Here is a 52,044-nt window from a genome sequence, read left to right as displayed (position 1 = left end):
GTAAAAGAGAGGCCCCAGAAATACAGCAGGGCCCGGAGAAAAACAGCCAGTCAGTTGCTTAACTGACTGGCATTACCGCCTCACCGGTGCCCCTTTTCAACCTTTCACCCACTTAAACGCTAATCTGCTCCATGGCCTGCAACACCCGCTTATCGGAAACCGGATAAGGGGTACCAAGCTGTTGGGCGAAATAGCTGACCCGCAGCTCTTCGATCATCCAGCGGATCGCCTGCACGTCGTCGTCTTCCCGGCGGGCCGCCGGCAGCTTATTCAGCCACTGACGCCAGGCCTGCTGCACCTGTTCCACCTTCAGCATCTGCGCGCGATCGCGATGCGGATCCACCGCCATTTTCTCCAGCCGCTTCTCGATAGCCTGTAAATAGCGCAGGGTATCACCCAGCCGCTGCCAGCCGTTGCCAGTGACGAAGCCGCGATAGATAAGCCCGCCCATCTGGGCTTTAATATCCGACAGCCCCAGCGCCATGGTCATATCCACCCTCCCCTTCAGGCGCTTATTAATGGCAAAGACCTCGCTCAGAATACGTTCAACCTGCCGCGCGATATCGACCACAGTGTCGTTAAGCTCGGCGCGCACCTTCTCATGCAGGCGATGAAAACCGGCCTCGTCATAGACCGGGCCACCGGCCTGTTCAATCAGGCGATCCACGCCGCAGGCAATACAGTCGTCAATCAGATCCAGCACCTTGCCGTAAGGGTTAAAGTAGAGCCCGAGCTTCGCTTTGTTGGGCAGCTTTTCGTGCAGATATTTAATCGGCGATGGAATATTCAGCAGCAGCAGACGGCGCAGGCCGCGCCACATGGCATGCCGCTGCTCCTGAGGGTTATCAAACAGCTTAATGCCGACGCTCTCTTTTTCATCCACCAGCGCCGGCCATGCCTTCACCTTATAGCCGCCGCGCTTCTGCTCATAGCTTTCCGGCAGCGTGCCAAAGCTCCAGATATGCAACCCGCTCTGTTCAATACCATCGTCCGCCACCGCGGAAAGGGTCTCCTGTACCTTACCCTTCAGCGCCCCTTTCAGCACCTCGAGATCCTTGCCTTCACGTAGCGTTTTATTACGCTCGTCCACCACACGGAAGGTAATTTTCAGGTGATCGGGCACCATATCCCACTGCCAGGCGTCGCGATCGACGGTCACGCCGGTCATCCGGCGCAGCTCGCGTTCCAGGCTTTCCAGCAGCGGCAGTTCCAGCGGCACAGCGCGCCCCAGGAATGCTTCGGCATAGTTCGGCGCCGGAACGAAGTTACGCCGCACCGGTTTAGGCAGTGATTTAATCAGGGCGATAACCAGGTCGCGACGCATTCCCGGCACCAGCCATTCGAAACCGCTCTCATCCACCTGGTTCAGCACCGGCAGCGGAATATGAACCGTGACGCCGTCGGCATCGGCCCCGGGTTCAAACTGGTAGCTCAGGCGCAGCTTCAGGTTGCCCTGATGCCAGAAGTTGGGATAGTCGAGTTTACTGACCTTATCCGCCCCTTCCTTAATCAGCATACTCTTTTCAAAGTTGAGCAGTTCCGGGGTTTCCCGGCCGGCCTTTTTCCACCAGCTATCGAAGTGGCGGCCGGATATCGCCTCATGGCCGATGCGCTGGTCGTAGAATTCGAACAGCGTATCGTCATCCACCAGAATATCGCGCCGCCGGGAGCGATGTTCCAGCTCTTCCACTTCCGCCCGCAGCTTCTGATTTTCCCGGAAGAAGGCGTGGCGGCTCTGCCAGTCACCTTCCACCAGCGCATGGCGAATGAACAGCTCGCGGCACAGCACGGGATCGATCTGGCTGTAGTTCACCCTGCGCGCCGCCACAATCGGCAGGCCGAACAGCGTGACCTTCTCGCTGGCGATTACCGCGCCCTGACCGCGTTCCCAGTGGGGTTCACTATAGGAACGCTTAATCAGATCCCCGGCCAGCGGCTCGATCCATTCGGGATCGATACGCGCAGCAATCCGGCCCCACAGGCGACTGGTTTCCACCAGCTCCGCCACCATGGCCCATTTGGGTGGCTTCTTGAAAAGCCCGGAGCCCGGGAAGATCGCGAACCGGGCGTTGCGGGCGCCGGTGTACTCCTGTTTATCAGCATCCTTCATGCCGATATGGGAAAGCAGCCCGGTCAGCAGCGCGCAGTGCACCGAACGATAGTCGCCGGGTTCGCTGTTGACTGGAATTCCCAGCTCTTTAACCACCTGACGCAGCTGAGTGTAGATATCCTGCCATTCGCGCACCCGCAGCCAGTTCAGGTAATCGCTGCGGCACAGACGGCGGAACTGGTTACCGGACAGCGCCTTCTGCTGTTCCATCAGGTAGTTCCACAGATTGACCCAGGCCAGGAAGTCGGACTCCTTATCCTGGAAGCGGCGATGCTTCTCGTCGGCGGCCTGCTGCTTTTCCTGGGGCCGCTCGCGCGGATCCTGAATCGAGAGCGCGGCGCTTATGATCATGACTTCACGCACGCAGCCAAACTGGCGCGCCGCCAGCACCATTCGCGCCAGGCGGGGGTCCACAGGCAGACGCGCCAGCTGGCGCCCGGTGTCGGTCAGGCGGTAGCCGTCATGTCGGGGATCGCTGGTAATGGCCCCCAGCTCTTCCAGTAGCCGCACCCCGTCCTGGATATTGCGCTTGTCCGGCGCTTCCACAAACGGAAAAGCGCCGATATCGCCCAACCCCAGCGCCGTCATCTGCAGAATGACCGAGGCCAGGTTGGTACGCAAAATTTCCGGATCGGTAAATTCCGGGCGCGACAGAAAATCGTCCTGTGAATAGAGCCGGATGCAGATCCCTTCCGATACGCGGCCGCAGCGCCCTTTGCGCTGATTGGCCGAAGCCTGGGAAATCGGCTCGATCGGCAGGCGCTGCACTTTGGTACGGTAGCTGTAGCGGCTGATACGCGCGGTGCCCGGATCAATCACATACTTGATGCCCGGCACCGTCAGCGAAGTTTCCGCCACGTTAGTCGCCAGCACGATGCGTCGCCCGCTGTGAGACTGGAACACCCGGTTCTGCTCGCTGTTAGAAAGCCGGGCGTAGAGTGGCAGAATTTCGGTATGACGCAAATTAAGCCGGGTCAGGCCTTCGGCGGTATCGCGAATTTCCCGCTCGCCGCTCATAAAGATAAGAATATCCCCCGGCCCCTCACGGCCCAGCTCCTCCACGGCATCGTATATCGCCTGAAGCTGATCGCGTTCTGTATCCTGAGCCTCTTCCACTATGGGGCGATAGCGCACCTCCACCGGATAAGTGCGGCCAGAGACCTCAATAACCGGCGCCTGATTAAAGTGGCGCGAAAAGCGCTGGGGATCGATAGTCGCTGAGGTGATGATCACCTTAAGATCGGGGCGACGCGGCAGCAGCTCTTTCAGGTAGCCCAGCAGGAAGTCGATGTTGAGGCTCCGCTCGTGGGCCTCGTCGATAATAATGGTGTCGTACTGCATCAGCAGCCGGTCCTGCTGGATCTCCGCCAGCAGAATACCGTCGGTCATCAGCTTGACCATGGTGTTATCGCCAACGTGGTCGGTAAAACGCACCTTATAGCCCACGCAGCCGCCAGGCTCGGTCTGTAGCTCTTCGGCAATACGATTGGCTACGGTACGGGCCGCCAGACGCCGGGGCTGAGTGTGGCCGATCAGGCCTTTAATTCCCCGCCCCAGCTCCATGCAGATTTTCGGCAACTGGGTGGTTTTACCGGAACCGGTCTCCCCCGCCACTATGGTCACCTGGTGATCGCGCACCGCTTCCAGGATTGCCTGCTTCTTCTGGCTGACGGGCAGATTTTCCGGGTAAACGATCGCCGGACGAGCGGCTTCACGCAGCAGGATTTTACCGGCCGCGTTCTCGATTTCCTGGGCCAGTTGATCAAAAACCGCCTGGCGGGATTCAGGATTTTTAACCTTCTTCGCCCCGTGAAGACGGCGGGCAAAGCGGGCTTTATCGCTGAGCATCAGGTCGTTGAGACGCGCCTGAAGGCTTGCGAATGAGGCTGTGTTTTGTTCCATGATTCAAAGACAACTCAGGAAAGCTAAATAGTGAATTGCCCCTAGTTTACCATAGCGAGCGATGGAGAGACTTGTTCAAAAAAATTGAATTCAGGGTTCGATATATTACGCTATCACTGTAACCCAATCGTGAATAGCATGGAGTCATGCAACGGAAAACGTTCCGACAACCGAAAAAGTAAGGAATCAGCAATGAGTAAAGTATTAGTTCTAAAGTCCAGCATCCTGGCAGGTTACTCGCAGTCGAACCAGGTTTCCGACTACTTTATTGAACAGTGGCGTGAAAAACACAGCGCGGATCAGATAACCGTTCGCGATCTGGCCGCCGACCCGATTCCGGTACTGGACGGCGAACTGGTGGGTGCCATGCGTCCCGGCGACGCGCCGCTAAGCCCGCGCCAGCAGGAAGCGTTGGCCCTTTCCGATCGGCTTATCGCCGAGCTGAAAGCGCACGATATTATCGTCTTTAACGCGCCGATGTATAACTTTACTATCCCGACTCAGCTGAAAAATTACTTCGATCTGATAGCCCGCGCCGGCGTTACTTTCCGCTACACCGAAAACGGGCCGGAAGGCCTGGTGACCGGTAAACGCGCGGTAGTTATCTCCAGCCGCGGCGGCGTTCATAAAGATGGCCCGACCGACCTGCTGACCCCGTACGTTAAGCTGTTCCTGGGCTTTATTGGCATTACCGACGTCAACTTTATCTTCGCCGAAGGTGTGGCAATGGGGCCGGAAATCGCCGCCAAAGCGCAAAACGACGCCAAAGCCGCGGTAGATTCTATCGTCAGCGCCTGATAAAAGTCATAAAGGAAGCGACCCCGCCGATAAATGGCGGGGTTTTTTACGGCGGTCGATCATCAGAGGTGTGAAATTTACGCTATCGGCGTTTTGAATTCCCGGTTCAGCCCTTCACAGTGAAACAGGCCTTGCAGGTTACGTACTCCCGCTTTCTGATAGATGCGTGAGCGGTGTGCATAAATAGTTTTCGGACTCAGATTAAGCTCTTTCGCAATGCTTTCAACGCGTCGGCCTTTCAGAATCAGACGGATGATTTGATGTTCGCGATCTGTAAAGCGGGCATGAAGCTGCCCACTATTAGTATTTTGCGATACAGGCAGCTGCAAAATAAAGTCCAGCAGAATTTGCTTAATGATCTCTACCGGTGCGCCTTTCGCCAGGCAATAATCCGCTTCGGCAACCGCCAGTTCTTTATGAAGCACCAACATGATTGAACGAAAAACCTTCATTCCCTGCAACAGTTCAAGAATGTGAGAGTTCCCGATCAACCGTACATCATAGTCGGCAATGAGCAGCCGGTCTTCACTCATCATTGTGTCCTGAAAATCCATCTGAAATACACTTTCACAATGTACCACATTATAGATCGTTTCTTTTTCGCTCAGAATTTCTGGCATCATCGAATGAATCAGATACCTTACTGCTAAATAAAAATACTTATCAGCTGTAATAACAGTAATTGTGGATTCCTGACATACACGCTCTATGCCACTACTCAACTCTTTTCCCATGTGATTCTCCATAACAAACCATGGATTTCTTCATTCCATTACAACCAATCAATCTAGAATAATTAATCGACCATGTATATATGAAGCAAATACTCTTTTGAAAGGAAAAATCCTGGCACAGGCCCATTAAAATTTCTTAATATTTACGTTTGCATTCAATCCTGAGAGAGCTTTTCCACTTTTACCTGAAACCAGAAAACCTTACTACCCCTATTCCATTTTCGTTTAATAACATAAAGATAATCATAAAAAAATGAACAATGTATTCACGTAAAAGTTACAATCACGCATCGTAACCATCAAGGAAGAATAATTAATATTTCAACCATTTTTCAATAATACCAAGAAAAATCCTATTCAACGCGCTTTCAGATAAAAAACGCCCTCATTTTCATGGTAAAAAAAAGTGAAAAACCGAATGTCAATCAGGTATCTGGCGCTACTTATCGCACTATTTGCTACAATAGCGCCCTTAAAAAACAAAAATACAACAAAATAAAAACATTTAATTATCATTCGGAAACGCGACGACTTGACAGCCATTTTTTCAGTTACTACCTAAACACCTGTTCTAAAAACATCCAGATATAGGATTTTTCCTCATCATTAATAGCTATATATTGAGAAAATACTTATTTAATCACAAGAATTAAGACGTCATTCACAGGAAGCAGGAAAGCATTTATGTAGCCATCAACAAGCCAGGACAATTTTCCTGGTGACGCCACTATCAAATTATGACGAGCATCACAAAACATCGACCACCATTCTAAAACCATCACCTTCCATCTTTATTATTTCGGAATATGTTCTCAAAACGGCCCCTAAAATTAAAACCAGTAAAGAACTTACTCTTATTTTTACAGAAACCAACAGCACCAGCTTTACAGAAAACCAGGGCAATCTTAATATCCAGTTATCGATAACAATCCGCCTCAGCCTTCAGAAAAGAAAGCTGTGCATCGCTCCATATATTTGTGGCTAAAAGCTTATCGTCTTCATCAACTAAGCAGAGCATTAATAAGCATAAAGATAGTGCTGTTATGCGAATACAGGTTTATTCCGCAAGGGTATTTAAAAATACATGGAGTTTGTACAATGAACATCAAGAAAACATTACTGGCTGCCGCTTTAGCATCTGGCGTATTCGGCGCTCAGGCTCTGGCAGCCGACGGCACTATCTATTTCGAAGGCAAGCTTACCGCCACCACCTGCGACATCACCGTAGACGGCCAGGCCTCTCCGGCCACTGTGGTTTTGCCGGAAGTCAGCACCTCACTGCTGCAAAACGTGGGGGACACCACCGCAGATACGGGCTTCAGCATTGAACTGGCTAACTGCACCGGCGTTACCAGTACCTCTACCGCAGCGGCGTTCTTCGAAAACGGCTCTACCGTCGATACCACCACCTATAACCTGCTGAATACTGACGAAGGCGTGACCGATGGCGCGACCAACGTTCAGCTGCAGCTGCTGGATCAGCAGACCTCCCAGCCCCTGCAGGTGGGTAACACCAGCCAGACCGCCAACACCACCCGTGTCGATATGAGCAGCGGCGCCGCCAGCCTGCCATATACCGTACGCTACTACGCCATGGGCGCCACCACCCCTGGCACCGTAAAAAGCCAGGTTAACTTCAGCATCGATTACGAATAATCGCACCTGAAATTCCTCCCTGTATGGAAACAGGCGAGCGCAATGCTCGCCTGCAAAAAAGGACTTAAGCGATGAAAATAAAATTACTGCCCATCACTCTAACCCTGCTTTCCACGCTTGTGGCCTTTTGCGCAAACAGCGCCGTTATTATCGCCGGTACCCGCGTTGTTTATCCGCAAAAGGATAAAGAAGTTTCCATAAAAATGACCAATAACGGCAAAGCGCCGGTATTAATTCAGTCGTGGATCGATTCCGGCGACCGTCATTCCCGCCCGGATAATGCCCAGGCGCCGTTTACCCTGACGCCGCCGATTAACCGCGTCGATCCCGGCAAGGGTCAGTCGCTGCGCATTCGCTATACCGGCGAACCGCTGCCCACGGATAAAGAGTCGATCTTCTATCTGAACGTGCTGGAAATTCCCGCGAAGGTAAAAAACGCGGAAGGCAAAAGCATGTTGCAAATGGCATTCCGATCGCGCCTGAAACTGTTCTTTCGCCCGAGCGGGTTAACCATCAGCGCCAGCGACGCACAACAGCAGGTGAAGTGGTCCCGTCAGGGCACCACGGTAACTGCCACCAACCCCAGCCCCTATTTTATTAATGTGGCGTATTTCTCTGATGACAGAGAAGGGAAAAAGAGTATTGGTAACGGCGGCATGATAGCCCCGGGCGCCACGAAATCCTTCACGCTCGGCCGCAGTGCAGGACGTTACTATCCGTTTATTATCAATGACTTTGGCGCAATGCGCATGATTGATACTGAAAAAAAGTAGTGCCGCAAAACCAATGATAAAGCGCAGTACAGGAAGATATTATGGAACGGAACCTTAATTTTACCATTAACGGCACGCTGAAGCTTTGTCCGTTAGCGATTGCCATTGCCACGGCTTATTTTCCTGGCGCTCAGGCTGCTGATGATTCTTTTGTTGAATTCAATACCAACTTTATGAACCCGGGTAGCAAAAATCAGATAGATATCTCCTGCTACCAGAAAGGCGTTCCGGTTCCCGGAAAATATAGCGTCGAGGTCATGATTAACGGCATCGCCATGGGGCAGTACGATCTGCAAGTGTCGGATGGCTCCGGTCGCTGTCCAGACGGCGCAATCTGTCTGACCAAAAAGACCTTTATCAACCTGGAATTTAATACCGAAAAATTCGCGAAGAAGGCGCTGGAATTACTCGATAGTGCCGACGATACAGACTGTCTGCCCATTGATAAGCTTCTGCCCGAGGCGTCATTCGATCTGGATACCGGCGAACAGACGCTCTCTCTGGCGCTGGCCGATATCTATTTGATTAAGCGGCTGCGCGGCTATGTAAACCCGGCGCTGTGGGATCAGGGTATTACCGCCGGAATTCTGAACTACAACGCCAACTTTTATCGTAGCGTAACCCGGAATAACGAAAGCGACGCGCTTTATACCGGTATCAATAGCGGCTTTAATATTCTGGGCTGGCATTTTCGTCATAACGGCAGCCTGAGCTGATCCGGTCAATGAAACAGGTACCACCTATAGCGGATTAAAATGCTTAAAAACCGATGCGGTGACCAATGGCGCTGAAGGCGTTTGCATTGAGATACATGATATGTCGCTTCCAAATGCAGGCATAGGTTCGGGGGGCTTTAGCAACGCGCTGGATGCCAGTAATCACGACTGGCGCGGCAAGGCCTTTTTAAATCAGAATTACCTGGGCAGCAGCGCCACCAGCTATACCATCCCGTTGCGGGCCCGTTATTCGCGTATCAGGCAGGACGCAACCAGCGGCGCGGCCGTTCCGCTAAAACCTGGCCCTGCCAACGCCGCCGTCGAGTTCACCATTTTCTACGAATAGCTGGCCGGGGCAATCCGCGCAGCCCCAAAGCTGCGTGGATTGGGTTATTCTGGCTGCTCTGATTTCGCCGCCAGCCCCTTATCAAACACCAGCGCTTTGCGATCCGGCTCCACCTCACGCAGCGGCTCGACCTGGTGCAGCGTCTGCTGGCAGCGCGATACCAGCGCCTGATATTCCGCCGTGCCGCACCGCTTCCAGTCGATCTCTTCCGGACGCAGCGCCCGCACCACTCTGGCCGGGCTGCCCAGAATCAGGCTGGCTTCGGGAAACTCCGCCTTCGCCTTCACAAAGGCCGCGGCGCCGATAATACTGTTGGCGCCAATCTGTGCGCCGTCCATCACCACCGCGTTCATTCCCACCAGCACGTTTTTGCCGATATGGCAGCCGTGCAGAATAGCGCCGTGGCCGACATGGCCCTCCTCTTCCACCAGGGTCTCCTGTTGGGGAAAGCCATGCATCACGCAGTTATCCTGAATATTGGCGCCATCTTTCACCACGATACGCCCGAAATCGCCGCGCAGAGAAGCATTGGGGCCGACCCACACCCCGTGGCCCAGAATCACATCGCCAATCAATACCGCCGTAGGATGAACAAAGCTGTCATGCGGCACCACGGGCGTCAGCCCGTCTATCTGATATATCGGCATTCGACCTCCTTAGTCCGGCAGCAGCAAGCCGCCAAAACGCTGGAACCAGCCGCTACCCGGCGGCGGCAGTTCGCCCACCGAGGTTTCGCTGTTGGCGCTGACCCAGGCCAGCGCGCCGGGCGCGGTTCGTTGATAAATATTAATACACAGCTGGCGCGCGCTCTGGCCAAGCCAGTGCGGCGGCAGCAGTTCGTCCGGCAGCAGCGGATCTTTCAGCGCTACCCGCCGGTAGCAGTGAATCAGCAGCAGTTGCAGGTAAAAACTGCGCGCCGGGGTCAGTTCATCACCCGCTTCGCGCAGCAGCGGCAACAGCGGCCGGAAGGTATTGATAAATTCGCCGTACAGCGCATTTTTATCGCTCAGTTGCCAGCAGCTTTCCACCCTTGATTTCAGGGCACTGCGCGATAGCGGCAGCGGCGCCGTGGCTTCAAAGCAGATAACGTTTTCCGCTACCCCGGACTCATGCAGAAAGCTTTGCACCTGCGCCATTCGCTGCGAAGGCGAGGCCATCAGGTTCGGCGCCAGAGCGCCAAAACCCTGCCACATCAGCTCTTTTTTCACCTGCAACAGCCGGTTTTTCTCCAGTCCTTCCGACAGCAGCAGCAGCCATTTACCGTCCCACTCCGGCTGAGCGGCGCGGTAAATTTTGCTTTCGGCGCGCCGGGCCTGGCGGCGGCCCGATTCCGTCAGCCGGTAGTAGCTGCGGCGCCCGACCCGCTCCACCTCCAGCCAGCCCTCTTTATTCAGCCGAAACAGCGAGGTGCGCACAAAGCGTTCGCCAAAGCCCAGCCCTGCCAGCAGCGTCGCCAGGCTGCCGAGCCAGACTTCACCGCCGCGATGCAGCAGCGCATCGCCATACAGGGAGATAATCAGCGAGGTTCCGCTAATGGGGCCGGCGCTCACCGTCTGCTGTAAAAAGTGGTCCAGTTTGCTCATTGCGATTCATCCTGAAGAGCAGAAAAATTAATAATGAATCATGGTATCTAAAAATAACGTTAAATCATTATGTTATACCGTCACCCGGATGTGATGAAGTTCACAGTTTCAGCTTTTGTCTGATGAAAAAGCGCCCCGGGAATGGCGAGGCGGTTAGCGCTCAACTAACGTTTGGTTTGCGGTCGTCATCTGGCGCCGTTTCGAGTGTTGTGAAACGACTACCCCGCCTTTCAGGGCGGGGATTTTTTTACTGATTCGCTGCCGGGCGCAAATCCGCCACTCTCAGCGCTTTCCCTTCCGAACGCGGCAGCGAACCGCAGTTGACGATGGCAATATCGGTACTGATGCCGACCATCGATTTGATCCGTCGCCGCAAATGATTACAGATCTGGCAGCGCTGCTCCTGGTTCAGCGTCAGGCTGCTCTCGCGCAGCTCCACCTTAATCGCCAGTGAATCCAGATGGCCGTGTCGGCGCACCTCAAGTTGATAATGGGGTGCCAGATGCTCGATTTTAAAAATCTCCTCTTCCAGTTGAGACGGGAAGACGTTAACCCCGCGGATAATCAACATATCGTCAGAGCGCCCGGTAATGCGATCCATACGGCGCATGGTGCGTTGACTTCCCGGCAGCAGGCGGGTCAGATCCCGGGTGCGGTAGCGGATCACCGGCAGCGCCTCTTTGGTCAGGGTGGTGAACAGCAGCTCCCCCTGTTCGCCATCGGCCTGCGGCTCGCCGCTGTTGGGATCGACTATCTCAGGATAAAAGTGATCTTCCCAGATAGTCGGCCCGCCCCGCGAGTCGATACACTCCATCGCCACCCCCGGCCCCATCACCTCTGAAAGTCCGTAAATATCGAGCGCGGTCATGCCCAACCGCCGTTCGATCTCGGCACGCATCCCCTGGGTCCAGGGCTCGGCGCCGAAGACCCCCACCCGCAACGAGCAACCGCTGGCATCGCCGCCCATCTGGCGCTCCAGCTCCTCAATAAGATTCAGACACCAGGAAGGCGTCACCATCAGAATATCCGGCCGGAAGTCGCGAATCAGCTGAGCCTGCTTTTCAGTCTGGCCGCCGGACATCGGGATCACCGTCGCCCCCAGCCGTTCAGCACCGTAGTGGGCTCCCAGACCGCCGGTAAACAACCCGTAGCCGTAGGAGACATGTACCTTATCGTGAGGCGTACCGCCGGCGGCGCGCAGCGATCGTGCCACAATATCGGCCCAGTTATCGATATCCCGCCGGGTGTAGCCCACGACCGTGGGTTTACCGGTGGTGCCAGATGAGGCATGGATCCGCACTATCCGCTCCATCGGCACCGCGAAGGTGTCGAACGGATAGTTGTCGCGCAAATCCTGTTTGGTGGTACAGGGAAACAGGCGGATATCGCTCAGTTGCTTAAAGTCGTCGGGATGCACCCCCACGGCGTCAAACTTCCGGCGATACATTGGGACATTGCGATAAGCGTGTTCCAGCGTCCACTTCATGCGTCGGGTCTGTAACGCCTGTAACTCATCCAGCGATGCGGTTTCAATGGGATCTGTTGTCATTGTAGGGTACTCACAGGTGAATACACTTCATTCTTCGGGCTGGCGCTCTGTTGGCTGCCTTCGTCGCCCCGGTTACATATATCCTTCATACTTCAGGTTGCCTGGGTGTTGGCCGCCTTCACTCACCCCGGTCAAGCTCCCGGGGATTCGCTCAGCTGCCGCCTACAAGCAACTCGAATTATTTTGGGTATAGTATGGCTATGCTCCCGGGACTGCCTCAGTTGCCGCCGCGATACCGCCGCGAATAATTTGGTGTATTTATTATTTATGTGTCGGCGTTGAGTCGATGGGCGCGCCCGCGAAACAGCGCCACTGCCTTCGCCTGTTGGTTGATTATCTCAATATCATAAACGCCGGTCTGTCGTCCCTGATGGCGCGCCCGTGCCGTGGCGGTGAGCATATCTCCGGCCTGAGCCGGGCGCAGAAAGTCGATGCTGCATCCGGCCGCCACCGCCGCTATCCCCTGGCTGTTGCAGGCGTAGGCGAAGGCGGTATCCGCCAGCGCAAACAGCTGTCCGCCATGACAGGTGCCGTGACCGTTAAGCATCGCTTCGGCAACGCGCATCGTGACCTTCGCATAGCCGTCGTCCATCTCCACAATTTCAATACCCAGCGCCCGGGCGCAGTTGTCGCGGGCGTACATTTCACGGGCCAGTTGCCAGGGCTCACTGTGCATAAGGTTGCTCCATCAGGCTGCGTTGGCGCAGCAGTGAACAGGGGCGGTAGCGCTCTTCACCGTAGTGGCGCTGCAACCGCTCCAGAATCTCCAGCACCCGGCGCCAGCCGAGCGCCGCTCCCCAGCAAAGCGGCCCCATAGGGTAATTCACCCCCAGGCGCATCGCGGCATCGATATCCTGCGCGCTGGCTACCCCGTTTTGCAGGGCATCCAGCCCTTCGTTAACCAGCATGGCGACCGTGCGCCACACCAGCATGCCGGGATAATCGTTAATCAGCAGCACCTGCTTATCCCACTGCTGCAGCAGATGCAGCGCCTTCGCGGTCTGGTTCGGGGTGTTTTGCGGCGCGGCGGCCGCCACCAGCAGCGGCGCCCGTTGATAATCGGCGGCCAGATCGAGCAGTACCACCGCTCGCCCCAGCCGCTGCGCTTCCACGCCTGCGCTGTCGCCCCGGGACGGCATCAGCACCACATCATCATCCAGCGCGATCGTCGCCTTATTTGTGACGTTGTCACCAATAGTGAGCGGCGCGACCAGCGCCTCCAGCCCGCTGAACCAGCCTGCCTGGCTGCGTCGGATATCCCGCGCTGAAGCCCCTGCGGGCTGAGGCGCTACAAATGGTAGCGCCTGCGGATTTCTCGGCCAGCTGTACACCCCCTGACCGCTCTTCTGCCCCAGTCGCCGCCCCAGTACCAGCTCCTGCTGACGCAGCGACGGCAGAAAGCGGCGATCCTGCCAGAAGCCATTAAATACCGAGCTGGTGACGGCAAAGTTCACGTCCTGACCGATAAGATCGGTCAATTCCAGCGGCCCCATGGGGAATCCGCCAGACTCGCGCAGCGCGGCATCCAGCACCTCCGGCGGCGCCACCTGCTGTTCCAGCGCCCGCCAGGCCTCGGCGTAAAACGGCCGAGCCACCCGATTGACGATAAATCCCGGCGTGGCCTGGCAGCGCACCGCCGTTTTTCCCCAGCGTCGCGCCAGCTCACACAGCGCCGAGGCCGTCTGTTCGCTGGTTTCCAGTCCGCTCACCACCTCCACCAGCTTCATAACCGGCGCCGGGTTGAAAAAATGGAATCCCGCCACCCGTCCGGGCTCCGGCACCGCGCTGGCGATGGCGGTAATCGAAATCGACGAGGTATTGGTGGTCAGCAGGGTTCGGGGGCCGCACAGAGCCGCCAGCTCCGCCAGCAGTTGCTGCTTGACCTCCAGCTGTTCCCGCGCAGCTTCTATCACCACCCTGCATTCCGCCAGCTGGCTGAGCGCATCCACCACCTGAATACGCGCCAGAATCACCTGCCGTTCCGACTCCGCCATCCGCCCTTTCGCCACCCGCTTAGCCAGTGCGCTATCGATGCGGGCCATGCCCTGGCGGGCCGCCTGAGGCGCAATGTCGTAGAGCCGTACCGGGTGGCCGTGACTGGCCGCCACCTGCGCGATGCCCGCGCCCATGGCGCCGCTGCCCACCACGCCGATAACCGCCTGTTCGCTGATATTCATGTCACCTCCCGGTAAACTGCGGCGGGCGGCGGGCCAGAAACGCGGATACGCCTTCACGGTAGTCCGCGCTGCGCCCGGCCAGCCGCTGGTAGTCACGCTCCAGAGAGAGCTGCGCGTCAAGCCCCTGCTGTTCGGCGGCCAGCAGCGCCTGCTTAATCAACCCCAGCCCCCTGGTAGGCTGGGTCGCCAGATGGCGGGAAAGCGTCTGAACCCGGTCGGACAGCGCCGCATCGTCCGCCACTTCCCAGATCATGCCCCAGCGCTCAGCCTGTTCGGCGCTCAGTTTGTCACCCAACAGCGCCAGCCCCATGGCTCTGGCCCGCCCGGCCAGACGCGGCAGAAACCAGGTGCCGCCGCTGTCCGGCACCAGCCCCAGCTTGCTGAAAGCCATCACAAAGCTGGCGGAACGGGCGGCGATAACGATATCGCATCCCAGCGCCAGGCTGGCTCCGGCCCCGGCAGCCACGCCATTTACCGCGGCGATAACCGGCTTTTCCAGGCGCGCCAGACGGCGCACCAGCGGGTTGTAGAAACGCTCCACCGACAGTCCAAGATCCGGTGGCCCGACATCGGGATCCACATTGCGATCGTTAAGATCCTGGCCGGCACAAAAGGCACGACCGGCGCCGGTCAGCACCAGACAGCGAATTTCCGCATCGCGTTCCGCCCGGGTCAGCTGTTCGGCCAGTTGAAGGTGCATAGCGTCATTAAAACTGTTCAGCCGCTCGGGGCGATTAAAGGTCAGGGTCATCACGCCCTGCTGCACATCACGAATAATCAGGTCATCCACGGTCAGCGTCCTGTATATTGCGGGGTTCGTTTCTCCAGGAAGGCGCGGATGCCCTCCTGACGGTCTTCGGTGGCGGCCAGCAGCGTAAACAGCTGGCGCTCGATACTGAGCCCCTGGCTGAGTCCCACTTCCTGCCCCTGGCGCAGCGCCTGTTTCGCCGCCTGCAGCGCCAGCGGCGCCCGTTCGGCGATACGCTGCGCCAGCTGCTGCGCATACTCCAGGGTCAGCTGCGGAGGGCACAACTGGGCCACCAGCCCCACCCGCCAGGCCTCCCGGGCGTCGATAGGGTCGCCGCTCAGCACCATGCGGCTGGCAAGCCCCTTGCCCACGGCGCGCAGCAGGCGCTGAATGCCGCCCGCCCCCGGCATAATACCCAGCACGATCTCCGGCAGCCCGAAGCGGGCGTTTTCACCGGCAACCACCATGTCGCTCAACAGCGCCAGTTCGAAACCGGCCCCCAGGGCATAGCCGTTGACCGCGGTCAGAAGAGGTTTGGGAAAGCCGTCGATGCGCGCCCACAGACCGGGGCGCGGATCCTGAAAGGTGGCCACCATATCCCGGCTGGCCATCTCTTTAAGATCGGCACCGGCGGCAAAGCCGCGCCCGGCGCCGGTAACCACTACCGCGCCAACCCTTTCATCACGGCTGGCCTGTTCCAGCGCCGTCGCCAGCCGCTCCAGTTGGGCGTTATCCAGTGCGTTACGCGCCTGCGGACGATTCATCGTCAGGGTCAACACCCGCCCCTGGCGCTCGCTAATCAGTTGCGTCACTTCGCCCCCTTAAACGTCGAAGTCCACCACCAGCCCATCGCTTTTCGGCAACGCCTGGCAGCTCAGGATGTAGCCTGCCGTCAGTTGATCCGGCTCCAGGCTGTAGTTAACCGCCATCTCCACTTCACCCTGCAGCACCCGGCATTTGCAGGTGGCGCAGACGCCGCCCTTACAGGCGTAAGGCAGATCGACTCCCTGACGCAGAGCGGCGTCCAGAATGCTTTCATCCCTGGCAGTCAGCACAATCTGGCGCTGGCGACCGTCCTGACGCACGGTCACCCGTGCGCCTTCCGTCGCCCCGGTCGCCCGGCGCGGGCCGCTGCGCTCCGGAGTATTAAAGCGTTCGATATTGATAGCGTCCGGTGCCATGCCCAGTTGCGCCAGCGCGGCGCTGGCCTGATCCATCATCGCCTGGGGGCCGCAGATAAAGGCACGGGCAAAGCGCGAGAAATCCAGCAATTGTTCCCCCAGCGCCTGAATCTTCTGCGTGTCGATACGGCCATGGAACAGCGGACTTTCGGTGGCTTCCTGACTGAAGATCCACAGCAATTGCAGGCGCTGCGGCCAGCGGTCTTTAAGATCCGCCAGCGCCTGGCGGAACATCACGCTGTTGGTGGCGCGGTTGCCGTAGATCAGGGTGAAACGGCTTTGCGGTTCGGTCGCGAGCGTCGCTTCGATAATCGCCAGTATCGGCGTAATGCCGGAACCGGCGGCGATAGCCAGATAGTCGCCGCGCGTCGCAGGATCCGGCCGGTAGCCGAAATTGCCCTGAGGCACCATTACCTCAAGGCTCGCCCCCGGTTTCAGCTTCCGCAGGGCGTAGCCGGAAAAACGCCCGCCTTCGATGCTTTTTACCGCCACGCTGATTTCACCGGCCCGCGGTGCCCGACAAATGGAGTAACAGCGCCGCAGTTCTTCGCCGTCTACCCGGGCTTTCAGCGTCAGATGCTGACCGGGACGCCAGGCGTAATCCCGCGCCAGCGCTTCGGGCACCGCAAAGGTGATCTCCACCGCTTCCGCCGTTTCCGGTTCGATATTCGCCACTGTCAGGGCGTGAAAGGTTGTCATGGCCACCTCAGATACATTTGAAATAGTCGAAGGGTTCCCGGCAGCTTTCACAGCGCCACAGCGCTTTACAGGCCGTGGAGCCGAATTCGCTGATAAGCTGAGTCTGAACGCTGCCGCAGCGCGGGCAACTGACCCGCTCCGGCATCAGGGCGTGACAGCTGTGCCCCTCCGGCGGGCTGATGCCATATTCGCGCAGTCGCCGCCGGGCATCGGGGCTCATCCAGTCGGTGGTCCAGGCCGGGTGTAGTTGTACGTTCACCTCTACCGGGCCATAGCCCCGGCTTTCCATCACCGTGCGAATCTCCGCCATCAGCATTTCGGTTGCCGGGCAGCCGGAATAAGTAGGCGTAAAGCCGATACGCCAGCCGTGCTCGCTATGCCTCACGCTGCGTACCATACCGAGGTCGGTGATGGTCAGTACCGGGATCTCCGGGTCGCGGATGGTGGAAAGCAGCTTCCAGACCTCGCGGGTTTGTGGCGGCGTCAGGGTCAGATTCATCGCTCCCCCTTACCAGCTCAGCCCGGGATGGCTGCGTTGCAGATACTGCATCTCCGCCAGCAGCGGCCCCAGATGTTCACTGTGCAGCCCGGCGCGCCCTCCGGCGCGGTATCCTGTTTCGCCCGGCTCATGGAGTCCTGCGTCGCGCAGCCCCTGCTCCACCTCCTGGCGCCAGGGGGCGTACAGGGTTCGGGAATCCACCGCCACCCCCTGCTCCGCCAGTTCAGACTCAAGCTGGTCCGCCTGAAACAGTTCGCCGCTAAAGCGCCACAGTTCATCCAGCGCCTGCTGCATTTTGGCGTGGGAAAGTTCGGTGCCGTTGCCCAGGCGAATCATCCAGCCGCGGCTAAAGCGCAGGTGGTAACGCACCTCTTTAATAGCCCGGGCGGCAATGGCGGCCAGGGTTTCATCGCGGCTGTGGATCAGGCGCTCATACAGCGGCACATGCCAGGCATCTATCAGATACTGGCGTACCAGGGTATCGCTGAAATCGCCGTTGGGCTGTTCCACCAGCAGCAGATTGCTGTACTGACGCTCGTCACGCCCGAAGGCGAGCGTATCTTCATCGCCCTGCCCCAGACGCTGCGCCGCATAGCTCAGAAGATGGCGCCCCTGGCCCAGTAGATCGAGGCCGATATTGGCCAGCGCCAGGTCGATTTCCAGTTCCGGCGCATGGCCGCACCATTCGCACAGGCGCTGGGCCAGAATCAGGCTGCTGTCGCCCAGCCGCAGGCTGTAGCTGGCGATAGTGTCACTGTGTTGCACGGGCCACCTCACATATGCTCGATACCATCCGGGATGGTGTAAAAGGTTGGATGGCGATAGATTTTGCTCTCCGCCGGATCGAAAAACTCACCGCGCTCTTGCGGCTGAGAGGCCACAATCTGGCAGGCCCGCACCACCCAGATCGAACAGCCTTCGCTACGTCGGGTATAGGCATCGCGCGCGTTTTCCAGCGCCATCTGGTCATCGGCGGCATGCAGACTACCGACGTGACGGTGCGACAGCCCCTGCCGGTTACGGACGAACACCTCATATAACGGCCAGTACTCTTTGTTCATCGCGATCTCCTCAGGCGGCGTCGGTACGCTGCTGTTTTTCGGCCCAGGCCAGCGCAGCTTCACGCACCCAGGCCCCCTTATCCCAGGCCCGGCGCTTCGCCGCCAGCCGTTCGTGATTACAGATACCGCGCCCGGCAATGACCTCGTTAAGTTCCGCCCAGTCGATTTCGCCAAAGCGGTAGTGGCCGCTGGCCTCGTCCCAGGCGAGAGCCGGATCGGGCACCGTCATTCCCAGCGCTTCGACCTGAGGAACGGTGTTATCCACAAAGCGCTGACGCAGTTCATCGTTGGTATGGCGTTTGATTTTCCAGGCCAGACTGCGGGCGCTGTTAGGCGAGTTAGCATCGTCAGGGCCGAACATCATCAGCGATGGCCACCAGAAGCGGTTAATGGCGTCCTGCAACATTTGGCGCTGTTCATCGCTGCCGTTCGCCAGCGCCATGCAGGCCTCAAACCCCTGGCGCTGGTGGAAACTCTCTTCCTTGCAAATTTTCACCATCGCCCTGGCGTAAGGGCCGTAAGAGGTGCGGCACAGCGCCACCTGATTCACGATGGCCGCGCCGTCCACCAGCCAGCCGATAACCGGAATATCAGCCCAACTGAGGGTCGGATAGTTGAAAATGGACGAATACTTCATCCGCCCTTCCAGCATTTTGCGGTAGAGATCTTCCCGGGCGCAGCCCAGGGTTTCCGCGGCGCTGTAGAGGTAAAGGCCATGACCGGCTTCATCCTGCACCTTAGCCAGCAGAATCGCCTTGCGGCGCAGCGTGGGCGCCCGGGTCAGCCAGTTCCCTTCCGGCAGCATCCCCACGACTTCGGAATGGGCATGCTGGCCAATCTGGCGAATGAGCGTTTTACGATAGTCGTCCGGCATCCAGTCCTGTGGCTCAATGGCGCGTTCCCCGGCGATATCGGCCTCAAAACGGCGTTGTTGTTGGTTTGTCACGGCACCACCTTATGTGATTCCAGTTTTAGCGAAAACTAATTTGAAATGAATCATTTTGTGGTAGAAAAGTTACAAGCAGGTTAAGTAAACAGGCAAAGAATGGATTGATATTCTGTGAGCACAATCACGACAAAAAGCATAAAATAACCATTTATCAATATGTTATAAAATAAAGGCACATGTCGATAAATCACGTTGTTAATAAAATATTAAATGCCAGCTTGATTTTTATGATTCCAAAAATAAGTATTATTGTGTTTTTTCGTAACATTTAACGGGAGCAAACTATGCAGCAGTTAGCCAGTTATCTTTCGGGCGTCTGGAAGTGCGGTCATGGCGAAGGGCGCACCATTCGCCATGCGGTTAACGGCGAGGCGCTGTGGCGGGTTTCCAGCGACGGGCTGGATATGGCAGCCGCCAGACGCTACGCCATCGAACGCGGCGGCAGCGGACTGGGAGAGATGACCTTTGTTCAGCGCGCCGCCATGCTGAAGGCGCTGGCGAAACATCTGCTGGCCCAAAAAGAGCGCTTCTACGAAATTTCGGCCCAGACTGGCGCCACCCGAGCCGACGGCTGGGTGGATATTGAAGGCGGTATCGGCACCCTGTTTGCCTATGCTGGCATGGGTAGTCGCGAACTACCAGACGACCAGCTGTGGCCTGAAGATGAGCTGATTGCGCTGTCAAAACGGGGAGAGTTCGCAGCCCGTCACGTTCTGACCCGCCGCGACGGCGTGGCGGTGCACATCAACGCCTTTAACTTTCCATGCTGGGGGATGCTGGAAAAGCTGGCGCCTGCCTGGCTTGCCGGTATGCCCGCCATCGTAAAGCCTGGCACTGCCAGCGCCCAGCTAACCCAGGCCATAGTACGCGCCATTGTCGACAGCGATCTTGTGCCAGACGGCGCCATCAGCCTGATCTGCGGCGGCGCGGGAGACCTGCTGGACCATCTGGAAGAACAGGATGTGGTGACCTTTACCGGCTCTGCGGCTACCGGCCAGAAGCTGCGCCGCCACCCCAACCTGGTGGCGCGTTCGATCCCCTTCACCATGGAGGCAGACTCCCTGAACTGCTGCGTTCTGGGCGTCGATGTCACCCCGGAACAGCCGGAATTTGCGCTGTTTATTCGTGAGGTGGAGCGCGAAATGACCGCCAAAGCCGGACAGAAATGTACCGCCATTCGCCGCATTATGGTGCCGGAAACCCAGTTTGAGACGGTACGCGAGGCGCTTATCGCCCGTCTGGGCCAAATTCGCTGGGGCGACCCCGCAGAGGAAGGGGTAAAAATGGGCGCGCTGGTCAGCACTGAACAGCGTGACGATGTAGCGGCCCAGGTGAGCGCGCTGGTGGAGGCTGGCTGCCAGCTGGCGCTGGGGGGCGATCCCGATCTCCGCAGCCCGGGCGCCTTCTTCCCGCCTACCCTGCTGGTTTGCCCACAGCCGGATGAAATAACGGCAGTGCACGAACGCGAAGCCTTCGGGCCGGTCGCCACTCTGATGCCCTACCGGGACGACGCCCACGCCATGGCGCTGGCCCGGGCCGGACGCGGCAGCCTTGTCGGCACCCTGGTCACTAACGATGAAAGCCGCGCGCGCCAGTTTGTGCTGGGGGCGGCACGCGCCCACGGACGCCTGCAGATTCTGAATGGCGAATCGGCCCCGGGCTCCACCGGTCACGGCTCACCGCTGCCACAGTTGACGCACGGCGGCCCGGGACGCGCTGGCGGCGGCGAGGAGCTGGGCGGTCTGCGCGCCGTGAAGCACTATCTGCAGCGCACCGCCATTCAGGGCAGCCCTTCGATGCTGGCCGCTATTGGTCGCCAGTGGGTGGCGGGCGCCCGGGTTAATGAGTCCCAGATACATCCGTTTCGCAAAGTATTCGAAGATTTGCTGCCCGGCGACAGCCTGCTTACCGCCCGCCGCACCGTAACCGAAGCCGATATCGTTAACTTCGCCTGTCTGAGCGGCGACCACTTCTACGCCCATATGGATAAGACAGGCGCCGCCGAATCACTGTTTGGCGAGCGGGTGGCCCACGGTTATTTTGTGGTTTCCGCCGGCGCCGGGCTGTTTGTCGACCCCGGCGTCGGGCCGGTTATCGCCAATTACGGCCTGAACAACCTGCGCTTTATCGAACCGGTGAAGATAGGCGATACCATTCAGGCACGGCTGACCTGCAAACAGAAGACCGCCAAAGCCCAGAAAACCCCAGAAGATCGTCCGGTCGGCGTAGTGGAATGGGCCGTCGAAATCACCAACCAGCACCAGCAGCCGGTAGCGCTGTGGAGTATCCTCACCCTGGTGGCACGCCGCAACGGCGATTTTCCGGCGTGACTGAGACGGCGGGCATGGATTTGCCCGTCCTTTTCCCCAACCAGGCACAACCAGCACATAATCTGGCAACATCACCCTGGCCTGACATCCTGTTATGTAACACACCCACTCAATACGATAAGTTGGCGAATGTGCGTAACAGCAAACAGTAGTGCAAGGGATAACACCGCAAGGGAGACCATAAATTTGTCGCGTATCGCACTGGATTGAGAAAAATCGCAATGCACCACATCCAGCAAATTTCGGCTACGGCTATAGCGCCAGAGAACGATCGCAACCAAGACCAGCACGGCAACAGAGATCCAAAACAGGGCCCCGGCCTGATACCAGTGATGTTTTAACGCCAGTGCCATTAGTGCACCATATCCCAGCAGGGTACGGAACCAGGCCAGTGACGTGCGCTCAGGTTGAAGCCCCGGATCGGCGATACGGCGCGCTTTACGACTATCCGGCATACAGCACCAGTGCCGTCACGGTCGCCGCCACGCTCATCACAATCAGGCTGATTATCAAAAGGCCATGGGTGTATGCCAGATCCTCCTTCAGCCGCATGGCCTTCTCATTATGCAACCAGCGCAGATAGCCATAAATTGCCAGACCACCGGCAAACAGGCACAGCAGCAGTGCCAGCAATTCACGAATAACTGGGGTGGTAAAGCCCGGAGCCAGCTGATCCAGCCCAACGCCTGCCGCCAAAAACCCGAGCGCGGTACGGATCCACGCAAGAGAGGTACGTTCATTTGCCAGAGAGAAGCGGTAATCCGGTGCTTCTCCAGGGCAGGAAATCTTCATTATGGCTCCTTTTCACCATCGTGGTTTTGAGGCTTCCGTCCTGTTGCTGATATGATTTACGTCATCCCGCACGGGGAGGTCAGACGGGCATTATTTTTATGATCGGCTCCTCACGGGAGCGCCTGTTTCACCAGCGTGCAGGTGCCAAAAGCGGATGGAATATGAAAATCGGGCTTCACCGAGTCCGGCTTGATCCAGCTTATCCATTCTCGTTTTTGCCCGCCCGCCCCGTCGGCGCTGAACTCCCCACGCATAATGGCGCACATCAGGGTCTTGCGGTCTTTGTCCTGCCAGAGCTTCAGGGTATCCAGCTCGTTGAGATCCACTTTTCCCACCACCCGATAGCCATTGGGCGTCAGGCTGGCCACGGTCTTCAGCGACTGCCAGTTCCATGTCTGATCAACCTTGCGATAGAACCCGGCCCTGGCGTCGAACACCCGACCGCGTGAGTCCATCTCTGCGGTGTAGTACGGCTGCAGAGCCCGACCGGTGGAGAAGAAAAGCTCTACCCGGTCAGAGGCCAGCACCGCCTCATCCTTATCCGGCTGATTGCCCGTCTGGATATCATGATCTTCGACGTCAAAGCGGAACCAGATAGCCTCTGGCGTCCAGAGGGCGCGAAACTCGGTTTTCGGCGCCGGGGCATTTTTCCACGGGAAGCTAAAGTCCGTCAGCGCGTTGGCCTTCGCCCATACGCTCTCCTGCACGGCATCCTGCAACGAATGAATTCCGTCGGTATAAACGATGGCATAGTTCTTAGCCTGACAAACGCCCGCCGCAAGCAGCAGCGCCACACCGAGATAGCGTCCACTCTTCATTGTTGACCTCGCTTTTGCTGATGTCTGTCTACAACACTCATGGCGGTACGCATGCTGTCATGAGAGATCAAACCGTTAATTTTGAAAAACAGAATATCGAAGGCAATCATCTGTAAAATTTGCGGCGTCACCATACCCAACTTCTCGTGGGCCTCGGTGTAGCTGTAGGCGATAACCTGTTGCGCCAGTGCGCTGGCTCTGTTTTTGCCATAGCGCGTAAGGGCGATGGTCTGCGCGCCGCCATTGCGGGCAAGAGCCAACGCCTCTATCACCACGTCGCTCTCCCCCCGGGCCGAAACGGCCAGCAGTACATCGCCAGGCCCCAGCAGTGATGCCTGTACCAGCTGGGTATGATAGTCATAGTTGAACTGTGCGTTCAGGCCGCAGCGAATAAGCTTGTGGTTTATATCCAGCGCAATTAAGGCCGAGGAGCCTATCCCCACCAGCACAATCCTGCGGGCGTTAACCAGCAGTTGCGCGCAGGCATCTATTACTTCAGGCTCAATAACATCCAGCGACTGTTCTATCTTACTGGTGAAAAGCCGCTTCGATTTCGCCACAATTTGCGCGGTACTATCATCGGCTTCAATCCCCTCATAGATATCCAGCCTGGCGGCTACGCTGTCGGGTTTTGCAGCGGCAAGCTGCAGCTTCAGATCGGGAAAACCGTTGCAGCCCAGCATTCTGGCGTAGCGAATCACCGTCGAATCGCTGATGCCCAGCGCCTGCGCCACGCGCGTGGCGCTCATCGTGGAGAGGTCAAACCCCTGGGCAATAATAAAGGTCGATATCGCCCGCTCACCGCGCTTACCGGTGTGCACCAACGATCTGATTTTGCTGATAATCGTTTCCATAAATATTCCGAATTACTCAGTGGGTTCGGTAAAGCCCAGCAGCATAGCTGCGATAAAACCGACGATCCAGGCACAGCCTACCGCCAGCAGGAAGGGCAGGATCTGGCCCGGCCCCACCAGCGGCAGCAGCGATAGCCCGGCCGTACCAAATGGGATAATAATCCCAACCTTGCAGGCCGCAATAACCGCGCCCCCCGCAGCGCCGCCGATGCAGCCCGCGATAAAGGGTTTGCCCAGCGGCAGAGACACGCCAAACAGCAGCGGTTCACCGACGCCGATAATCCCCACCGGCAGCGCCCCGGCGATGGTTTTTTTCAGTCGCGGGTTTTTCGTCTTCAGATAGACATAAGCGGCAGCCCCGACCTGCCCCATTCCTCCCATCGCCAGAATGGGGAACAGGTAGTTGAAACCAAAGGTGTCGAGGATCTGGGCGTGGATCGGGATCAGCCCCTGGTGTAGCCCGGTCAGCAGCAGGAACAGGAACCCGCCTCCCAGCATCGCGCCAACAATCACTGACGCCGCAGAATGGTTGAGCAGCGCCAGCGAAACCAGATTACCCAGCCAGAGGTTAACCGCATGGGCCGCAGGCTGTAGAACCAGCAGCGCCGCCAGCGAAGAAACCAGTATTGTCAGCATCGGGGTCAGGATCAGGTCAAGGCTCTCTTTGCACCAGCTGCGAAACCAGAGTTCGAACTTCGCTGCAAACGCGCATACCAGCAGCACGGCAAAAATACCACCGCCGCCCGGCGTCAGACCAAAACCGAACAGCTTAATACCGGCCAGATCCGGGGCGGTAAGGATCGCCGCCATCACCGCACCAATCGCCGGAGAGGCCTGCAGCTCTTTTGAGGTGTTCATACCAATCATAACGGCCAGCACGGCGAAAACCGCTTTGCCGATGACGGTGAACAGCGTGAACAGCTCCTGATGGCTGGCTACCAGGGTCGGAAACAGCAGCTTCACAACGTTAATCAGGCCCAGGATCAGACCGCAGCCAATCAGCGCCGGGATCGTCGGAACAAAAATCGCCGCCAGGGTGTTGAGTGCCCGGCGCACGGAGAACCCTTTTCTCTCCGCCACCGCCGACGGGGAGGAGTCCCCCCCTCCTCGCCGCTTATTAAGCACCCCCACGACTTTCGCCGCTGTGCCCATCCCGACAATAATCTGAAACTGCTCACCCGCATCCACCACGCCTTTGACGCCTTCGGTTTTGCGCAGCACGTCGGCATTAAATTGTGTACGATCGGCCAGCACGATGCGTACCCGGGTCATACAGTTCGTCAGCGTGACGACGTTGCCAAAACCGCCAATATTCTGCTCAATGGCATCCGCCACCGCTTCCAGATGCGCTATCTTATTCGCCATGCGTCCCTCCGGTTCCCAACTGTGATGTTAACGTGCGAAATGGCTCTGCGGCCCGGGTCATCGCCTCTTCAGGCGTCAGGTTCAGCATCTGGCGCAGCACCGCTGCCCGCACGCTGTACCCCACCGATTGCAGCAGAACTCTGGCGCCCGGCTCATCAATGCCGCAAATCTGGCACACCATATGTTCCGCGCGGCGGTAGAGTTTTTCGTTAGACGCCTTCACGTCGATCATAAAGTTGCCGTGCACCTTGCCGAGCTGCGTCATAACGGCGGTGCTGATCATGCCAAGCAGCATCTTTTGTGCCGAGCCGCTCTTCATGCGGGTCGAGCCGGAGAGCACCTCCGCCCCTACGTCCGGTGCGATGGCGATATCTGCCTGTTGCGAAATGGCGCTGGGGCCCCGGGTGGTCATGGCGATGGTTTTAGCCCCCACCTCGCGGGCATAGTCGAGGGCAGCCAGCACGAATGGCGTACGGCCGCTGGCGGCAATGCCCAGCACCACGTCTTCCGCCGTCAGTTTTCTGCTACGTAGCGCTTCTACGGCGGCGGAGCGATCGTCTTCAACATTCTCCACGGCGCGCAGCATGGCGTCCTGCCCCCCCGCAATCACCGCCTGAATCAGTTCAGGATCGGTGCCGAAAGTGGGCGGGCATTCGGCGGAGTCCAGCACCCCAAGGCGTCCGCTGGTTCCCGCCCCGACATAAAAGAGCCGACCGCCCCTTTTCATCTGTGCCGTAATCAGGCGTACGGTGGCTTCCACCTGAGGTAAAACCTGGCTAATTGCCTGCGCAACGCTGGCATCGTGTTGATTCAGCAGCGCCAGCATATCCGGCAGCGGCAAGTCCGCAAAATGGGTGGTTTCGCTATTCTGTTCCTGGCTAATGGTCAGAGAGAGGGTATCCATGATGATTGAGTTTCCTTGAAATGTTTCGACATTTTTAATACACAAAAATGTCGAAACACAACATTTAACTCATAGATGTGTGATTACGCGCAGAAAACAGAGGATCTGTGCGGCAAGAAATGATTGCCTTCGCACCTGACAAGTGGCCCCACCCTCGGCTGAACTTTGTCCGGGTGACGCGCTGCAACCCGAATGAACGCAGGCCTACCCTAACCGACCGACCCACAACACCGGTCTGGGACAATACAAGGCCGATAATCAGGATCCGGCGGTCTGACTCACTACCGGCCCCCATGTAGCCCTGGCCGGGGAGTGGCCAATGATAGCCTCTGACGCCCTGCTTAAGCCGTGAAATTATTTTAATGAGACGCCGTCATGGGGCGGGTGAAAAGCAAGAGAAAGGCAGAGCGTGAAAACACTCTGCCTTATATGAGATCAGAATTCGCGGGAAATAAGAAGGTAACCATTAAAACGTATTGAGCACTCATCTCTATTTACAATAGATGTTCCGATAAAGGTGTTGCGCTTACCTGACCTGTTTTTATATACATACTGAACGGTGAGAATTTTAGCCCCGCTATTAGAGTAATCACTTACCAGAGCATCTAACGAAGAATGCTTTATCTCTCTGAAGTCCTGCATGGCAAAATAGAATGCTGTTTTTTTATTAACGGGTATCGCTTTCAATAGAGTCATCTCTGTTTTATCCCGAACGACCTCTTCTTCAGCTATTTTAAGATCTCGAATCATTGCCCTGTACATTCCGATATCCACCGAAGAATAGATTCTGACGCAGGGTTCCTGCGTTACAGCGGCTAACGCCGGGAAACAGAAAAACAGAATTACCAGAATAATTTTATTCATTCCACGATTAACTCCCTGTCATTGCTTTCCCAGATTTCTCTCCGGTACCTTATTCGCAGAACAATACACCCCTGAGAAGCGCCGCCGGGGTTTCTGGAACTGTCTCCATGAATCATAAATGCATTACGGCCACACATATTATTCGATGCATCGGGCGTCAGCGGTAACGCATAGTTTCCAGCACTCGAACGGCGTGGCGCCTCGATCCGGTACTTGCCGCGCGGCAGCGGCCCTTTGTTTTTCACACACTCCTTTTCCGGATCGTTATAGTACCCTCTGGCTCCTGCGTATTCGGCTGTAAACTGATAGATTCCATTTCGATAAAACCCGGCTTCTCTGACTTTATAGATCCATGTCATGCCGTCGCCCTCCTGTCCCATGAGTCGCTGTGTATCAGGTTACCGTCCAGGTAGCGCCATATGATCTTCTCATAGACCAGACCGATGTACTCCTGATGATTCCGCTTAATACGCACGGCGCTTCGCGGCACGCTGAAAAAAGAGGTAAATTCATCAATTCTTACCTTTTCCAGGTCTATTCTGAAATACTCCTCTTCCTGTCCGGCATCATTGATGCGAAAAAATGAGAAAGTAGCGCGAGGAATAACCAGCCCCATGGTTAATGCCCGATACAGCCAGACGCTGGAAGCATCCGTTTCTTTTTCAAATGCCAGACCGGTATGAATACGCGTTCCTGTTAGCTTTCCGGATAACGCATCACAGGGTATCTCTACGCCTCCCATAAATTCCTGCACTTCAATACTGCCTTCGCGACCCAAAACATTAACGGAACCTTTAATTAAATTCCCAGAATGATCGTACAGCCATAAATAAACAGGTATCGCCATTACCAACGCTCCATGTAGATTTTAATTCCGCCCTTTAAAAAATCACAGCATCCATAAAAATAAAAGGCCACGCTGAATAAGCAGTGACCTGATTCAAATTATTTTATCTAAATCGGGCGAATTAATAGCGCACGCAGACTGATTTCTCTTCGCAATAGCCATCCAGCCAGTCGGGGCCAAACTCGCGACCAGTACCGGACTGTTTCATACCGCCAAACGGCAGGTTGGCGTCGATCAGGGTATGGCTGTTGATCCATACCGTACCGGCCTGTAACCGGGCGCTGTAGTCCAGGGCCTGGCCCAGATTTTGGGTCCAGACGCTGGCGGTCAACCCATACTCCGTGTCATTGGCGAGCCGCAACCCTTCTGCGGCATCCGTCACCCGCACCAGATTAACTACGGGGCCGAACACCTCTTCCCGCACCAGTCGCAGCCCGGCATCGGGGTTGACCACAAGCGTGGGGGCGATATAGAAACCACCATTTCCCGGCCCGGCATCTCCGCTCAAAAGCGTGGCACCACTGGCCCGCGCTTCATCGATAAAAGTCTCGATCTTGCGCTGATGCGCCGCCGAGGCCACCGGGTTGATATGGGCGCTGGCGTCCAGCCCCGCCCCCACCTTCAGCGACTTCACCGCCTGTTCAAACTCCGCCGTCAGGCGGTCAAACAGCGGCGCTTCAATGTAGATACGCGAGCTGGCGGCGCACACCTGCCCCTGGTTCAGGAAGCTGCCGGTCATCAGCCCTTCCACCACCATGGCCGGATCGGCGTCTTTCAGCACCAGCGCCGGATTTTTCCCTCCCAGCTCCAGCGTAATGCGAGTCAGGCGCCCGGCGGCGCTACGCGCAATCTGCTTACCGGTTTGCGTAGAGCCGGTAAAGCTCACCTTCGCCACGCCCGGGTGATTAACCAGCGTCGCGCCACAGGTGGCCCCCTGGCCGGTCACGACGTTGAACACGCCGTCCGGCACTCCGGCTTCGCTTGCCAGTTCCGCCACCCGCAGCAGGGTCAGCGGCGTGGTTTCCGAAGGTTTCATCACGATCGAACAGCCCGCCGCCAGCGCCGGCATCACCTTCCACATCCCAATCATCAGCGGGAAGTTCCATGGCACTATCCCCGCTACCACGCCGATCGGTTCTTTGCGGGTCCAGGCCTGGTAGCGCGCGCCTTCCGGCATGGGAATGGAAAGCTCCAGGGTTCGACCACTGATCCTGGTCGTCAGACCGGCGGTGTAACGCATCCAGTTCAGAGTACAGCCCAGTTCGAAAGCCCGGGAAATGGCGATAGACTTACCCTGCTCCAGGGTTTCCAGTTGGGCCAGTTCTTCGGCGTTCTGTTCCACCAGATCGGCAAAGCGTAACAGCACCCGCTCGCGCATGGCGGGCAGCATATCGGCCCACACCCGGTTTTCAAAAGCGTGACGAGCCGATATTACCGCCCTGTCCACATCGTCGGCGCTGGCGTCGGCGACGCTGGCTATCTGCGCGCCATCGGCGGGATTCCATACCGCCATACGCCCAGCGGACGTCGACGCCTGCCAGCGACCGTCGATATAGAGCCCATGATCACGTTGCAGAAAGCGGTGTACGCTTTCCAGAATCTCAACCTGTGTTGCAGACATAATTTCTCCTTATCAGAGGATGTCGGATCTGTTCAGTCTACATGCGGGGCGCGATCGCGGGTTTTGCTCTCGTGACAATCGTTGTAACAGATGTGGCAAACCACGCAATGACGCGGCGCCGGTACGGATTTTACGTCACCATTTCTCTGTTGCCGAAGTCCCGGGCCGTCGCGACAACCGCCGCTATTGCAGTATGAACCACGGCACAGATAACAGGAGACAGCGTGTGAAAAACAACGACGGGGTCAAAAACTGGCTGGCGCATATCAACAGCGTCTGAGGCGCCTTTTACGGAAGATTCACTGCGCCCTGGCAGAGCGCAGCCCTGAAATGATGAAGCCGGCGCTGATTATTTCTTCATCCAGCGCCCGTTAATACCGCGCACGTACTCGCCGGGCGCGGCGCGGGATACCAGCTTTTGTCCGGCCAGTTTCGCCACTTCCTCGACGGGCACATTATGGCTTTTCGCCAGCGCGCTATAGCTCTGCCGACGCTCCTGATTGATGCGATCCACCAGGGCCTGACTTTGCGGATCCGCCGTGATGGTCGCCAGATAACCGCTCAGCGTTTCGCCTACCCGTCCCTGGCTGCGCGCCTCATCCAGCGTTAGCGCACTGACGCCCATACTCGCCAGCAGGAGCGTCAGACCGCCGACCAGAGCGCTGATATGTCGTTTCATTTTCATCGACTCCGTTAAAAGAGATCGCTGCGGCTCTTCAGCAGCGTCTCCACGTCTTTATCCACTTTGACGTGAATTTCGTGTTCGATCTTCACGTTCATATTGATAGTGATAGGCTCTGATGGCGCTGCTACCTCAATACGCGGCGTACAACCGCTAAGTCCGGTGGCCATCAGCGCCAGCAGGGCGACTCCCCATGCGTTCATTGTTGCTCCTTACAGTTTTGCCCGGCGCAGTGCGCATCAGGCAGGGACATATTCTGCTCCAGCCAGGATTGCAGGTTGTCGCCAAAGCGCAGGCTGCGCCACAGCGTAAAAAGGTTTTCCTGATGGGTATAATTGAGCTTAACGGTACCGTTTTTACCGTTAACCCGGCCGGTGCCCTCCAGATTCGAGGTCATGGTCAGCACCCCAAGATTATCGAGATTAATCGTGGTCCATGAGTGGGAGATTTCCATATAGCGCAGCCAGTTAATAGCAGAGCCCGCCGTCACGTTATCCTGAACGATAGCGTCGGCCATATCTTTGTCGAGCCGCAGGGTCAACGGGCCGCGGGCCGTCACCCAGCCGTCTTTCACAATCCATTGCGGATGGTTAAACCAGACGGGCAGCGCGCCTTCAATACGCCCGGAAAGCGCGAACTGCTTGGGATTCAGCGCGCTGACCAGTTCACTGGAAGAGATATTGTGCAACCGCAGCAGCGCCGGATCGCGCTGCGGCATTCGCAGTTGCTTCATCAGCAGACTGCCGCCCAGCAGATCCACACTGACGTCACTGAGCAGCAGAGGATGCGCTTCGCTCCAGGGATACCAGCCCTGGAGATCGGCTCTCAGCTTACGGGCCACCGTCTGGCTTTCGATCTCTTCGATGCGCAGCCGCACCGGGCCGCGAGTGCCCAGATGCCATGTGGCGTCGCTGTAGCGGAACGGCAACACAAAATCAACGCCGTTGATTTTACTGTCCGGCAACCAGGCGCTGCCGCCTTTCAGCACGCCGTGCCCCCCGGCTTCAAACCCCTGGCCGGCCGCCGCGGAAAACGCCACCTGGGCATAAAGTTCGCCGGATTTAAGCGCCAGCTTCCAGTCCTGCGGCAGCAGCGGCTGAAAGACCGACAGCCGCTGACGCGGCCACCAGGCCTCGCCGCGCAGGCGCTCACCATCCCAGCGGCCGTGAACCCGCACCGGGCCAATCTCTTGCGCCGTCAAATCGCCGCGATACAGGAAGTTGGTAGGCTCTTTACCCTTCACCTCGAAATTGAGCACCGCGGGCGGCAGTTCGCTACCGCCGGAAAATTGCGTGCGGCCAGCATGCAGCGTCAAAGCGCCGCTGAAGTCCGGCTGCTGCGGATTGCGCTGCCAGACCACCGGTTTCACCAGGGAGAGGCGCGGCTGATGTACCGTCATGCTGCCGTACTGCAACTGATCGAATCCGGTAGAGAGTTCCGCCAGCCGGATTACGCTGTCGCGCCATTCGCCTTCTCCTTTCACATCCCAGCGGGCGTGCATCGGGCTGAACAGGCCATCCCCCCAATAGCGCCACTCCCATAGCCCTTTGTCCGGCAGAAAATCACGGGCCTGACCGTCCAGATGCAGGGTGAAATTGCCCATCTCATTTTCGTGGGCGCGCAGAATAGCCTGTAACCGGCCATCCACCCCGTTTCGGGTCAGTCTTACCCCCGCCAGCGGCCAGCGAACTTCGTCAATATTCAGCGAATCGATCACCCGTCCGCGCGAACGCAGCAGCGCGCCGGGCTGGAAATGCAGGGCGGGATCCAGCAGCGGCCCGCTCAGTTTTCCGGGCAGCATGGCGTAAAAGATCATCTGATTCTGTTTGGCTTCACCGGTCAGGCGCAGCGGCATACTGCTTTCGGTCATACTGAGGTGTCCGGGCCCCAGCGTCAGTACGGCGTTGCCTTTACCGGCGTCGCCTTCGGTCAGTACGCTTATTCGGGCAGTGATTTGCGCCTGCTCCAGACCTTTCTGCCAGTCGTCGACCTGAAGCGCCAGGCGACCGCTCAGGGGAAATCCGGCCCAGGGCCAGAGCCAGCGCCCGTCGCTGATTTTCAGGCGATCGCGGCTCAACTCCCACGGCAGATCGAGCAGCGGCTCCGCCAGATCCTGGCTGCCTATCAGCAGCTGGCCGCGGTTGCTTTCCCACTCCAGCTCAGCGGTGGCGTGACGCGGCTCCTGCGGCAGCGTCATGCTCGCTTTCACATGGCCATGAGTCGGCAGCCCGTCCGGCATCAGGGCCAGTTTCACCTCGCCCACCAGCCTGGCTGGCTCCATGCCGGAAAAAGGCCGCGCTTCAAACTGCTTAATGATAAGGTCGCGGCCATTGAGCACCGCTTTCAGAGCGATCAGCTCGCCATTGAAGCTGAGCTGTTGACTGTCGGGCGTCATCTCCAGCTGTAGCGCGCCGCTGTACTGTGGCACGGAAGTTAGCGTCAGACGCTCGATAGCCACGCTGGAGTTGGGCAACATCTGCTGCCACCCGGCCAGGGTACGCGTCTTCTCAGAGGGAGTATCGTCAATGGGGATGTTGCTAAAACAGTCTGGATTTAGCGTCAGTTCGCCAACCTTCAGGCTCCAGCGTCCGGGGTGGCGCAGCGCCGCCGACTTAAGGCTTGCCAGCTCGCATTCGCCAGCCAGATAGCGCAAATCCGGAAGAATCAGCGCCCCCTCTCTGATTCGGGGGCCAGAAGTCATGGCGATCCGGGTTCCCTGCGGCAGCCAGACTCCAGCCAGAGTCGGCAACCATTGCGCTACCGTTAACATCAGCGTCAGCGGCAACAAAATCAATAACAACAGTAGCGCGAGGAGTGCTTTGTATTTACCCTTCATGGGCCGTTAATGTCCTGATTAAGCAAGATTTCAGGCCGAAACAGGTCGTTATTCTGACACGTTTAGCCAACCAGGTGAAGTTGGGTACCTTCCGCGAGCCTCAATGGCCTAAACTAATAAGTATGTACCAGATATGTAGCGCATTATTTTAAAATTGTCAGACAATATTAGCGGTGATAATCTCTGCCATCAGAACCACTGGAGAAAGTCTTATGAAACTGGCCGTATACAGTACAAAACAGTATGACAAAAAGTATTTGCAGCATGTTAACCAGGAATATGGTTTTGATCTCGAATTTTTTGACTTTCTTCTGACCGAAAAAACGGCTAAAACAGCCCACGATTGTGAAGCCGTTTGCCTGTTCGTTAATGATGACGGCAGCCGCCCGGTGCTGGAAGAGTTAAAAAGTCAGGGAGTGAAATATATCGCCCTGCGCTGCGCCGGATTCAATAACGTCGATCTCGATGCCGCCAAAGAGCTGGGGCTACGGGTGGTGCGGGTTCCCGCCTACTCGCCGGAAGCGGTGGCCGAACATGCAGTGGGAATGATGATGTGCCTGAACCGCCGCATTCATCGCGCCTGGCTGCGTACCCGCGACGCCAACTTCTCGCTGGAGGGGCTGACCGGCTTCACCATGCACGGCAAGACTGCGGGAATTATCGGTACCGGTAAGATAGGCACCGCCACCCTTCGCATACTGAAAGGCTTCGGTATGCGCCTGCTGGCTTTTGATCCCTACCCGAACCCGGATGCCCTGGATCTGGGTGCCGAATATGTGGATCTGCCCACGCTGCTGACCCGGTCCGACGTGATCAGCCTGCATTGCCCCATGACGCCAGAAAACTATCACCTGCTGAATGCCAATGCCTTCGCGCAGATGAAAGACGGCGTGATGATTATCAACACCAGCCGCGGCGGACTCATCGATTCCCAGGCGGCTATCGACGCCCTGAAAACCCAGAAGATCGGCGCGCTGGGGATGGACGTTTACGAAAACGAACGCGACCTGTTCTTTGAGGACAAATCCAACGATGTTATCCAGGACGATGTTTTCCGCCGACGTTCCGCCTGCCATAACGTATTGTTTACCGGGCACCAGGCCTTTCTGACTGCGGAAGCCTTGATCAGCATTTCAGAGACCACCCTGAAGAATCTGGATCAACTGGCAAAAGGCGAAGCCTGCCCCAATGAGCTGAACGGTTAATCTTCTGCGCGCGGTCACGAGCGCGCGCTTTTCAGACAATGCCGCAAAGACGGCGCCATTACTCGCTGCCACACTTCCGGCAGCGTCAACCAGACAATCTCAGGGAGAAGATATGAAGAAGTCACTGGCCACGCTTCTGGTGGCATGCAGCGCGCTGACAGGATGCGCACAGAGCGATAGCAAGGCTACGGGCGCCAGCGCAGAGCAGCTCCAGCACCACCGCTTCCTGCTGGAAAGCGTGGATGGAAAACCGCTGACGCTGTCAGATAAAAGCAAACGCCAGCCGGAGATAGACTTCGGCGAGAAAATGCATATTTCCGGCGCGATGTGTAACCGCTTCACCGGTCAGGGCGAACTGAGCAACGGCATGCTGAAAGCGCAGCTGGCCTCAACCCGAATGATGTGCGTCGATCCACAGCTCAACGCGCTGGATACGCTGTTCGGTCAGATGATGACCGCGGGCGTTCACGTCAGCGTAAATGGCGACAGGCTGACGCTGAAAAACCAGCAGCACACCCTGGTCTATAAACGCGCCGAATGGGTTAACTAAACTCAGTAACTTCCGCAGTTGCCGGACGCCAGCGCCCTTTCGCTGCAGCGCTTACCGTTCGGCAACGCGCACATCCCCATCGACGTTCCGTCAAGCTGGCGCGCGACGGAAAGCGAACCGCCAATCATGGCGCAACTGGCTTCCCCCTGTGCGGACATCGCCGCTCGCGTGCCTGGCGCAACGTGCGCGGCAGTCCCCTGCTGCTGCGGCTCGCTGCTGCATGCGGACAAAAATAAAACGCTGGCTGCCAACCAAAATCCTGCGCGCATCTGCTGTCTCCCCCTGGTTTACATTATTTCCGACACAAAACTTTTGAATCATAGGTCAGCCAGACGGCTGGCGTCGAGGGACAAAACGCGATATTTCATTTTCTGAAACAGATTTTTGCGCGTTTTTATGATCCCGTTCATTTTTTGTCTCGTGACATTGTCACTTACAGGCTAAACCACAGTACGGGCGGTATCCGGGGGACACAAAAATGAAAATGCCGATTTCAGGCCTCTGCTAAGATAAAAGCATATCCATACACAGCAGATTGTTATTCCTTATTACGGATACGCCGACAGGCGTATCCTCTTTTTGGCGCAATGTGAAGGTAACTTATGATTACAACTGACGGGAATGGCGCCGTCGCGTCCGTAGCCTGGCGCACCAGCGAAGTGATCGCAATTTACCCGATTACCCCCAGCTCAACCATGGCCGAACACGCGGGCGCCTGGTCAGCAGACGGAATGAAAAACGTCTGGGGCGATCGGCCACAGGTCGTGGAAATGCAGTCCGAAGCCGGAGCCATCGCGACGGTGCACGGCGCTCTGCAAACCGGCGCGCTGTCGACCACTTTTACCTCCTCCCAGGGACTGCTGCTGATGATCCCGACGCTGTATAAGCTCGCCGGTCAGCTAATGCCCTTCGTGCTGCACGTGGCAGCGCGTACCGTCGCCACTCACGCGCTGTCGATTTTTGGCGATCACTCCGATGTGATGGCGGTGCGCCAGACCGGTTGCGCCATGCTGTGTGCCGCCAGCGTTCAGGAAGCTCAGGACTTTGCGCTGATCGCCCAGATGGCGACGCTGAACAGCCGCATCCCCTTTATTCATTTCTTCGACGGCTTTCGGACATCGCATGAAATCAATAAGATCGCTCCACTTTCGGACGACACTCTGCGTGAGCTGATGCCCCAGTCGGCCATTGACGAACATCGGGCCCGGGCCCTGACCCCCGAGCACCCCGTCATTCGCGGCACTTCCGCCAATCCGGATACTTACTTCCAGTCCCGCGAAGCCACCAACCCCTGGTATAACGCGGTCTGCGAGCATGTGGAAAAAGCGATGGATGATTTCGCCGCCGCGACCGGACGCCAGTACCGCCCGTTTGAATACTACGGGCACCCCGAGGCGGAGCGGGTTATCGCCCTGATGGGGTCGGCCATCGGCACCTGTGAAGAGGTGGTGGACGAACTGCTCAAGCGCGGCGAAAAAGTCGGCGTTGTGAAAGTTCGCCTGTATCGCCCCTTCTCGGCCCGTCGCCTGCTGGAAGCTCTGCCCCAGAGCGTGCGCAGCCTGGCGGTGCTGGATCGCACCAAAGAGCCAGGCGCCCTGGCGGAGCCGCTACATCTCGACATCATGACCGCGCTGGCGGAAGCGTACAGCAGCGGCGAGCGCGAAACTCTGCCCAGGGTTATCGGCGGGCGTTATGGTCTTTCTTCCAAAGAGTTCGGCCCCGACTGCGCGCTGGCGGTGTTCCGCGAGCTGCAGGCCGAGCGGCCGAAGCCGCGCTTTACTGTTGGCATCTATGACGATGTCACGAATCTTTCCCTGGCGCTGCCTTCCGATGATCTGCCGTCGGATGCCCGACTCTCAGCGCTGTTTTACGGTCTGGGCAGCGACGGCACCGTTTCCGCCACCAAGAACAACATCAAGATTATCGGCAACGCCACCCCGTGGTATGCCCAGGGCTATTTCGTCTACGACTCCAAAAAGGCAGGCGGCCTGACGGTTTCCCATCTGCGGGTGAGCGAACATCCCATTCGTTCGGCCTATCTGGTGGAGAAGGCCGATTTTATCGGCTGCCATCAGCTGCAGTTCATCGATAAATATGCCATGGTGGAGCACCTTAAACCCGGCGGCCTGTTCCTGCTGAACACCCCCTATGAGCCGGAAGAGGTGTGGGAGCGCCTGCCTCAGGAGGTTCAGTCGCAGCTGCGCGCGAAGAACGCCCGCCTGTGGGTCATTAACGCCACACGTATCGCCCGCGAATGCCAGCTTGGTGCGCGCATTAACACCGTGATGCAGATGGCCTTCTTCCACCTGACCGAGATTCTGCCGGGCGACAGCGCGCTGCAGGAACTCCAGGGCGCTGTCGCCCGGAGCTACAGCAGCAAAGGCCAGGAGCTGGTAGAGCGCAACTGGCAGGCGCTGGCGCTGGCCCGGGAGTCCCTGAGCCAGGTAACGCTGGGGGATGTGCTGGATAACAGCCACCATATGCCTCCGGTGGTAGCCGACGCCGCGCCGGACTTTGTCAAAACGGTCACCGCCGCCATGCTGGCGGGACTGGGGGATGCGCTGCCGGTTTCCGCCCTGCCGCCTGATGGCACCTGGCCGGTGGGCACCACCCGCTGGGAAAAACGCAACATTGCCGACGAGATCCCCATCTGGAAGCCGGATATCTGCACCCAGTGTAACCACTGCGTGGCCGCCTGCCCCCATGCCGCTATCCGCGCCAAAGTGGTCGCGCCCGGGGAAATGGAAAGCGCCCCCGGTTCGCTCCAGTCGCTGGATGTGAAATCCCGGGATATGCGCGGCCAGAAATATGTGCTGCAGGTGGCGCCGGAAGACTGCACCGGCTGTAATCTGTGCGTGGAGGTGTGCCCGGCCAAAGATCGCCAGAACCCGGAAATCAAGGCCATCAATATGATGTCGCGTCTGGAGCACGTCGAGGAAGAAAAAGCCAATTACGACTTCTTCCTCAATCTGCCGGAGATTGACCGCAGCAAGCTGGAGCGTATCGATATCCGTACCTCGCAGTTGATTACGCCGCTGTTTGAATACTCCGGCGCCTGTTCCGGCTGCGGTGAGACGCCCTACATCAAGCTGCTGACCCAACTGTATGGCGATCGGATGATGGTGGCCAACGCAACCGGCTGTTCGTCGATTTACGGCGGTAATCTGCCCTCCACCCCCTGGACCACCGATGAACATGGCCGCGGCCCGGCCTGGGCTAACTCGCTGTTCGAAGATAACGCCGAATTCGGATTAGGCTTCCGCCTGACGGCGAACCAGCATGCGGATCGCGTCCGGCGCCTGTTAACCCAACTGGCTGACCAGCTTCCTGCAACGCTTGTAGAACAGCTGAACGCCGAGGCTGAAATTCCCGAACGCCGGGAACAGATAGCCGCGCTGCGCCAGGCGCTGGCGGATATCGACGCCCCGCAGGCTCGCCAATTAGAGACCGACGCCGACGCGCTGGTGGATAAATCTATCTGGCTCATCGGCGGTGACGGCTGGGCCTACGATATCGGCTACGGCGGTCTGGATCACGTGCTGAGTCTGAGCGAAAACGTCAACGTGCTGGTGCTGGATACCCAGTGCTACGCCAACACCGGCGGTCAGGCCTCCAAGGCCACGCCGCTGGGAGCGGTAATGAAGTTTGCCGAACAGGGCAAGCGTAAGGCGCGTAAGGATTTGGGGGTAAATGTGATGATGTACGGCCACGTCTACGTTGCCCAGATAGCGCTGGGCGCCCAGCTAAACCAGGCCGTGAAGGCGCTACAGGAGGCCGAAGCCTACGACGGCCCGTCGCTGGTCATCGCTTACAGCCCCTGCGTGGAGCACGGTTACGACCTGGCCCTGAGTCACGATCAAATGCGTCAGCTGACCGCCACCGGCTTCTGGCCGCTTTATCGCTTCGATCCGCGCCGCGCCGAGCAGGGAAAACCGCCGCTCTCGCTGGATTCCCGCCCGCCGTCGGACGCGCTGGCGGAAACCCTGCTTAACGAGCAGCGCTTCCGACGCCTGAACGTCAGCCAGCCGGAAGTGGCGGAACAGCTATGGCAGGAGGCCGCCAGCTCCCTGCAACGCCACTACGACTTCCTGGCGATGCTGGCCGGTAAGCAGCAGAGTAAAAGCGGCGAATAACCGTCGCCCTTTTCCACCCCGCCTTTCGGCGGGGTGTCACTTTTCATCAGCATGCTCGGTCTCCGGCGCCAGCAGCAGCCCCATAAATTCCCGGGCGATCTCCGTTAATGGTTCGCCGCGCCGGGTCAGTATTCCATATTCCTGCGGCGCCAGCCGTAGGTCGGTGTTCAGCACGCTCAGCAACCCGCCGTGCAGGTGAGCTGCGGCCATGGCTTCCGGCAGCATGCCGATCATCGGCCCCCCCTGTAGTACCTGAAGGAAGGTCTGCATTGAAATGGTTTCCACGGTGTTGTGCGGCGTGGCGACTCCAGCTGCGGCAAAGGCCTCTTCCATCTGGCGACGGATTGGCGTTCCCTGGGGATAGAGGATCCACGGCCATGCCAGCAGTTCCCCCAGGCTGTAGCGCTGGCGGTGTCCGGCCAGAGGATGGCGGCGATTCACCACCAGGCAGAACGGCTCCGGGCCCAGCGGGCGGAAGTCGAACAGCTGGCGCTGCCGGGGCTCGGTAAAGCGGCCGATAGCCAGATCCAGCGTACGGGCCTTAAGCATCTCCATCAGATGATCGCTGGTCTGCTCCACCACCTCCAGCGCCAGCAGCGGCCAGCGCTTTTTGATACTGACGATAGCCTGGGGCAGCGCCACCGCCGTAGCGGCGAAGATTCCCCCCACCCGCAGATGGCCGTGGCCGCCAGAGCGCAGGCTGTCAATACGCGCCGCAAATCCCCGGGCGTCATTGAGCGCCACCTGCGCGTAACGCACCACCTCGCTGCCGAGCGCCGTAGGCGGCATACTGCGCGGCAGACGCTCAAACAGAGGAAAGCCGAACTGATTTTCTATCTCCCTGAGCATTTTACTGAGCGCAGGCTGGCTCAGACTCATCTGCTCCGCCGCCAGGTGCATATTCCCGGTACGGCCGAGCGTATCGATCAGCAACAGATGGCGGAACTTCAGCCAGTGGCAGAAGCTGGTAAACGAGATTTCAGACATAGTGCGCCCTGTAAATACCGATAACGCCCGGTTATCGATGACTGAATGAATGCCATTGGAGTTTATCTCCCGCGCCGCATAACGTAACAGCAACAACAATGAGGAGAAACTCCCATGACCATCGCTCTGAACCCTGCAAACACCCTGCCCGAAGACGGAACCCGCGGCTGCCTGATTGGCCGCGCCTGGGTTCCCGGCGCCTGCCCCGGCCCTTCGCCGGTGGTTCTGCGCGGCGACGACGTCTTCGATATTTCGCAACAGGCTGCCACCGTCGCCGGACTTCTGGAACTGGAAAACCCCGGGGATGTGATACGCCAGACAAAGGGACGCCATATTGGCTCACTTTGTGAGCTACTGGCCAATAGCGGCGATGCGCCGGATCCCGAACGGCCGTACCTGCTATCCCCCATCGACCTTCAGGTGATTAAAGCCGCCGGGGTCACTTTCGTCGACAGCATGCTGGAGCGGGTAATAGAAGAACAGGCCGCTGGCGACGGCGAACGGGCCAGTGGTCTGCGGGCCCGTATCTACGATCTCACCGGCCCGGACCTGCGGGCGGTAAAGCCCGGTTCCGAACGGGCCGCCGCCCTGAAGCAGCTATTGATCGAACGCGGCCTGTGGTCTCAGTATCTGGAGGTCGGCATTGGCCCGGACGCCGAGATCTTTACCAAGGCGCCGGTACTGGCAAGCGTCGGCAGCGGCGCCTCCATCGGTATTCATCCCCACTCCAGCTGGAATAATCCGGAGCCGGAAGTGGTGCTGCTGGTCAACAGCCGCGGCCGGATTCAGGGCGCGACCCTGGGCAACGACGTCAACCTGCGCGATTTCGAAGGCCGCAGCGCCCTGCTGCTAAGCAAAGCCAAGGACAATAACGCCTCCTGCGCTATCGGCCCCTTTATTCGCCTGTTCGACGACGACTTTACCCTTGACCATCTGCGCAACTGCGAGGTGGCGTTGACGGTACAGGGCGAAGAGGGATTCCAGCTCAACGGGCTGAGCGCCATGAGCGCCATTAGCCGCGATCCTGAAGATCTGGTTCGACAAACCCTGAACGCCAGTCACCAGTATCCCGACGGCTTCGCACTGTTCCTGGGCACGCTGTTCGCCCCTACCCAGGACAGGGGTAGCCCCGGCGCCGGTTTTACCCACCGCCCTGGCGATACCGTCACCATTAGCACTCCGATGCTGGGCGCCCTGCGCAATCGGGTCACCACCAGCGACCAGGCGCCGTCCTGGACCTTCGGGCTGCGCGCGCTGTTCGACAACCTGAGCCGGCGCCGCCTGCTGTAACGCCCGCCATCCTGAACTCACGCTGTAACGGCAATCCCAATGGAGGAGCATGCTATGCGTGTACAGAACCATTCTTCTACGCCCGATCCGCGCCAGCTGCGGCGGGCAATCTTTACCGGCGCCGTCGGTAGCGCGCTGGAGTATTACGATTTCGCGATTTACGGGCTGGCGTCGGCGCTGGTCTTCGGCCATATTTTCTTTCCCTCGCTGGGTGTGACCGGCGCCCTGCTGGCCAGCTTCGCCACCTACGGCGCCGGGTTCCTGGCCCGGCCTTTCGGCGGTCTGTTTTTCGGATCGCTCGGGGATCGCAAGGGCCGCAAACTGGTGTTGCTGATCACCATCGGGCTGATGGGCGTCGCCACCACGCTTATCGGTCTGCTGCCTGCCGGGCCGCTGGGCGCCGTGCTGCTGGTTATCCTGCGCCTGCTTCAGGGCTTTGGCGCCGGCGCCGAACAGTCCGGTGCCGCCACCCTGATGGCAGAGCTGGCGCCCCCCAAACGCCGCGGCTGGTATGCAGCGCTGCCGTTTATCGGGGTCTTTTCCGGGCTGGCACTGGCCACCATCACCTTTCGGGTGATGCAGCTGCTGCTGACCGAACAGCAGATCCTGAGCTGGGGCTGGCGTATTCCGTTCCTGCTGAGCGTGGTACTGATTGCCGTCGCCATCTGGGTACGCTTAAGGCTGAAAGAGAGCCCGGTGTTTAAGACTCTGGAGACCCAACAGCAGGTGGTTAAAGCACCAATGCGGGCGGTGCTGCGCGATGCGCGACGCCCGCTGGCCGCCACCATTCTGATGCGCATGGCGGAAACCGGCAGCTCTACTCTGTACGCCACGGTCTCCATCGCTTTTCTGACCGGCTACGCTGCCACCCAGGCCCAACAGAGCGCCACCTTCGCGCAGATCGGCACCAATGCCGTGCTGCTGGCAAGCGTGGCGAGCGTGATCACTACCCCGCTGTTCGGCGCGCTTTCGGACAGGGTGGGTCGATTGCGGGTCTATCGCGCCGGTGCGCTGTTCTGCATGCTCTGGGCCTTTCCGGCCTGGATGATGATCGCCAGCGGCAATCCCTGGCTTATCACCCTGGCGATTGTCGGTGGTTTCGCTATCGGCGCCAACAGCATGCTCGGCGCCCAGTGCGCTCACTTTACCGAGCTATTCGGCAACCGCTACCGCTACTCCGGGGTGGCCCTTTCCCGTGAAGTCGGCGCCCTGCTTTCCGGCGGACTGGCACCACTACTCGGGATCTGGCTCACAGGACTGGCCGACGGCGCCCCCTGGGTGCTGGCCGCATACACTATTGTTCTGGGGGGCATTACGCTTGCCGGTAGCTGGCTTTCCGTTGAAACCCGCGGCCGCGACCTGACGCTGCTTCAGGATGCCGTCGGCCAGCTGCCCCGCCACCGCGCCCCGGGCGCCATACTAATAAGAGAGAAAAATCATGAAGGATAAACCGGTACCCAAATTGCGTAGCCAGCGCTGGTTCGACGACCCTGAGCACGCCGATATGACGGCACTGTATGTCGAACGCTATATGAACTACGGGCTGACCCGTGACGAGCTACAGTCAGGGCGCCCGATTATCGGCATCGCCCAAACCGGCAGCGATCTGACCCCCTGCAACCGCCACCACCAGGCGCTGGCGGAGCGGGTAAAGGCCGGTATTCGCGATGCCGGCGGCATTCCAATGGAGTTCCCGGTTCACCCCATCGCCGAACAGAGCCGGCGCCCTACGGCGGCACTGGATCGTAACCTGGCCTATCTGGGGCTGGTGGAGATCCTGCACGGCTATCCGCTGGATGGCGTGGTACTGACCACCGGCTGTGATAAAACCACCCCCGCCTGCCTGATGGCCGCCGCCACCACCGATCTGCCCGCTATTGTGCTTTCCGGCGGGCCAATGCTCGACGGTCACTATAAAGGGGAACTAATTGGCTCCGGCACCGTTATCTGGCACGCCCGTAATCTGCTGGCCACCGGTGAGATCGACTACGAAGGCTTTATGGAGCTGACCACGGCATCTTCACCTTCCATCGGCCACTGCAACACCATGGGCACTGCGCTTTCGATGAACGCGCTGGCCGAAGCGCTCGGCATGTCGCTGCCGGGCTGTGCCAGTATTCCTGCCCCCTATCGCGAACGCGGACAAATGGCTTATCGCACCGGTAAACGCATCTGCCAGATGGTGTGGGACGATCTGCGTCCGTCGAAGATTCTGACCAAAGCGGCGTTCGAAAACGCCATTACCGTGGCCTCGGCGCTGGGGGCATCCAGCAACTGTCCGCCGCATCTGATAGCCATCGCCCGCCACGCAGGCATTGAACTGACCCTTGACGACTGGCAGCGGGTGGGTGAAGCGGTGCCGCTGCTGGTGGACTGTATGCCCGCCGGGCGTTACCTGGGGGAAGGCTTTCACCGCGCCGGAGGGGTTCCGGCGGTGCTGCACGAATTACACAAAGCCGGGCGCCTCAACGAGTCCTGCCAGACGGTCAGCGGCAGGACTATTGGCGATATCGCCCGCGAGTCCGGCAACCACAACCCGGACGTGATTCACGACTGGGAAAATCCGCTTAAACACCGGGCCGGATTTATCGTCCTGAGCGGCAACTTCTTCGACAGTGCCATTATGAAGATGTCGGTAGTGGGCGACGAATTCCGCAAAACCTGGCTCAGCGAGCCCAGCGCGGAAAACTGCTTCGAGGCGCGTGCCATCGTATTCGACGGCCCGGAGGATTACCACGCGCGGATTAACGATCCCGAACTGGCTATCGACGCCCGCTCGATTCTGGTGATCCGCGGCGCCGGGACTGTCGGCTACCCCGGCAGCGCCGAGGTGGTCAATATGGCGCCGCCGGCAGCGCTGTTGAAACAGGGCGTCACCTCGCTGCCCTGCCTGGGGGACGGGCGCCAGAGCGGCACCTCCGCCAGCCCGTCGATCCTCAATATGTCGCCGGAAGCGGCCGTCGGCGGCGGTCTGGCGCTGCTGCAAACCAACGATCGCCTGCGGGTAGACCTTAACCAGCGTCGGGTCGATCTGTTGATTGACGATGCCGAAATGGAACGCCGCCGGGCGGCCTGGAAGCCTTCACTTCCGCCTTCCCAGACGCCGTGGCAGGAAATTTACCGCAGCATGGTCGGTCAGCTTTCTACCGGTGGCTGCCTGGAGCCTGCCACCCTTTATCTGCGGGTAGTTAATGACGACAACTTACCCCGACATTCACACTAAAAGATGAGTATTCCGTCATGAAAATTACCGGTTACAACTTTATTGGCTCAGAACGCAGCGCCGAGGGCGATACGGTGCTGGAAAGCCTGGACGCGACCAGCGGCGAAGCGCTGCCGTGGCGTTTTTATCAGGCTACCGAGCAGGAGGCCGCCACGGCCTGTGAAGCGGCCCGCAGCGCCTTTACCGCCTACAGCCGCCTGGCGCCGGAACAGCGCGCTCGTTTTCTGGAAGCCATTGCCGACGAGCTGGATGCTCTGGACGATGAGTTTCTGGCGCTTGCCAGTCGGGAAACGGCTCTGCCGCTGGCCCGCCTGCGCGGTGAGCGAGGGCGTACCAGCGGCCAGATGCGGCTGTTTGCTGCGGTGCTGAAGCGCGGCGATTATCTGGGCGCGCGGATCGATACCGCCCAGCCGGACAGGCAGCCGCTGCCGCGCCCCGATCTGCGCCAGGCGCGGCTCGGCGTGGGGCCTGTGGCCGTGTTTGGCGCCAGCAATTTTCCGCTGGCGTTCTCTACCGCCGGTGGCGACACTGCGGCCGCGCTGGCGGCGGGCTGTCCGGTGGTATTTAAGGCCCACACCGGCCATATGGCAACAGCGGAATACGTTGCCGACGCCATTATCCGCGCCGCCCGCCAGACCGGTATGCCTGAAGGCGTATTCAGTATGATTTACGGCACCACCATCGGCGAAGTGCTGGTCAGACATCCGGCGATTCAGGCGGTGGGCTTTACCGGTTCGCTGCGCGGCGGACGGGCCATTTTCGATATGGCGGCCAGCCGCCCGCAGCCGATTCCGGTATTCGCCGAAATGAGCAGCATCAACCCCATCATACTGCTGCCAGAAGCCCTGCGCCGCCGCGGCCCACAGATAGCCCGCGAGCTGGCGGATTCGGTGGTGCTGGGCTGCGGCCAGTTCTGTACCAATCCAGGACTGATAGTCGGCGTGGCAAGCCCGGAATACACCGAATTCCTGGCGGCGCTGCGCGATGAAATAGCCAGCCGCCCGGCGCAGGTGATGCTGAATGCCGGGATCCTGCAGCACTATCGCCAGGGGCTCGCCCGTCTGAGCCAGCACCCACAGATGGTCTCGCTGGCCGGTGAAGCACGCGATGATAATCAGGCATCCCCATGGCTGTTTAAGGCCGATGCCGCACTGCTGGCCAGCGGCGATGAGCTGTTACAGGAAGAGGTGTTCGGCCCGGCGACCGTGGCGGTGGAGGCCAGTAGTGCCCAGGGGTTACATCAGGCGCTACAGGGAATGCATGGCCAGTTAACCGCGACGCTGATTGCCGAGCCGGACGACTTGCGCGACTGTCAGGCGCTGGTGAACCTGCTGGAAGAGAAAGCCGGACGCCTGTTGCTGAACGGCTATCCTACCGGCGTGGAGGTTTGCGATGCCATGGTGCACGGCGGCCCCTGGCCTGCCACATCGGACGCGCGCGGTACTTCGGTTGGCACTCTGGCCATCGACCGCTTCCTGCGCCCGGTCTGCTATCAGGATTACCCCCAGGCGCTGCTGCCGGACGCCCTGAAAGATGAAAATCCGCTGGGTATCACCCGGCTGGTGAACGGTGTTAACACTCGCGAGCCGCTACGCTAAATAACGCCTGTGCCTGAGGGATAGCCTTATTCCTCAGGTCTGTGTTACACATGCGTCAACACAGTCACCGATGGAGCACAGCACAGTGAAGATAACGGTAAGCAATGCCATTAACGAACGGGATCGGGAAGCGCTTTACGCAGGGCTGGTCAGCTATAATTCGCCGTTTATCGACCGCAGTAACTGGGGCGATTTAAGCGTCTTTATGCATGATGATGCCGGTCGGGCGCAGGCGGGGCTTACCGCCTCGCGCAAAGGGAACTGGCTGTGCATTAAGCTACTGTGGGTCAGTGAGTCGTTACGCGGCAGTGGTGTCGGCAGCCAGCTAATGCAGGCCGCCGAACAGAGCGCTCGGGAACAGGGCTGTCGGTTTGCGCTGGTGGATACCTTCAGCTTTCAGGCCCGTCCCTTCTACCAGAAGCTGGGCTATGAGTTGCAGATGACCCTGGAAGATTTTCCCGGCGACGGTCAGTCGGTTTACTACCTTAAAAAGCGGCTGTAGCCTGCCCCCGCCGGCGCCACAGCACCACCAGCCCCACCATTAACCAGAGCGCCCCGGCCACCAGCGCCGGGGCATGAATATGGAACAGAACCGGCGCCAGCACCGCGATCCCAATGAGCGGTATCAGCCCGCAAGCCAGCAGCGAGCGCAGACTACGCTGACGCCGCTTCACCAGAAACAGGCCAATCACCGAGCAGTGCAGCAGAATAAATCCGCAGATAGCCCCCACGTCCACAAAAGAGACCAGATGCGACAGCCCATCATCGACGCTGGCGGCAATCACCGCCAGCACGGTGTTGACCACAGCGGCGGCCAGCAGCGCGGTTACCGGCAGCCCACTGCGCTTGCCAATCTGACTGAGGGAACCCGGCAATGAACCGCTGCGCCCCATACTGAACAACAGCCTTCCTGCCGCCGCCTGGCCTACCATAGCGGAAAAGGCCGCCCCCAACGCTTTGACAAAGGCCAGCGCATCACCCAACCACGGAGAAATAGTCTCGCCGACAATCACATAATAGGCCTTCCCCTGAAGCTCGGGCTGCTGCTGAAGCGTCTGACTGTCCCAGGGGCTGAGCAGCGCCCCAAGCCAGGTCTGAGCCACAAACAGCACGCCTGCCAGGATCAGACACCATAAAGTCGCCCGGCCGGGCTGATTGCGGGAGCCCTGATTCTCTTCGGCAAAGGTAGAGATGGCATCGAAGCCCAGATAAGAGAGCACCGCCACTGATACCCCGGTCAAAACGGCGCTGCTGTTTATCCCATCGCTCCCGATAAAAGGCGCCAGCAGAGGTCGGTTGAATCCCTGCTGCCACAGCACCCACAGTCCACCGGCCAGAATCAGCGCCAGTACGATCACTTCGGCAATCAGCACCGTCATGGTGACTTTTCGGGTTTTATGCAGCCCGGTCAGGTTCAGGGCAGTGGTCGCTACCACGGCCAGCAGCGTCCAGGCCCAGACCGGCACCGTGGGCACCAGCGCATTTAATGAAATACCGCTAAACAGATAGGCCACCGCCGGAATAAACAGATAATCCAGCAGAATAATCCAGCCAGCGATAAAACCCACCCGGGGGTTAATCCCTTCCCGGGTATAGGCATAAACGGCCCCGGCGTTGGGCACCGCCCGCGACATCAGCGCATATGACCAGGCGGTAAAGCCCATCACCACGGTCGCTACCACATACACCAGTGGCACCACCCCGCCGCTGGCGGCGTCCAGCGTGCCAAACAGTCCTACCGGCGCTGCCGGACCAATAAACAGCAACCCCATAATCACCAGGTCACGCATCCGCAACGAACGAGCCAGCGCCATCCCCATCACCTTTGATTGTTATTATTGAAACGACGCAAGTGTTAAACGGCGCGGCACCAGGGGGAAGGGAAATTATAGAAACTTTTGATCTATGTTATAACTGACCTTCTCCTTCCAATCCGCAGATGGGTAAATGCGCCCGTAAAACGCTGGCATTCAGCGCCGTAATCCGTACCATACGCTCACACGTTCGCCTGCTGGCTGTTGTCGGCTGGCGCTAACCCATCATTCATAGCAAACCAGATGGGGCATAAGAACGCGCAGATGGCATATGAGATCTATGCTACGTGGATAGAAGAAATGAATGGCGCTCAGGTGGATATGTTGAACGCCAGGCTGGCCATCTGAAAATTTTTGCCCCGCATATGCCCTTTTTGGTTTTTGAGATTGATAAAAATGCAAGAAACTCAGCAAGTTAACAAGAAAGAACAGTACAACCTCAACAAGCTCCAGAAGCGCCTGCGCCGCAACGTGGGCGAGGCGATCGCCGATTTTAATATGATTGAGGAAGGTGACCGGATTATGGTCTGCCTTTCCGGCGGCAAAGACAGCTACACCATGCTGGAGATTCTGCGTAATCTGCAGCAGAGCGCGCCAGTTAACTTTAGCCTGATCGCGGTAAACCTCGATCAGAAGCAGCCCGGCTTTCCTGAGCATATCCTGCCGGAGTATCTGGAGAGTATCGGGGTCGAGTACCGGATAGTGGAAGAGAATACCTACGGCATTGTGAAAGAGAAGATCCCGGAAGGGAAAACTACCTGCTCGCTCTGCTCCCGCCTGCGCCGCGGCATTCTGTACCGCACCGCCAGCGAACTGGGCGCCACCAAAATCGCGCTGGGCCATCATCGCGATGATATTTTACAAACGCTGTTCCTGAACATGTTTTATGGCGGCAAGATGAAAGGCATGCCGCCCAAGCTGATGAGCGACGACGGTAAGCATATCGTTATTCGCCCGCTGGCCTACTGCCGCGAAAAGGATATCGAGCGTTTTTCGCAGGCCAAAGGTTTCCCCATCATTCCCTGCAACCTGTGCGGCTCACAGCCTAATCTGCAGCGCCAGGTTATCGCTGAAATGCTGCGCGACTGGGATAAACGCTATCCGGGCCGGATCGAAACCATGTTCAGCGCCATGCAGAACGTGGTGCCGTCTCACCTGTGCGACAGCGCGTTGTTTGACTTCGCCGGGATCACCCACGGCAGCGAGGTGGTGGACGGCGGCGATCTGGCGTTCGATCGCGAAGAACTGCCTCAGCAGCCGATGGGCTGGCGGGCGGATGAAGAAGCGGAACAGCCTTTGCAGCGCCTGGACGTGGTGGAAATTAAATAATCGCCCTCGCCTCCCGCTCCGGGGGGCTTTTCACACTTCGCCTCTCAATCGCAGACAAAAAAAGGTTCATCGCGGATTGTCGTGAAGCTGAAGTTACCGGCGGCTGCCCAGGCTTCCGGGTGAGTATGTCGGGCAGGATGAGGTTCCGTTCACCTTAAGGTGATTTCTCTTATGCCGGTTGCGGAACCGGTGAATCAGCAGAGAAGCAATCACGCAAAGTAAACGGAACAGCCCGCCGCATCGTCATATTCTGCCCGGTGGCTTTTCAGATGCAGGCTGGGGCGGCGGTTGTAGTACGTGGTCATGCTGGTTGCGCTATTTCTGCGCCAGTGCCGTGTTCTGAAAGAGTATGCCGCGCTGGCGAAGGTTCCGTTCACCTTAAGGTTACCTTTATATGTCGGTTCCGGAACCGGTGAATCAGCAGAGAAGCAATCACGCAAAGTGAACGGAACAGCCCGCCGCATCATCATATTCTACCCGGTGGCTTTTCAGATGCAGGCTGGGGCGGCGGTAGTAGTACGTGGTCATGCCGGTTGCGCTATTTCTGCGACAGTGCCGTGTTCTGAAAGAGTATGCCGCGCTGGCGAAGGTTCCGTTCACCTTAAGGTGATTTCTCTTATGCCGGCTCCGGAACCGGTGAACGGGTCAGGAGGCTCAAACGCCACCTCCTGACAACCTGGCTTTCCGGCGTGAATACTCCGGCGATTTTCAGGCCGGAGTGTCACCGCCCTGAATCTTCTGCCCGAATTTATCCGTACAGGTATTGCTGGTTGCATTTGAGCACCCCGTCTGAAGCGACGAGAGGATTGCCTCCCGGCTTAAAAAACGCCGCAGCGTTTACGAAGGGCCGGAGGAGCGACAGGATGTCGCGACAGGGCAAGGCCGCCTGGGATGGCGACTCTTGCCCGTTCCGAAAAGCCCGGCGTGATAAGCGAAGGGGCCCGCGTCAGCGGCGTTTTTTACCGCCGGGGAGCCCGGGTCGCCAGGGGAGCGGCGACTGAGCCCACCTGGCCCGTTCACCTGCGGTGGATTAACAGAAAAGCAGTGACGCAAAGTGAACGGAACTGCCCGCCGCATCGCCATATTCTGCCGGTTTTTTGTTTCCGCTTTCGAACACTCCACCTAAGCCACGATGAACCCAAAAAAAAAGCCGACTAATTTAGTCGGCGTCGTACGAATCAATTGTGCTATGCAGTAATTCAAAAAAGGAAGTAAGACAATATGGAGCGCAACGCCCATCGCTTGACGTTGCATTCACCTGCATGAGAGATAGTGCCGCGATCCTATATCATGTTTATTGACCTCGATCAGGTTTACTCCCCTTTTGTGGTTAGCAAGCACATTAATTCCTTATTTTTACAGCCATTTACCTCGTCGCAACCACCATATAACACCACCGATAATCACCAGCAGCATGACGCAGAATACACCGAAGCCCAGGTGCCAGGAGCCGCCGGGAATGCCCCCAAGGTTAACGCCGAACAGGCCGGTCAAAAAGGTGGTAGGCAGAAATACCATCGCCATCACGGACATGGTATAGGTGCGACGTGCCAGTGATTCCTGCATCAGTTGCGCGATTTCGTCGGCCATCACCGCGGTACGGGCAATACAGGCGTCTATCTCGTCCAGTCCCCTGCCGAGCCGGTCGGCAATGTCCTGCATTCGGCGTCTGGCGTCGTCATCCATCCAGCCAAGCCGTTCGCTGGCGAGGCGAGCATAGACGTTACGCTGGGGTGCCATATAGCGGCGCATAACAATAAGCTGCTTACGAATCAGCGCCAGCACGCCACGCGGCGGCACTTCCTGATCCAGCAATTGATCCTCAAGATCCATAATTTTGTCGTGCAGGTGATCGATAAACTCCGTAGCGTGATCGGTCAATGCATCACACACGTCCACCAGCCAGCTACCGCTGTTTATCGGGCCGGTTCCCTGATTCAGATCGCTTATCACGTCGTCCAGCGCCAGCACCTTGCGTCGCCGGGTGGAGACGATCAGATGTTCATCAATATAAACCCGCATCGCAACCAGCTGATCGGGTCGTTCATCGGTACTACCGTTAATGCAGCGCAGCGTAATAAAAGTGCCTTCGCTCAGGCGGGAAATCCGGGGACGCGTGCTGTCACCCGCCAGCGCGTCGCGCACGGCGTCCGGAAGCAGCGCCGTGGTGGCAAGCCAGCGCTGGCTTTCGCTACGGGTATAGTCCAGATGCAACCAGCAGGGATGCTCGCTGTCGAACACCGTATCGTTGTCGATATCGCTAACGCCCCCCTTACCGTCCAGGCGCAGCGCAAACACGGCATCCGGGACATCCAGCTGCTCTCCCTTTATGACATCCACAGCCAATCCTCATCACAAAATTATCAAACGGTTTCAGTCTAGCCCCACCCGGGTGTTAAGCAACCCGATGATGCCACAGACAAAAAAAATCGCCCGTAACCACGGTAATGCCGATCAGTTAAGGATCGGTTGATCGATCCAATAGTTGTGTAAGAATCCGGAAACGCTCACTCGTTTCCGG

The 52,044-nt window shown here is 58.4% G+C and carries 47 protein-coding genes and 1 pseudogene; 17 read left to right on the top strand and 31 right to left on the bottom strand.

Features of this window, described 5'->3' with window-relative positions; genetic code table 11:
* Positions 1–112 precede the first annotated feature (112 nt).
* Positions 113–4,012, bottom strand: coding sequence for an ATP-dependent RNA helicase HrpA (gene hrpA, locus V3W49_RS17460; protein ID WP_500147198.1), 3,900 nt, complete (start codon positions 4,010–4,012; stop codon positions 113–115).
* Positions 4,013–4,204: 192 nt separating this feature from the next.
* On the opposite strand from hrpA, the gene azoR reads away from it, so the two are divergent.
* Complete coding sequence (gene azoR, locus V3W49_RS17455; RefSeq protein WP_500147197.1) at positions 4,205–4,810, top strand: FMN-dependent NADH-azoreductase; 606 nt, start codon at positions 4,205–4,207, stop codon at positions 4,808–4,810.
* A gap of 77 nt (positions 4,811–4,887) precedes the next feature.
* Here azoR and V3W49_RS17450 read toward each other — a convergent pair whose 3' ends face one another.
* Complete coding sequence (locus tag V3W49_RS17450) at positions 4,888–5,544, bottom strand: response regulator transcription factor (protein ID WP_500147196.1); 657 nt, start codon at positions 5,542–5,544, stop codon at positions 4,888–4,890.
* Positions 5,545–6,262: 718 nt separating this feature from the next.
* On the opposite strand from V3W49_RS17450, the gene V3W49_RS17445 reads away from it, so the two are divergent.
* From V3W49_RS17445 to V3W49_RS17425, 5 genes are all read left to right on the top strand, one after another.
* Positions 6,263–6,529, top strand: coding sequence for a hypothetical protein (locus V3W49_RS17445; RefSeq protein WP_500147195.1), 267 nt, complete (start codon positions 6,263–6,265; stop codon positions 6,527–6,529).
* 113 nt (positions 6,530–6,642) lie between these two features.
* Positions 6,643–7,200 carry a fimbrial protein gene (locus tag V3W49_RS17440; protein ID WP_500147194.1) on the top strand — a complete coding sequence of 186 codons (558 nt, stop codon included), beginning with the start codon at positions 6,643–6,645 and terminating at the stop codon, positions 7,198–7,200.
* A gap of 71 nt (positions 7,201–7,271) precedes the next feature.
* Positions 7,272–7,973 (top strand): fimbrial biogenesis chaperone, encoded by a 702-nt coding sequence (locus tag V3W49_RS17435; protein ID WP_500147193.1) that lies wholly within the window; start codon positions 7,272–7,274, stop codon positions 7,971–7,973.
* A 41-nt stretch (positions 7,974–8,014) separates the two neighbouring features.
* Positions 8,015–8,689: a FimD/PapC N-terminal domain-containing protein gene (locus V3W49_RS17430; protein WP_500147192.1), complete on the top strand. Its 675-nt coding sequence runs from the start codon at positions 8,015–8,017 to the stop codon at positions 8,687–8,689.
* 100 nt (positions 8,690–8,789) lie between these two features.
* A complete protein-coding gene (locus tag V3W49_RS17425) occupies positions 8,790–9,035 on the top strand; it encodes a hypothetical protein (protein ID WP_500147191.1) in 246 nt (81 codons plus the stop codon).
* Between the two features lie 44 nt (positions 9,036–9,079).
* Here V3W49_RS17425 and paaY read toward each other — a convergent pair whose 3' ends face one another.
* From paaY to paaA, 12 genes are all read right to left on the bottom strand, one after another.
* Entirely contained in the window at positions 9,080–9,682 is a 603-nt protein-coding gene (gene paaY, locus V3W49_RS17420; protein WP_500147189.1) for a phenylacetic acid degradation protein PaaY, read from the bottom strand.
* A gap of 9 nt (positions 9,683–9,691) precedes the next feature.
* The gene (gene paaX, locus V3W49_RS17415; RefSeq protein WP_500147188.1) at positions 9,692–10,618 is read right to left on the bottom strand and encodes a phenylacetic acid degradation operon negative regulatory protein PaaX; all 927 of its coding nucleotides are present in this window, start codon (positions 10,616–10,618) and stop codon (positions 9,692–9,694) included.
* 247 nt (positions 10,619–10,865) lie between these two features.
* Positions 10,866–12,167, bottom strand: coding sequence for a phenylacetate--CoA ligase PaaK (paaK, locus tag V3W49_RS17410; protein ID WP_500147187.1), 1,302 nt, complete (start codon positions 12,165–12,167; stop codon positions 10,866–10,868).
* 265 nt (positions 12,168–12,432) lie between these two features.
* Positions 12,433–12,843: a hydroxyphenylacetyl-CoA thioesterase PaaI gene (gene paaI, locus V3W49_RS17405; RefSeq protein WP_500147186.1), complete on the bottom strand. Its 411-nt coding sequence runs from the start codon at positions 12,841–12,843 to the stop codon at positions 12,433–12,435.
* On the bottom strand, positions 12,833–14,344 hold the full coding sequence (locus tag V3W49_RS17400) for a 3-hydroxyacyl-CoA dehydrogenase (RefSeq protein WP_500147185.1): 1,512 nt from the start codon (positions 14,342–14,344) through the stop codon (positions 12,833–12,835). Before V3W49_RS17400 ends, paaI begins: the two co-directional genes overlap by 11 nt.
* Before the next feature lies 1 nt (position 14,345).
* Positions 14,346–15,134: a 2-(1,2-epoxy-1,2-dihydrophenyl)acetyl-CoA isomerase PaaG gene (gene paaG, locus V3W49_RS17395; protein ID WP_500147184.1), complete on the bottom strand. Its 789-nt coding sequence runs from the start codon at positions 15,132–15,134 to the stop codon at positions 14,346–14,348.
* 2 nt (positions 15,135–15,136) lie between these two features.
* A complete protein-coding gene (paaF, locus tag V3W49_RS17390; RefSeq protein WP_500147183.1) occupies positions 15,137–15,904 on the bottom strand; it encodes a 2,3-dehydroadipyl-CoA hydratase PaaF in 768 nt (255 codons plus the stop codon).
* Between the two features lie 9 nt (positions 15,905–15,913).
* Positions 15,914–16,972 carry a 1,2-phenylacetyl-CoA epoxidase subunit PaaE gene (paaE, locus tag V3W49_RS17385; protein ID WP_500147182.1) on the bottom strand — a complete coding sequence of 353 codons (1,059 nt, stop codon included), beginning with the start codon at positions 16,970–16,972 and terminating at the stop codon, positions 15,914–15,916.
* A 7-nt stretch (positions 16,973–16,979) separates the two neighbouring features.
* Positions 16,980–17,471, bottom strand: a complete 492-nt coding sequence (gene paaD, locus V3W49_RS17380; RefSeq protein WP_500147180.1) for a 1,2-phenylacetyl-CoA epoxidase subunit PaaD — start codon at positions 17,469–17,471, stop codon at positions 16,980–16,982.
* Positions 17,472–17,480: 9 nt separating this feature from the next.
* Positions 17,481–18,236 carry a 1,2-phenylacetyl-CoA epoxidase subunit PaaC gene (gene paaC, locus V3W49_RS17375; RefSeq protein WP_500147179.1) on the bottom strand — a complete coding sequence of 252 codons (756 nt, stop codon included), beginning with the start codon at positions 18,234–18,236 and terminating at the stop codon, positions 17,481–17,483.
* Between the two features lie 8 nt (positions 18,237–18,244).
* On the bottom strand, positions 18,245–18,532 hold the full coding sequence (paaB, locus tag V3W49_RS17370; protein ID WP_500147177.1) for a 1,2-phenylacetyl-CoA epoxidase subunit PaaB: 288 nt from the start codon (positions 18,530–18,532) through the stop codon (positions 18,245–18,247).
* A 10-nt stretch (positions 18,533–18,542) separates the two neighbouring features.
* Positions 18,543–19,478 carry a 1,2-phenylacetyl-CoA epoxidase subunit PaaA gene (gene paaA / locus V3W49_RS17365; RefSeq protein WP_500147176.1) on the bottom strand — a complete coding sequence of 312 codons (936 nt, stop codon included), beginning with the start codon at positions 19,476–19,478 and terminating at the stop codon, positions 18,543–18,545.
* Positions 19,479–19,765: 287 nt separating this feature from the next.
* Here paaA and paaZ point away from each other — a divergent pair, with 287 nt between their 5' ends.
* Positions 19,766–21,811, top strand: a complete 2,046-nt coding sequence (paaZ, locus tag V3W49_RS17360) for a phenylacetic acid degradation bifunctional protein PaaZ (protein WP_500147175.1) — start codon at positions 19,766–19,768, stop codon at positions 21,809–21,811.
* A 92-nt stretch (positions 21,812–21,903) separates the two neighbouring features.
* Here the strand turns inward: paaZ and V3W49_RS17355 are convergent, their stop codons facing one another.
* The 13 genes from V3W49_RS17355 to V3W49_RS17295 all read right to left on the bottom strand — a co-directional run bounded on the left by V3W49_RS17355 (position 21,904) and on the right by V3W49_RS17295 (position 33,394).
* Complete coding sequence (locus V3W49_RS17355) at positions 21,904–22,266, bottom strand: DUF202 domain-containing protein (protein ID WP_500147174.1); 363 nt, start codon at positions 22,264–22,266, stop codon at positions 21,904–21,906.
* A complete protein-coding gene (locus V3W49_RS17350) occupies positions 22,256–22,603 on the bottom strand; it encodes a YidH family protein (protein WP_500147173.1) in 348 nt (115 codons plus the stop codon). Before V3W49_RS17350 ends, V3W49_RS17355 begins: the two co-directional genes overlap by 11 nt.
* A gap of 110 nt (positions 22,604–22,713) precedes the next feature.
* On the bottom strand, positions 22,714–23,421 hold the full coding sequence (locus V3W49_RS17345) for a carbohydrate-binding family 9-like protein (RefSeq protein WP_500147172.1): 708 nt from the start codon (positions 23,419–23,421) through the stop codon (positions 22,714–22,716).
* A complete protein-coding gene (locus V3W49_RS17340; protein WP_500147170.1) occupies positions 23,418–24,275 on the bottom strand; it encodes a MurR/RpiR family transcriptional regulator in 858 nt (285 codons plus the stop codon). The genes V3W49_RS17345 and V3W49_RS17340 overlap by 4 nt, the downstream gene beginning before the upstream one ends.
* Positions 24,276–24,287: 12 nt before the next feature.
* Entirely contained in the window at positions 24,288–25,640 is a 1,353-nt protein-coding gene (locus V3W49_RS17335) for a PTS transporter subunit EIIC (RefSeq protein WP_500147169.1), read from the bottom strand.
* Positions 25,630–26,544, bottom strand: coding sequence for an N-acetylmuramic acid 6-phosphate etherase (gene murQ, locus V3W49_RS17330; protein ID WP_500147168.1), 915 nt, complete (start codon positions 26,542–26,544; stop codon positions 25,630–25,632). Before murQ ends, V3W49_RS17335 begins: the two co-directional genes overlap by 11 nt.
* A 435-nt stretch (positions 26,545–26,979) precedes the next feature.
* Positions 26,980–27,408 (bottom strand): hypothetical protein, encoded by a 429-nt coding sequence (locus V3W49_RS17325; protein ID WP_500147167.1) that lies wholly within the window; start codon positions 27,406–27,408, stop codon positions 26,980–26,982.
* Positions 27,405–27,767 (bottom strand): tlde1 domain-containing protein, encoded by a 363-nt coding sequence (locus V3W49_RS17320; protein WP_500147166.1) that lies wholly within the window; start codon positions 27,765–27,767, stop codon positions 27,405–27,407. The genes V3W49_RS17325 and V3W49_RS17320 overlap by 4 nt, the downstream gene beginning before the upstream one ends.
* Positions 27,764–28,255 (bottom strand): Hcp family type VI secretion system effector, encoded by a 492-nt coding sequence (locus V3W49_RS17315; protein WP_500147165.1) that lies wholly within the window; start codon positions 28,253–28,255, stop codon positions 27,764–27,766. Before V3W49_RS17315 ends, V3W49_RS17320 begins: the two co-directional genes overlap by 4 nt.
* A 121-nt stretch (positions 28,256–28,376) precedes the next feature.
* Positions 28,377–29,876, bottom strand: a complete 1,500-nt coding sequence (locus V3W49_RS17310; protein WP_500147163.1) for an aldehyde dehydrogenase family protein — start codon at positions 29,874–29,876, stop codon at positions 28,377–28,379.
* A 349-nt stretch (positions 29,877–30,225) separates the two neighbouring features.
* Positions 30,226–30,555, bottom strand: a complete 330-nt coding sequence (locus tag V3W49_RS17305) for a YdbL family probable chaperone protein (RefSeq protein ID WP_500147161.1) — start codon at positions 30,553–30,555, stop codon at positions 30,226–30,228.
* Positions 30,556–30,569: 14 nt separating this feature from the next.
* Positions 30,570–30,761, bottom strand: coding sequence for a YnbE family lipoprotein (locus V3W49_RS17300; RefSeq protein ID WP_500147160.1), 192 nt, complete (start codon positions 30,759–30,761; stop codon positions 30,570–30,572).
* Positions 30,758–33,394, bottom strand: coding sequence for a YdbH family protein (locus tag V3W49_RS17295; RefSeq protein ID WP_500147159.1), 2,637 nt, complete (start codon positions 33,392–33,394; stop codon positions 30,758–30,760). Before V3W49_RS17295 ends, V3W49_RS17300 begins: the two co-directional genes overlap by 4 nt.
* 212 nt (positions 33,395–33,606) lie before the next feature.
* Between V3W49_RS17295 and V3W49_RS17290 the strand changes: the two genes are divergently transcribed.
* The gene (locus V3W49_RS17290; RefSeq protein ID WP_500147157.1) at positions 33,607–34,599 is read left to right on the top strand and encodes a 2-hydroxyacid dehydrogenase; all 993 of its coding nucleotides are present in this window, start codon (positions 33,607–33,609) and stop codon (positions 34,597–34,599) included.
* A 112-nt stretch (positions 34,600–34,711) separates the two neighbouring features.
* Positions 34,712–35,149 (top strand): heat shock protein HslJ, encoded by a 438-nt coding sequence (gene hslJ / locus V3W49_RS17285; protein ID WP_500147156.1) that lies wholly within the window; start codon positions 34,712–34,714, stop codon positions 35,147–35,149.
* 2 nt (positions 35,150–35,151) lie between these two features.
* Here hslJ and V3W49_RS17280 read toward each other — a convergent pair whose 3' ends face one another.
* Positions 35,152–35,418, bottom strand: coding sequence for a putative hemolysin (locus tag V3W49_RS17280; RefSeq protein ID WP_500147155.1), 267 nt, complete (start codon positions 35,416–35,418; stop codon positions 35,152–35,154).
* A gap of 333 nt (positions 35,419–35,751) precedes the next feature.
* On the opposite strand from V3W49_RS17280, the gene nifJ reads away from it, so the two are divergent.
* On the top strand, positions 35,752–39,282 hold the full coding sequence (nifJ, locus tag V3W49_RS17275) for a pyruvate:ferredoxin (flavodoxin) oxidoreductase (protein ID WP_500147153.1): 3,531 nt from the start codon (positions 35,752–35,754) through the stop codon (positions 39,280–39,282).
* Positions 39,283–39,318: 36 nt separating this feature from the next.
* On the opposite strand, the gene V3W49_RS17270 is transcribed toward nifJ, so the two are convergent.
* Positions 39,319–40,269: a LysR family transcriptional regulator gene (locus V3W49_RS17270; RefSeq protein ID WP_500147152.1), complete on the bottom strand. Its 951-nt coding sequence runs from the start codon at positions 40,267–40,269 to the stop codon at positions 39,319–39,321.
* 114 nt (positions 40,270–40,383) lie between these two features.
* Between V3W49_RS17270 and V3W49_RS17265 the strand changes: the two genes are divergently transcribed.
* The 5 genes from V3W49_RS17265 to V3W49_RS17245 all read left to right on the top strand — a co-directional run bounded on the left by V3W49_RS17265 (position 40,384) and on the right by V3W49_RS17245 (position 46,882).
* Positions 40,384–41,559 (top strand): fumarylacetoacetate hydrolase family protein, encoded by a 1,176-nt coding sequence (locus tag V3W49_RS17265; RefSeq protein WP_500147150.1) that lies wholly within the window; start codon positions 40,384–40,386, stop codon positions 41,557–41,559.
* A 54-nt stretch (positions 41,560–41,613) separates the two neighbouring features.
* Positions 41,614–43,008 (top strand): MFS transporter, encoded by a 1,395-nt coding sequence (locus V3W49_RS17260; protein ID WP_500147148.1) that lies wholly within the window; start codon positions 41,614–41,616, stop codon positions 43,006–43,008.
* Positions 42,998–44,782: an IlvD/Edd family dehydratase gene (locus tag V3W49_RS17255; RefSeq protein WP_500147146.1), complete on the top strand. Its 1,785-nt coding sequence runs from the start codon at positions 42,998–43,000 to the stop codon at positions 44,780–44,782. The genes V3W49_RS17260 and V3W49_RS17255 overlap by 11 nt, the downstream gene beginning before the upstream one ends.
* Before the next feature lie 17 nt (positions 44,783–44,799).
* Positions 44,800–46,380, top strand: a complete 1,581-nt coding sequence (locus tag V3W49_RS17250; protein ID WP_500147144.1) for an aldehyde dehydrogenase (NADP(+)) — start codon at positions 44,800–44,802, stop codon at positions 46,378–46,380.
* 85 nt (positions 46,381–46,465) lie between these two features.
* A complete protein-coding gene (locus tag V3W49_RS17245; RefSeq protein WP_500147142.1) occupies positions 46,466–46,882 on the top strand; it encodes a GNAT family N-acetyltransferase in 417 nt (138 codons plus the stop codon).
* Here the strand turns inward: V3W49_RS17245 and V3W49_RS17240 are convergent.
* On the bottom strand, positions 46,866–48,194 hold the full coding sequence (locus tag V3W49_RS17240; protein WP_500147140.1) for an APC family permease: 1,329 nt from the start codon (positions 48,192–48,194) through the stop codon (positions 46,866–46,868). The genes V3W49_RS17245 and V3W49_RS17240 overlap by 17 nt on opposite strands.
* 148 nt (positions 48,195–48,342) lie before the next feature.
* On the opposite strand from V3W49_RS17240, the pseudogene V3W49_RS17235 reads away from it, so the two are divergent.
* Together V3W49_RS17235 and ttcA are read left to right on the top strand one after the other, a co-directional pair.
* Positions 48,343–48,542, top strand: a pseudogene (locus tag V3W49_RS17235) (tyrosine-type recombinase/integrase); the annotation flags it as partial.
* 48 nt (positions 48,543–48,590) lie between these two features.
* Complete coding sequence (gene ttcA / locus V3W49_RS17230; protein WP_500147138.1) at positions 48,591–49,523, top strand: tRNA 2-thiocytidine(32) synthetase TtcA; 933 nt, start codon at positions 48,591–48,593, stop codon at positions 49,521–49,523.
* A 1,356-nt stretch (positions 49,524–50,879) separates the two neighbouring features.
* Here ttcA and zntB read toward each other — a convergent pair.
* The gene (gene zntB / locus V3W49_RS17225) at positions 50,880–51,863 is read right to left on the bottom strand and encodes a zinc transporter ZntB (RefSeq protein ID WP_500147136.1); all 984 of its coding nucleotides are present in this window, start codon (positions 51,861–51,863) and stop codon (positions 50,880–50,882) included.
* Positions 51,864–52,044 lie beyond the last annotated feature (181 nt).

Origin of the sequence: Rosenbergiella sp. YN46, from assembly GCF_036620675.1 — a bacterium.
Classification (GTDB): Bacteria; Pseudomonadota; Gammaproteobacteria; order Enterobacterales; family Enterobacteriaceae; genus Jejubacter.
This window is presented reverse-complemented; position numbering and strand designations above follow the sequence as displayed.

Bases quoted from the DNA above. Each gene is read 5' to 3' on its own strand.
- V3W49_RS17255 (WP_500147146.1), top strand. From the start codon at position 42,998: ATGAAGGATAAACCGGTACCCAAATTGCGTAGCCAGCGCTGGTTCGAC.
- nifJ (WP_500147153.1), top strand. From the start codon at position 35,752: ATGATTACAACTGACGGGAATGGCGCCGTCGCGTCCGTAGCCTGGCGC.
- V3W49_RS17305 (WP_500147161.1), bottom strand. From the start codon at position 30,555: ATGAAACGACATATCAGCGCTCTGGTCGGCGGTCTGACGCTCCTGCTG.
- V3W49_RS17440 (WP_500147194.1), top strand. From the start codon at position 6,643: ATGAACATCAAGAAAACATTACTGGCTGCCGCTTTAGCATCTGGCGTA.
- V3W49_RS17425 (WP_500147191.1), top strand. From the start codon at position 8,790: ATGTCGCTTCCAAATGCAGGCATAGGTTCGGGGGGCTTTAGCAACGCG.
- V3W49_RS17240 (WP_500147140.1), bottom strand. From the start codon at position 48,194: ATGGCGCTGGCTCGTTCGTTGCGGATGCGTGACCTGGTGATTATGGGG.
- V3W49_RS17250 (WP_500147144.1), top strand. From the start codon at position 44,800: ATGAAAATTACCGGTTACAACTTTATTGGCTCAGAACGCAGCGCCGAG.
- V3W49_RS17325 (WP_500147167.1), bottom strand. From the start codon at position 27,408: ATGAATAAAATTATTCTGGTAATTCTGTTTTTCTGTTTCCCGGCGTTA.
- V3W49_RS17300 (WP_500147160.1), bottom strand. From the start codon at position 30,761: ATGAACGCATGGGGAGTCGCCCTGCTGGCGCTGATGGCCACCGGACTT.
- azoR (WP_500147197.1), top strand. From the start codon at position 4,205: ATGAGTAAAGTATTAGTTCTAAAGTCCAGCATCCTGGCAGGTTACTCG.
- paaB (WP_500147177.1), bottom strand. From the start codon at position 18,532: ATGAACAAAGAGTACTGGCCGTTATATGAGGTGTTCGTCCGTAACCGG.
- V3W49_RS17270 (WP_500147152.1), bottom strand. From the start codon at position 40,269: ATGTCTGAAATCTCGTTTACCAGCTTCTGCCACTGGCTGAAGTTCCGC.
- V3W49_RS17290 (WP_500147157.1), top strand. From the start codon at position 33,607: ATGAAACTGGCCGTATACAGTACAAAACAGTATGACAAAAAGTATTTG.
- V3W49_RS17265 (WP_500147150.1), top strand. From the start codon at position 40,384: ATGACCATCGCTCTGAACCCTGCAAACACCCTGCCCGAAGACGGAACC.
- V3W49_RS17310 (WP_500147163.1), bottom strand. From the start codon at position 29,876: ATGTCTGCAACACAGGTTGAGATTCTGGAAAGCGTACACCGCTTTCTG.
- hslJ (WP_500147156.1), top strand. From the start codon at position 34,712: ATGAAGAAGTCACTGGCCACGCTTCTGGTGGCATGCAGCGCGCTGACA.
- V3W49_RS17295 (WP_500147159.1), bottom strand. From the start codon at position 33,394: ATGAAGGGTAAATACAAAGCACTCCTCGCGCTACTGTTGTTATTGATT.
- V3W49_RS17400 (WP_500147185.1), bottom strand. From the start codon at position 14,344: ATGAATATCAGCGAACAGGCGGTTATCGGCGTGGTGGGCAGCGGCGCC.
- V3W49_RS17260 (WP_500147148.1), top strand. From the start codon at position 41,614: ATGCGTGTACAGAACCATTCTTCTACGCCCGATCCGCGCCAGCTGCGG.
- paaD (WP_500147180.1), bottom strand. From the start codon at position 17,471: ATGAATCTGACCCTGACGCCGCCACAAACCCGCGAGGTCTGGAAGCTG.
- V3W49_RS17340 (WP_500147170.1), bottom strand. From the start codon at position 24,275: ATGGAAACGATTATCAGCAAAATCAGATCGTTGGTGCACACCGGTAAG.
- paaI (WP_500147186.1), bottom strand. From the start codon at position 12,843: ATGCACAGTGAGCCCTGGCAACTGGCCCGTGAAATGTACGCCCGCGAC.
- paaZ (WP_500147175.1), top strand. From the start codon at position 19,766: ATGCAGCAGTTAGCCAGTTATCTTTCGGGCGTCTGGAAGTGCGGTCAT.
- V3W49_RS17435 (WP_500147193.1), top strand. From the start codon at position 7,272: ATGAAAATAAAATTACTGCCCATCACTCTAACCCTGCTTTCCACGCTT.
- paaY (WP_500147189.1), bottom strand. From the start codon at position 9,682: ATGCCGATATATCAGATAGACGGGCTGACGCCCGTGGTGCCGCATGAC.
- V3W49_RS17350 (WP_500147173.1), bottom strand. From the start codon at position 22,603: ATGAAGATTTCCTGCCCTGGAGAAGCACCGGATTACCGCTTCTCTCTG.
- murQ (WP_500147168.1), bottom strand. From the start codon at position 26,544: ATGGATACCCTCTCTCTGACCATTAGCCAGGAACAGAATAGCGAAACC.
- V3W49_RS17345 (WP_500147172.1), bottom strand. From the start codon at position 23,421: ATGAAGAGTGGACGCTATCTCGGTGTGGCGCTGCTGCTTGCGGCGGGC.
- V3W49_RS17315 (WP_500147165.1), bottom strand. From the start codon at position 28,255: ATGGCGATACCTGTTTATTTATGGCTGTACGATCATTCTGGGAATTTA.
- V3W49_RS17280 (WP_500147155.1), bottom strand. From the start codon at position 35,418: ATGCGCGCAGGATTTTGGTTGGCAGCCAGCGTTTTATTTTTGTCCGCA.
- paaE (WP_500147182.1), bottom strand. From the start codon at position 16,972: ATGACAACCTTTCACGCCCTGACAGTGGCGAATATCGAACCGGAAACG.
- paaX (WP_500147188.1), bottom strand. From the start codon at position 10,618: ATGAGCAAACTGGACCACTTTTTACAGCAGACGGTGAGCGCCGGCCCC.
- V3W49_RS17320 (WP_500147166.1), bottom strand. From the start codon at position 27,767: ATGACATGGATCTATAAAGTCAGAGAAGCCGGGTTTTATCGAAATGGA.
- V3W49_RS17430 (WP_500147192.1), top strand. From the start codon at position 8,015: ATGGAACGGAACCTTAATTTTACCATTAACGGCACGCTGAAGCTTTGT.
- V3W49_RS17450 (WP_500147196.1), bottom strand. From the start codon at position 5,544: ATGGGAAAAGAGTTGAGTAGTGGCATAGAGCGTGTATGTCAGGAATCC.
- hrpA (WP_500147198.1), bottom strand. From the start codon at position 4,012: ATGGAACAAAACACAGCCTCATTCGCAAGCCTTCAGGCGCGTCTCAAC.
- V3W49_RS17355 (WP_500147174.1), bottom strand. From the start codon at position 22,266: ATGCCGGATAGTCGTAAAGCGCGCCGTATCGCCGATCCGGGGCTTCAA.
- paaK (WP_500147187.1), bottom strand. From the start codon at position 12,167: ATGACAACAGATCCCATTGAAACCGCATCGCTGGATGAGTTACAGGCG.
- ttcA (WP_500147138.1), top strand. From the start codon at position 48,591: ATGCAAGAAACTCAGCAAGTTAACAAGAAAGAACAGTACAACCTCAAC.
- V3W49_RS17335 (WP_500147169.1), bottom strand. From the start codon at position 25,640: ATGGCGAATAAGATAGCGCATCTGGAAGCGGTGGCGGATGCCATTGAG.